General features: G+C 60.4%; 53 protein-coding genes (1 of these 53 only partly in view). 10 read left to right on the plus strand and 43 right to left on the minus strand.

From position 1 onward, the window contains the following. Positions 1-20 precede the first annotated feature (20 nt). The 5 genes from V7756_RS07550 to V7756_RS07570 all read right to left on the minus strand — a co-directional run bounded on the left by V7756_RS07550 (position 21) and on the right by V7756_RS07570 (position 5,034). Positions 21-230, minus strand: coding sequence for a cold-shock protein (locus V7756_RS07550; RefSeq protein WP_335609540.1), 210 nt, complete (start codon positions 228-230; stop codon positions 21-23). Positions 231-505: 275 nt separating this feature from the next. Then, entirely contained in the window at positions 506-1,504 is a 999-nt protein-coding gene (locus tag V7756_RS07555) for a DUF4340 domain-containing protein (protein WP_335609541.1), read from the minus strand. A gap of 12 nt (positions 1,505-1,516) precedes the next feature. Continuing rightward, positions 1,517-3,358: a Gldg family protein gene (locus V7756_RS07560; protein WP_335609542.1), complete on the minus strand. Its 1,842-nt coding sequence runs from the start codon at positions 3,356-3,358 to the stop codon at positions 1,517-1,519. A 15-nt stretch (positions 3,359-3,373) separates the two neighbouring features. After that, positions 3,374-4,108, minus strand: coding sequence for an ABC transporter permease (locus V7756_RS07565; protein ID WP_335609543.1), 735 nt, complete (start codon positions 4,106-4,108; stop codon positions 3,374-3,376). Further along, positions 4,105-5,034, minus strand: coding sequence for an ABC transporter ATP-binding protein (locus V7756_RS07570; protein ID WP_335609544.1), 930 nt, complete (start codon positions 5,032-5,034; stop codon positions 4,105-4,107). Before V7756_RS07570 ends, V7756_RS07565 begins: the two co-directional genes overlap by 4 nt. Before the next feature lie 364 nt (positions 5,035-5,398). Here V7756_RS07570 and plsB point away from each other — a divergent pair, with 364 nt between their 5' ends. Beyond that, complete coding sequence (plsB, locus tag V7756_RS07575; protein ID WP_335609545.1) at positions 5,399-7,867, plus strand: glycerol-3-phosphate 1-O-acyltransferase PlsB; 2,469 nt, start codon at positions 5,399-5,401, stop codon at positions 7,865-7,867. A 3-nt stretch (positions 7,868-7,870) separates the two neighbouring features. Here plsB and V7756_RS07580 read toward each other — a convergent pair whose 3' ends face one another. The 6 genes from V7756_RS07580 to ppc all read right to left on the minus strand — a co-directional run bounded on the left by V7756_RS07580 (position 7,871) and on the right by ppc (position 14,259). Then, the gene (locus V7756_RS07580) at positions 7,871-8,674 is read right to left on the minus strand and encodes a class I SAM-dependent methyltransferase (RefSeq protein WP_335609546.1); all 804 of its coding nucleotides are present in this window, start codon (positions 8,672-8,674) and stop codon (positions 7,871-7,873) included. Between the two features lie 34 nt (positions 8,675-8,708). Then, entirely contained in the window at positions 8,709-9,593 is an 885-nt protein-coding gene (locus tag V7756_RS07585) for a DUF72 domain-containing protein (RefSeq protein WP_335609547.1), read from the minus strand. 9 nt (positions 9,594-9,602) lie between these two features. Next, positions 9,603-9,917 carry a hypothetical protein gene (locus tag V7756_RS07590; RefSeq protein ID WP_335609548.1) on the minus strand — a complete coding sequence of 105 codons (315 nt, stop codon included), beginning with the start codon at positions 9,915-9,917 and terminating at the stop codon, positions 9,603-9,605. 30 nt (positions 9,918-9,947) lie between these two features. Next, positions 9,948-10,628: a tRNA (adenosine(37)-N6)-threonylcarbamoyltransferase complex dimerization subunit type 1 TsaB gene (gene tsaB, locus V7756_RS07595; RefSeq protein WP_335609549.1), complete on the minus strand. Its 681-nt coding sequence runs from the start codon at positions 10,626-10,628 to the stop codon at positions 9,948-9,950. 95 nt (positions 10,629-10,723) lie between these two features. Next, complete coding sequence (gene adk / locus V7756_RS07600) at positions 10,724-11,371, minus strand: adenylate kinase (RefSeq protein ID WP_335609550.1); 648 nt, start codon at positions 11,369-11,371, stop codon at positions 10,724-10,726. A gap of 248 nt (positions 11,372-11,619) precedes the next feature. After that, positions 11,620-14,259, minus strand: coding sequence for a phosphoenolpyruvate carboxylase (gene ppc, locus V7756_RS07605; RefSeq protein WP_335609551.1), 2,640 nt, complete (start codon positions 14,257-14,259; stop codon positions 11,620-11,622). Between the two features lie 181 nt (positions 14,260-14,440). On the opposite strand from ppc, the gene V7756_RS07610 reads away from it, so the two are divergent. Beyond that, positions 14,441-14,785: a pilin assembly protein gene (locus V7756_RS07610; RefSeq protein WP_335609552.1), complete on the plus strand. Its 345-nt coding sequence runs from the start codon at positions 14,441-14,443 to the stop codon at positions 14,783-14,785. 72 nt (positions 14,786-14,857) lie between these two features. Here V7756_RS07610 and mazG read toward each other — a convergent pair whose 3' ends face one another. Genes mazG through cysM form a run of 4 tightly spaced genes read right to left on the minus strand, consistent with a single transcriptional unit; the run spans position 14,858 to position 20,219 of the window. Next, the gene (gene mazG, locus V7756_RS07615; RefSeq protein WP_335609553.1) at positions 14,858-15,676 is read right to left on the minus strand and encodes a nucleoside triphosphate pyrophosphohydrolase; all 819 of its coding nucleotides are present in this window, start codon (positions 15,674-15,676) and stop codon (positions 14,858-14,860) included. After that, a complete protein-coding gene (gene relA / locus V7756_RS07620) occupies positions 15,673-17,931 on the minus strand; it encodes a GTP diphosphokinase (RefSeq protein ID WP_335609554.1) in 2,259 nt (752 codons plus the stop codon). Before relA ends, mazG begins: the two co-directional genes overlap by 4 nt. 30 nt (positions 17,932-17,961) lie before the next feature. Further along, positions 17,962-19,320 (minus strand): 23S rRNA (uracil(1939)-C(5))-methyltransferase RlmD, encoded by a 1,359-nt coding sequence (gene rlmD / locus V7756_RS07625; protein ID WP_335609555.1) that lies wholly within the window; start codon positions 19,318-19,320, stop codon positions 17,962-17,964. Further along, positions 19,317-20,219, minus strand: coding sequence for a cysteine synthase CysM (gene cysM, locus V7756_RS07630; protein WP_335609556.1), 903 nt, complete (start codon positions 20,217-20,219; stop codon positions 19,317-19,319). The genes rlmD and cysM overlap by 4 nt, the downstream gene beginning before the upstream one ends. A gap of 102 nt (positions 20,220-20,321) precedes the next feature. Here cysM and V7756_RS07635 point away from each other — a divergent pair, with 102 nt between their 5' ends. Beyond that, the gene (locus V7756_RS07635) at positions 20,322-23,105 is read left to right on the plus strand and encodes a response regulator (protein ID WP_335609557.1); all 2,784 of its coding nucleotides are present in this window, start codon (positions 20,322-20,324) and stop codon (positions 23,103-23,105) included. Here the strand turns inward: V7756_RS07635 and acpS are convergent. From acpS to rpoE, 13 genes are all read right to left on the minus strand, one after another. Then, the gene (gene acpS, locus V7756_RS07640) at positions 23,094-23,474 is read right to left on the minus strand and encodes a holo-ACP synthase (RefSeq protein ID WP_335609558.1); all 381 of its coding nucleotides are present in this window, start codon (positions 23,472-23,474) and stop codon (positions 23,094-23,096) included. The two genes, V7756_RS07635 and acpS, sit on opposite strands and share 12 nt — an antisense overlap. Further along, positions 23,471-24,214 carry a pyridoxine 5'-phosphate synthase gene (gene pdxJ / locus V7756_RS07645; RefSeq protein ID WP_335609559.1) on the minus strand — a complete coding sequence of 248 codons (744 nt, stop codon included), beginning with the start codon at positions 24,212-24,214 and terminating at the stop codon, positions 23,471-23,473. The genes acpS and pdxJ overlap by 4 nt, the downstream gene beginning before the upstream one ends. A 48-nt stretch (positions 24,215-24,262) precedes the next feature. Beyond that, positions 24,263-24,961, minus strand: coding sequence for a DNA repair protein RecO (recO, locus tag V7756_RS07650; RefSeq protein ID WP_335609560.1), 699 nt, complete (start codon positions 24,959-24,961; stop codon positions 24,263-24,265). 14 nt (positions 24,962-24,975) lie between these two features. Next, positions 24,976-25,878: a GTPase Era gene (era, locus tag V7756_RS07655; protein WP_335609561.1), complete on the minus strand. Its 903-nt coding sequence runs from the start codon at positions 25,876-25,878 to the stop codon at positions 24,976-24,978. Continuing rightward, the gene (gene rnc, locus V7756_RS07660) at positions 25,871-26,560 is read right to left on the minus strand and encodes a ribonuclease III (RefSeq protein ID WP_335609562.1); all 690 of its coding nucleotides are present in this window, start codon (positions 26,558-26,560) and stop codon (positions 25,871-25,873) included. Before rnc ends, era begins: the two co-directional genes overlap by 8 nt. Then, complete coding sequence (locus V7756_RS07665) at positions 26,557-26,934, minus strand: DUF4845 domain-containing protein (protein WP_335609563.1); 378 nt, start codon at positions 26,932-26,934, stop codon at positions 26,557-26,559. The genes rnc and V7756_RS07665 overlap by 4 nt, the downstream gene beginning before the upstream one ends. A gap of 53 nt (positions 26,935-26,987) precedes the next feature. Then, on the minus strand, positions 26,988-27,866 hold the full coding sequence (gene lepB, locus V7756_RS07670) for a signal peptidase I (protein ID WP_335609670.1): 879 nt from the start codon (positions 27,864-27,866) through the stop codon (positions 26,988-26,990). A gap of 21 nt (positions 27,867-27,887) precedes the next feature. Then, positions 27,888-29,687: a translation elongation factor 4 gene (gene lepA / locus V7756_RS07675; RefSeq protein WP_335609564.1), complete on the minus strand. Its 1,800-nt coding sequence runs from the start codon at positions 29,685-29,687 to the stop codon at positions 27,888-27,890. Positions 29,688-29,880: 193 nt separating this feature from the next. Next, entirely contained in the window at positions 29,881-31,311 is a 1,431-nt protein-coding gene (locus V7756_RS07680; RefSeq protein ID WP_335609565.1) for a DegQ family serine endoprotease, read from the minus strand. A gap of 52 nt (positions 31,312-31,363) precedes the next feature. After that, positions 31,364-31,843: a SoxR reducing system RseC family protein gene (locus tag V7756_RS07685; protein ID WP_335609566.1), complete on the minus strand. Its 480-nt coding sequence runs from the start codon at positions 31,841-31,843 to the stop codon at positions 31,364-31,366. After that, positions 31,836-32,783 carry a MucB/RseB C-terminal domain-containing protein gene (locus V7756_RS07690; protein ID WP_442908977.1) on the minus strand — a complete coding sequence of 316 codons (948 nt, stop codon included), beginning with the start codon at positions 32,781-32,783 and terminating at the stop codon, positions 31,836-31,838. The genes V7756_RS07685 and V7756_RS07690 overlap by 8 nt, the downstream gene beginning before the upstream one ends. 9 nt (positions 32,784-32,792) lie before the next feature. Then, entirely contained in the window at positions 32,793-33,413 is a 621-nt protein-coding gene (locus V7756_RS07695; protein WP_335609568.1) for a sigma-E factor negative regulatory protein, read from the minus strand. 56 nt (positions 33,414-33,469) lie between these two features. Beyond that, positions 33,470-34,045 carry an RNA polymerase sigma factor RpoE gene (gene rpoE / locus V7756_RS07700; RefSeq protein WP_335609569.1) on the minus strand — a complete coding sequence of 192 codons (576 nt, stop codon included), beginning with the start codon at positions 34,043-34,045 and terminating at the stop codon, positions 33,470-33,472. A gap of 273 nt (positions 34,046-34,318) precedes the next feature. Here rpoE and nadB point away from each other — a divergent pair, with 273 nt between their 5' ends. Next, on the plus strand, positions 34,319-35,932 hold the full coding sequence (gene nadB / locus V7756_RS07705; RefSeq protein ID WP_335609570.1) for an L-aspartate oxidase: 1,614 nt from the start codon (positions 34,319-34,321) through the stop codon (positions 35,930-35,932). Here the strand turns inward: nadB and V7756_RS07710 are convergent. Together V7756_RS07710 and V7756_RS07715 are read right to left on the minus strand one after the other, a co-directional pair. Then, entirely contained in the window at positions 35,901-36,353 is a 453-nt protein-coding gene (locus V7756_RS07710) for a hypothetical protein (RefSeq protein WP_335609571.1), read from the minus strand. The genes nadB and V7756_RS07710 overlap by 32 nt on opposite strands. Further along, positions 36,337-36,591, minus strand: a complete 255-nt coding sequence (locus V7756_RS07715; protein WP_335609572.1) for an FAD assembly factor SdhE — start codon at positions 36,589-36,591, stop codon at positions 36,337-36,339. Before V7756_RS07715 ends, V7756_RS07710 begins: the two co-directional genes overlap by 17 nt. A gap of 125 nt (positions 36,592-36,716) precedes the next feature. Here V7756_RS07715 and ygfZ point away from each other — a divergent pair, with 125 nt between their 5' ends. Then, positions 36,717-37,730 carry a CAF17-like 4Fe-4S cluster assembly/insertion protein YgfZ gene (ygfZ, locus tag V7756_RS07720; protein WP_335609573.1) on the plus strand — a complete coding sequence of 338 codons (1,014 nt, stop codon included), beginning with the start codon at positions 36,717-36,719 and terminating at the stop codon, positions 37,728-37,730. Between the two features lie 22 nt (positions 37,731-37,752). Then, on the plus strand, positions 37,753-38,586 hold the full coding sequence (locus V7756_RS07725) for an HDOD domain-containing protein (RefSeq protein ID WP_335609574.1): 834 nt from the start codon (positions 37,753-37,755) through the stop codon (positions 38,584-38,586). A 15-nt stretch (positions 38,587-38,601) separates the two neighbouring features. On the opposite strand, the gene V7756_RS07730 is transcribed toward V7756_RS07725, so the two are convergent. The 12 genes from V7756_RS07730 to V7756_RS07785 form a co-directional block, all read right to left on the minus strand. Then, on the minus strand, positions 38,602-39,417 hold the full coding sequence (locus V7756_RS07730; RefSeq protein WP_335609575.1) for an enoyl-CoA hydratase: 816 nt from the start codon (positions 39,415-39,417) through the stop codon (positions 38,602-38,604). Positions 39,418-39,434: 17 nt separating this feature from the next. Continuing rightward, on the minus strand, positions 39,435-40,136 hold the full coding sequence (gene ung / locus V7756_RS07735; RefSeq protein WP_335609576.1) for a uracil-DNA glycosylase: 702 nt from the start codon (positions 40,134-40,136) through the stop codon (positions 39,435-39,437). 2 nt (positions 40,137-40,138) lie between these two features. Next, positions 40,139-40,468, minus strand: coding sequence for a hypothetical protein (locus tag V7756_RS07740; protein ID WP_335609577.1), 330 nt, complete (start codon positions 40,466-40,468; stop codon positions 40,139-40,141). 12 nt (positions 40,469-40,480) lie between these two features. Further along, entirely contained in the window at positions 40,481-41,761 is a 1,281-nt protein-coding gene (locus V7756_RS07745) for a flavohemoglobin expression-modulating QEGLA motif protein (protein WP_335609579.1), read from the minus strand. Between the two features lie 201 nt (positions 41,762-41,962). After that, positions 41,963-43,468, minus strand: a complete 1,506-nt coding sequence (gene lysS / locus V7756_RS07750; protein ID WP_335609580.1) for a lysine--tRNA ligase — start codon at positions 43,466-43,468, stop codon at positions 41,963-41,965. An 83-nt stretch (positions 43,469-43,551) separates the two neighbouring features. After that, positions 43,552-44,647 (minus strand): peptide chain release factor 2 gene (gene prfB, locus V7756_RS07755; RefSeq protein ID WP_335609581.1). Its coding sequence is split into 2 segments (ribosomal slippage): positions 43,552-44,574 and positions 44,576-44,647, totalling 1,095 coding nucleotides; the frame shifts between segments, so codons are not numbered across the junction. 168 nt (positions 44,648-44,815) lie between these two features. Continuing rightward, on the minus strand, positions 44,816-46,441 hold the full coding sequence (locus V7756_RS07760; RefSeq protein ID WP_335609582.1) for a methyl-accepting chemotaxis protein: 1,626 nt from the start codon (positions 46,439-46,441) through the stop codon (positions 44,816-44,818). Positions 46,442-46,824: 383 nt separating this feature from the next. Further along, a complete protein-coding gene (locus V7756_RS07765) occupies positions 46,825-47,235 on the minus strand; it encodes a hypothetical protein (protein WP_335609583.1) in 411 nt (136 codons plus the stop codon). Between the two features lie 38 nt (positions 47,236-47,273). Further along, positions 47,274-49,529 (minus strand): putative bifunctional diguanylate cyclase/phosphodiesterase, encoded by a 2,256-nt coding sequence (locus tag V7756_RS07770; protein ID WP_335609584.1) that lies wholly within the window; start codon positions 49,527-49,529, stop codon positions 47,274-47,276. Between the two features lie 141 nt (positions 49,530-49,670). After that, positions 49,671-51,419 carry a single-stranded-DNA-specific exonuclease RecJ gene (gene recJ, locus V7756_RS07775; protein WP_335609585.1) on the minus strand — a complete coding sequence of 583 codons (1,749 nt, stop codon included), beginning with the start codon at positions 51,417-51,419 and terminating at the stop codon, positions 49,671-49,673. Positions 51,420-51,424: 5 nt separating this feature from the next. Next, positions 51,425-51,964: a YaeQ family protein gene (locus V7756_RS07780; RefSeq protein ID WP_335609586.1), complete on the minus strand. Its 540-nt coding sequence runs from the start codon at positions 51,962-51,964 to the stop codon at positions 51,425-51,427. A gap of 83 nt (positions 51,965-52,047) precedes the next feature. Then, the gene (locus V7756_RS07785; RefSeq protein WP_335609671.1) at positions 52,048-52,548 is read right to left on the minus strand and encodes an MgtC/SapB family protein; all 501 of its coding nucleotides are present in this window, start codon (positions 52,546-52,548) and stop codon (positions 52,048-52,050) included. 142 nt (positions 52,549-52,690) lie between these two features. Between V7756_RS07785 and V7756_RS07790 the strand changes: the two genes are divergently transcribed. After that, the gene (locus V7756_RS07790) at positions 52,691-54,043 is read left to right on the plus strand and encodes a diguanylate cyclase domain-containing protein (protein WP_335609587.1); all 1,353 of its coding nucleotides are present in this window, start codon (positions 52,691-52,693) and stop codon (positions 54,041-54,043) included. Here the strand turns inward: V7756_RS07790 and V7756_RS07795 are convergent. Further along, a complete protein-coding gene (locus V7756_RS07795) occupies positions 54,012-54,926 on the minus strand; it encodes a DUF808 domain-containing protein (RefSeq protein WP_335609588.1) in 915 nt (304 codons plus the stop codon). The genes V7756_RS07790 and V7756_RS07795 overlap by 32 nt on opposite strands. A gap of 213 nt (positions 54,927-55,139) precedes the next feature. On the opposite strand from V7756_RS07795, the gene V7756_RS07800 reads away from it, so the two are divergent. From V7756_RS07800 to V7756_RS07810, 3 genes are all read left to right on the plus strand, one after another. Then, entirely contained in the window at positions 55,140-56,456 is a 1,317-nt protein-coding gene (locus tag V7756_RS07800) for a methyl-accepting chemotaxis protein (protein ID WP_335609589.1), read from the plus strand. Positions 56,457-56,661: 205 nt separating this feature from the next. Beyond that, positions 56,662-57,033, plus strand: a complete 372-nt coding sequence (locus V7756_RS07805) for a Rho termination factor N-terminal domain-containing protein (RefSeq protein ID WP_335609590.1) — start codon at positions 56,662-56,664, stop codon at positions 57,031-57,033. Between the two features lie 69 nt (positions 57,034-57,102). Then, positions 57,103-57,671 carry the start of a CaiB/BaiF CoA transferase family protein gene (locus V7756_RS07810; protein ID WP_335609591.1) on the plus strand. The gene runs 628 nt beyond the window's last position, so only the first 569 of its 1,197 coding nucleotides appear in the window; the start codon lies at positions 57,103-57,105; its stop codon lies off the right edge, out of view.

Consider the following 57,671-nt stretch of genomic DNA (forward strand, 5'->3'; position numbering starts at 1 on the left):
GAGCCACCACCCGGCCTGATTCAGAGCGCGGTCACATCGTCTGCCTGCAGGCCCTTCTGGCCCTGACTTACAGTGAATTCGACTGCCTGACCTTCGGTCAGCGTGCGATGACCGTCGCCTCTGATGGCTCTGAAATGGACAAACACATCCGGACCGGACTCACGCTGGATAAAGCCAAATCCCTTGGCATCGTTGAACCATTTGACGGTCCCCTGCTCACGCTCTGCCATTACCACTTCCTCACCCTACAGACTGAAATAAATTGCTGCGTTATTGGCAACATTCGCGGCCCGTTCGAGAGTGCGCGGTACGTGTGGATGGACGACGCATACCGCATTCCGACAGCCGTCTTTCGAGTCTAGCCAATGCTGAAAAGCGCGCAAGTAAAGGTGCCACCGATACCCACAGCGGCAGTTAGCACGGTGATAGCAAACCAGAGGAAGGAACGCGGGAGAACACTCAGAGTAACCGACCGGCGCAGTACGCCGGTCGACTCTCGGAGCGCTTATTGACCGGGCTGCTCCGGCATCGCCGCGTCCTGTTCCTGCGGCTGCAGGTCTGCAGCGCGCAACGCCAGCTGATCATGCTGCGCGACACTCAGCTGGTAGGCCCAGCGCGTATCGGCACGCACTGCAAGTGGCTGCTCCTCACTCTGCTGCAGCTTATCGATGGTCAGCCAGTACTGGCTATCGAGTTGGTACAGCGAAGCAGACAACTGAGCGCCTGACCAGGTTTCGAGCTGCATCGTCAGACTGGGTTGCGGCAACGTCAGCTCGCTGCGCAGGCTGACATCCTGAGCGCGCAGACTGGCCAATGCCAGCACCATGCTGTTGAGCTTGCGCTCCTGGCCCTGCGCTGACTCCTCGCCGGACAGGCGGAAGTTGTAAGCGCCCTGCTCGGCCTTGTCCAGCGCCAGCGTTTCGCCGTCCGCGTGTTGCCAATGTGCGCTGGCAATTTGCTCCAGCGGAATCTGGCTGACCTGCAGGTCGAGCCAGTCACGGCTGTTGACCGAGATATTCAATGGCCGATTGATCAGCAATACCTGGTCACTGTCGGCAAACCGCAGCAATTGTCCGTTGCCAACCTCATTGCCATAAAGCAGTCCCACACTCCTGTCGCCCGCGTCCAGCGTAACCTGCAGCACCGGCGGTTCGCTGTCAGGGCTCAGTCCAAGGCGCTGGTGATACTGCCGATTGCTGGTCTTTTGCTCCTGTACTTCGGCGCCGCGCAGGGCCAGTAACAACGCCGCCAGGCGCGGCTGCATCACCGGGAAGTTCTGGCTCTGCGCAACCAGCCACTGGCCGTCCTCGCGCACCAGGTGCACTTGCTGCTCACCCCTTTGCAGAATGATCGTCTGAGTAGCGGCTAGCGTATCCAGCTGCTGATCAGACAAGAGCTTATGGCTCTGCAAATCAGTCACTCTGTCCTCCTTGCGCGCCTGCAGCGCAACCACCAACAGAGCTACCGCGATCAGGGCGACTACCAGCATCAGTATCTTACGCATGGCATTTGCTCCTCAGTGTTTGCGGCGCAGGCGTGCAACCAGCCACCAGATCAGCACGCCCAGTGTCAGCAACAGGGGCACCAGAGCGATGTTGATGAACTTCAGCTGGGTGCCGAGCTTGTCGATATCGGCATTGAGCTTGTAGCGCACATCCCGCAGTTGCTTGCGAATCGCCAACTTCTCGTCGATGAACTGCTGGATGGCATCACGCTGCTCCGCAGTCAGCTCAGTCAACTGGTTGGGGTCCTGGTTCTGTTGCAGTTGGGCCAGGCGCTGGTCGGTCTCGGCAAGCTGCTGTTGCAGGCGTTGCTCGCTGGCGCGGAAGCGGCTTTCGGCATCGCGCTGCAATTTTTCCACCACAGTGAAGGGACGGCTGAAATCCCCCCGCGAGCGCACGCTGATCAGCGCTTCGGAACCGGAAAGGTGGTCCAGCGCATTGATCAAAAAACCACCGTTATCGGCCCAAGGCTGCGGAATGCGCTGGCCAAACAGGTCCTGCACCTGCACCCACATGCGGTCGGTCAGCATGTCGGTATCGGCGACCACCACCACATGAATGTTGTCGGCCTGCTGCAGTCCGGGCTCGTGCCCCTCCACTCCCTGGGGGTAGGCCGAGTTGGCCGGACCATCCAGACGCGCAGCAAAGGTGTAGGTATGTTCATCGGCCTGGAAGCCCTTGAGCAGGTCCTCAGGGTCGCGCAGGTTGGCAAAGGCTTCGCTGGGCATCAGTGTGCTGTCAGCGGTGCTGGTCAGCAGCGGGGTAAATCGGGTTTGCGCGCCATCGGTCGGGATCAGCGCGCCCGCAGTACCCACGGTCAGCAGTTGCAGGGGAGCAGTGATAGTGTCTTCCCGATCGATCTGCGGCGGCTGCACTTCCAGCCAACCGATATGACGCGCCGGCAGTTGGCCCTGACCGCGGCTCACCGACATACCCTGATGCTCGTCGACCACCACCTGTTCGGGGTTGTACTGCACGCCCCAGGCTTTCAACAGCGGACCGAGATCGGAGGATTTGCCATCGGCCATGCCTTCGATCATCGCTTCCATTGCCTGATCGGCTTCGGCATAAGGATCGATAAAGGCCAACAGCTTGCCGCCACGCAGCACAAACTGGTCGACCGCATAGAGCGCCGCCTCGGTCAGCGACTTGGGATGCACCAGTAGCAGGACGCCAATATCCTCGGGGATCTGATCTACATCGTGCTGCAGCTGTTCCACTTCAAACATCTGCTGCATCTGTTCCAGCACCACCCAGGGCGGCGCCGGCTGCTGCGCGTAAGGGGTCATGCCGCCACTCATCGGCAAGCCGGCGATCAGGCCCACCTTGAGCTTCTCGGTTTGCGCGAGAGTACTGACCAGACGGCTCAGCTCGTACTCGAGCATGCCTTCCTGTTCGAGCGCAAAAAACGGAATGATCTCGCGCTCGGCCAGTTCGTTGGTGCCGGCCAGGCCGAAATACAGGGTGTCACCCGTCTGACTGAGCGGAATGCCCTGCAGGCCAAACTCGGCGGCGCGGTCTTCGGCTTCGGAGAACGGCTGCGGATCGATAATGTGCAGACGAATCTGCCCATCGGCCTCGCGCTCATATTCCCTGAGCATCTCCTCCACCCGCTTGGCGTAATTACGCAGCGCTATGTTTTCCTTGCTGGCCTGGTCCGAGAAGAAAAAATACAGATCAATCGGCTCTTCCAGGTCGTCAAGAATCTGCTGAGTGCCCTCGGAGAAGGTGTACAACTTTTGCTCGGTCAGATCGACCCTTGCGCCCGGCAACAAGACATTGGTGGCCATATTGAAGGCAACGAACGCCAGCAGCAGCACCAGCAAACCGGCGCCAGAATAAATTAAACGTTTCATGAATGCTCCTTTGCCTCAATCGGCCTTTTTCAGGTCGATGACAATCGCGGTGGCGAACAACCAGCCAGCCATCAGCGAGAAGAAATACAACAGGTCACGCAGCTCCAGTACGCCGCGACTCAATGCGCTGAAGCGGACCTGGAAGCTGAATGAGGCAATGGCATCCACCAACCACTGGGGCGCCCAGGTGCTGAAGAAATCAAGCACCATGGGGATGCCGGCGGCAATGAACAGGAAACACACCACAACACTGAGAATGAAGGCTATTACCTGGTTCTTGGTAGCCGCCGACAGACAGGAACCTATGGCCAGGTAACCGCCGGCCAGCAACCAACTGCCGATGTAGCCGGTCACTATGGCGCCGTTGTCCGGATCGCCCAGGTAGTTGACTGTGATCACGATGGGAAAGGTGAGCAGCAAGGCAATGCCGACAAACACCCAGGCCGCGAGGAACTTGCCCAGCACCATGGCGGTGCGTGATACCGGCAGAGTCATCAGCAGCTCGATGGTCCCGGACTTGCGCTCCTCGGCCCACAGACGCATGGCAATCGCCGGCACCAGAAACAGGTAGAGCCAGGAGTGGAAGGAGAAGAAGGCGTTGAGATCGGCCTGACCAGCAGTATAGAAACCACCCAGATCGAAGGTGAACAGCGCCGAGAGGACCAGAAAGATAACGATGAAAATGTAGGCCAGCGGGGTGGCGAAATAGCTGCCCAGCTCGCGCTTGAAAATGACGCCCAAAGTGCTCATGCCGCCTCCCCTGACGTCAGGCCACGAAATACATCGTCGAGACGACCTCGCTCAACCGAAAGCTCAATCACCGGCCAGTGCTGATCCCTTGCCAGTTGGCTCACCGCGGGCAGAATCACCTCACCCGGTTTGGCCAGCACTGTCAGCTGTTGACCTTCCCGCTGGCTTTCCACCGCGAGTACGCCGGGTAGTTGCTGCAATTGCTGGGTCTCGACCGGCTGAGCCAGGGACAGGGTGACCGCCTGGTGGTAGCGCGAGCGCGCTTCCAGCTCCTCCGGCGTGCCATCTGCCAGCAGGCGACCGCGGCCGATGATCACGGCGCGCGAACACACCGCACTGACCTCTTCAAGAATATGCGTGGAAATCACCACTATCTTGTTGCTGCCTTCAGCCAGTTGCTGGATCAGATGACGCACATGGTGCTTCTGATTAGGGTCCAGACCATCGGTGGGTTCATCCAGGATCAGCACCTGCGGGTCATGCAGAATCGCCTGAGCCAGCCCCACGCGGCGCTTGAAGCCCTTCGACAGGGTTTCGATACGTTGCCCCAGCACCGACTGCAGCTCTACCTGCTCGACTGCGCGGGCCACACGCTGATGCTTCTCGGCGCCGCTGAAGCCACGCACCGACGCGATGAATTCGAGGAAACCCTTGACGCGCATATCACCGTAACAGGGCGCCCCTTCCGGCAGATAACCCATCTGCTGCTGCGCTTGCAATATCTGCGACTGCACATCGAACCCGCAGACCGAGGCACTGCCGCCATCGGGCGTCAGGAAGCCGGTGAGCATCTTCATGGTGGTGGATTTGCCGGCGCCGTTCGGGCCGAGGAAGCCGAGTACTTCTCCCGGCTTGACGTCAAAGGACAGACTGTCGACGGCGAGGTGTTCGCCGAAGCGTTTCGTCAGGCTATTTATACTGATCATGCCTTTTATTATTCCCCCAAATGATAGGTCGCAACGTGCCCGTGGGCATTGGTTGCCAGGCACTCGCTTTTCTCCAGGTTGAACGCGAAGACATAGACTCTGGCTCTGTGCGCTGGTTCACACTTGCCCCTGTGTGTGACCTGCGGCCGGTTGTCGCAGCCGTAATTCGATTCCATTACCCGGAGCGCGTTGCGCTCAAGGCAGTGACTATATGAATCCGCTGGACGCATTTCAAGCAAGGATATGCTGGCCTTCCCGGCGGTCGCGCATGTGCCGGGCTGCTACTCCCGCGCAAACAGGCTAGAATTCGTGCCAATACCCCCTGACAGCTGGCTGTCAGCGATTCACCTGCCTTGAGAAGAATATGTCCGCTGCCTACTCCTCCGTTTTTGGTCGCCTGCGTTTTGGTCTGGCCAGGCGCCTGCTTTATCTCTGGGCAAAGTCCAAAAGCATCGGCAACCCAGCGTGCGATCTGCAGCTCGACCCGCTCAAGCCGGTCATTTATGTGCTGCCCTATCGTTCACTTTCCGATCTGATTGTGGCGGATCGCGAATGCGTCAAGGCCGGCTTGCCGCGCCCCGTCAGGCCACCCAGAGCGCCACTGGCACAGGAAGATTCCTACGTATTTCTGAGCAGTGAACGCTCCTGGGTCGGGCGTCCCGACCCGCGGCGCCAATCCCCACGCATGGGGCAGATTCTGGATGCGGTAGAAGAAGGTCAGGATGAAGTGCAGTTGGTGCCTATCACCGTGTTCTGGGGGCTTTCACCGGATGCCGAGTCCTCGGCGATCAAATTGCTCTTTGCCTACAACTGGGTCGGGGGGCGGCTACGCAAGCTACTGGCCATAGTGCTGCATGGCCGCAGCGTACGCGTGCACTTTGGTAAAAGCATGTCGTTGCAGGCACTCACTGCACCCGAGCCAGATCACGAGCGCCACCTGCGCCGGGTCAATCGCCTGCTGCGGGTGCATTTTCGCCACCAGCGCGCTGCGGTGGTCGGCCCCGAGCTGGCCCACCGTCGCACCCTGCTCAAGGGTCTGTTGCATGCTCCGATGGTAAAGGAAGCCATTCGCCGGGAGTCAGCCGAAAACAATATCACCCACGCCAAGGCGCAAACGCTGGCGGCGCGCTACGCCGATGAAATCGCGTCCGATTTCACCTACAGCATCATTCGCTTTCTCGAGGTGGTCCTCTCCTGGTTCTGGAACAAGCTGTACGACGGCGTCAAGGTCAACCATGTCAAACGTGTGCAGGATATCGCCCGCGGTAACGAGATCATCTATGTACCCTGCCACCGCAGCCACATCGACTATCTGCTGCTTTCCTACCTGCTGTTGCGCAATAACCTGACGCCGCCGCACATCGCCGCCGGCATCAACCTCAATATGCCGGTGATTGGCGGCATACTGCGCCGAGGCGGCGCCTTTTTCATGCGCCGCAGCTTCAAGGGCAATCAGCTCTACACCGCCGTTTTCAACGAATATCTGCACACGCTGTTCAGTCGCGGCTTTCCGGTGGAGTATTTCATTGAAGGTGGCCGTTCACGCACTGGTCGCATGCTCAGCCCCAAAACCGGCATGCTGGCCATCACGCTACGCAGTTTCCTGCGCTCCTCGCGCCGGCCGATCGTTTTCGTCCCCGTGTATATCGGCTACGAGCGGGTACTGGAAGGCCGCACCTATCTGGGCGAGTTGCGCGGCAAGACCAAGAAGAAGGAATCAATCTTTGATCTGTTCCGGGTGATCTCTGCCCTCAAGCTGCGCTTTGGCGAAGTTGCAGTCAATTTTGGCGAGCCCCTGGCGCTGGCCGACTTTCTTGATCACCAGCAGCCCGGGTGGCATGAGCAACCGCTTGGGCCCGACTACCGTCCGCCATGGCTGAACGAAACAACCAACCAGCTGGCTCGCAAGCTGACCAGCGCCATCAGCGCTGCGGCGGACGTCAACCCGGTCAACCTGGTGGCACTGGCCATGCTTTCTACCGCACGTCTGGCACTGGACGAAACCTCGCTGGCAAAAGTCCTCGACCGCTACGCCGCGCTGCTACGGCAGGTGCCTTACAGCGACAGCGTGACCCTACCCGAGATGGATGGGCAGGCAATGATCAAGCATGTGGAAGGCATGCAGATGATCCAGCGCCAGTCCGACGCCCTCGGCGAAATCATGGTACTGGACGAGCCACAAGCGGTGCTGATGACCTACTACCGCAACAACATTCTGCATTTGGTGGTGTTGCCAGCCTTGATTGCCTGCCTGTTTCAGAACAACCCGCGCATGAACCGTTCACAAATCGAGCGGTTGATTCTGGGCATCTACCCCTACCTGCAGGGCGAGCTTTTCCTGCAATGGGAGGAAGAGCAACTGCCGCAGGTGATCCAGACCTGGGTCGACAGCCTGGTGGCACAGGGTCTGTTGCGCGAGGAGGATGGTCAGATTCACCGCCCCGATCTCAGCTCAGGCGAGTTCGTCATGCTCAGCCTGCTATCGCGCAGCATCATCCAGATTCTCGAGCGTTTCTACATGGCTTCGGCGCTGCTGCTGAACTTCCCCAATGGCAGCCAGACCGCAGAGCAACTGGAAGCCCTGTGTACGGTCATGGCACAGCGTCTGTCGATCCTGCACGGCCTGAATGCGCCCGAGTTTTTCGACAAGACCCTGTTCCGCCAGTTTATTCAGCGCCTGATCGATCTGCGCGTCGTACGACCGGATGAAGCAGGCCGCCTGCATTATGTGGCGGGATTGGAAGACATTGCCGAGAACATTGCCAAACGCGTGCTGAGCGCCGAAATTCGCCTGTCGATCCGCCAGGTGGCGCGAACATCGAAGGCGGACTGAAGGTTATTCCAGACGCTTCTTGCCGTAGATATCGTAGCGGCTGGACTGGCCTTTCATTTCAGCGCTGGGCGCCTGCCCGGCGATTGCCGGCGCCTTGCGCGGACGCTTGACCACCACCCGATGGCTGGCCAGCTGCAGCGCCGCAGCCAGCAGCTCGGGGGCGTCATCATCGTTGCCCGCCAGCGGTCGGAACAGACGCATCTCCTTTTTCACCTGAGCTGATTTTTCCCGGTGGGGAAACATCGGATCCAGATGAATGACCTGCGGCACTGGGCCATCCCAATTGCGCAGCGCCGCGATGGCATCGCACTGGATAAGCTGCATGCGCGCGGCAATCTCGGCCACCTCGCCACCCGCCGCACGGGCACGCAGCAGGCCGTCCTGCAATAGCGCGGCAATCACTGGCTGGCGTTCCAGCAAGGTCACTTCGCAGCCCAGCGAGGCCATGACGAAAGCATCGCGCCCCAGACCCGCGGTAGCATCCAGAATGCTCGGGCGTATCGCCCCGCGAATCCCTACGGCACGGGCCACCATTTGCCCGGCGCCACCGCCAAACTGTCGCCTGTGAGCCAGCGCGCCGGTAACAAAGTCGACCCGCACATCGCCCGTGGCTGCCGCACCCGGCACATCTGCCACAGTACTGCGCAGGCTCAGACCCTGTTCATCCAGGCTGAGCAACAGCGGCGCCTGCGGGCTGTCGGACAGCTGCAGCGGCAGCGCCAGCCGCAACGCCAACGCCGCTGCCGCCTGCTCATGTCCAGCTGCGCCCACTACTGCCAGGGGCGTTACGTCTTGCTGCAGATTCATATGCCGAGGGTCTCAGCCAGTTGTTCAATGATTGTCAAAACAGGCCCACCTGCTGTGGCTGCTGCGCAGCCTCCACTTCGCCAGGCCAGATCGGCACGCCTGGCAGCGAGGGTACCTGCTGGTGAAGCTGCCGGTGGAAATCCCGCGCCAGCTCCGGTGCCAGCCGATTGTCTGGCGTATGCATGAACAGCAAGGGTCGATACCCCGCCGCGAGCCATTGCACGCATTTGCCCAGCCAGGGCTGCAATGCCTGCAGGTTGGCCTGGTTATCCATGCCACCGACAAAGCGCACGCTAGGTTGCCCGCTCAGCGCCACCGCATGCACCGGCAGACGTGGCTTGCGCTCCTTGGCTTCGAGGGTGGCAGCGCTGGTATCAGCGCTGGCAAACAGCGCCCTGGTGTCAAAGATGATGCGCTCGATGCCGCGCTGGTGCAGTTGGCGATTGAACTCTTGCTCAGTCGCATCCTTGCGAAAGAAATCGATATGCCGCACTTCCACCGCATAATCGAATTCGCCAGGCAGCGCATCCAGAAAGGCTAACAACTCGGCCATGCCGGCGGGCCCAAAACGCTGCGGCAACTGCAGCCAGATGGGCCCTAGACGTTGCTCGAGCGGCGCCATGCGGGAGAAGAATAATTGCAGGGACGCACTGTGCGCATCAAGGCGAGCGCCATGGCTTACTTCGCGAGGCAGTTTGGCGCAGAAGCGAAAATCGGCCGGCATCAACTCCGCCCAGCGCGCCACACGCTCGGCGCTGGGGAGTGAGTAGAAGGTGGTGTTGCCCTCGACCGCACCGAATACGCTGCAGTACTGCGCCAGGCGCTGGTCAGCATCGCTGTCGCTGGTGTAGAGCGCACGCTGCCAGGCCGGCTCAGACCATTGAGTACAACCCAGACGCAGAGGGGATGGTTTCAGCAACGCCACCGATCAGGCGAACAGATCGATGCCGGCGATGTAGTCGGACTCGCCATCGACCGGCAGATTCGCAGTCGCTTCGTAGCTGGCCAGCGCCTGGTTACTGTAGCCGTAAACCGGCTGCTGGGTTTCGCGCCGCGCCGGAATATACTCGGCATTGGCAGCGGTAGCATTGACCGAGCGCGTGGTCAGCGCACGGCTGGCAGATACGGTGGCGGCCTGTTCAGCAGCAGTCGAGCGCGCAGAATCCACCGGCGCGGCGCTGGACACGCTACGGTTGCTGCGCTCGGGGAGCGTAGGGTATGGATTCAGGCCATCAAGACGCAATTCGGGATCTCCGCTGTCAAGGCGCTCAGATTAGCGCTGAGCCTTGGGCGTGGCAACCTTGTCACGCAAATAGACTGGCTGCGCATCGGCGGCGTCAAGGACCTCTCCGGCCTGCCAGCGCGGCAATGCCAGCGTGAGCAAGTCGCGCGCATCCGGCAGCATTTCAGGCCAGCATTCATCAGCCTTTGCGGCCAGTCGTTCGGCATATTGCCAACCCGTACCTGCGCCCACCAGAGGGCGCTCAGCGGGCTGTGGAGGTAGCTCCACTTGTTCGGGTGCACATACCCGCTCGTCGGAAAGTGGCAGCATGACACCACCACTCAGCCCGAATACGCCCCAGTAAACCTCATCCATGCGCGCGTCTATCGCCGCCGCAACGTATTCTGCCTGGTGTTCGCGCCAGGCGCGCTGCGCCAGCGCCGCCAGGTTGGAAACGGCAATCACCGGTTTGCCACTGGCAAAGGCCAAGCCCTGCACCATGCCGGTAGCAATACGCACCCCGGTAAAGGCACCGGGGCCGCGCCCGAAGACCAGCGCATCCACCTGGCCCAGTGCTATGCCGCGTTCGCGCATCAGCTCCTCCAGCATGGGTAGCAGCCGCCGCGCATGCTCGCGTGGTATCACTTCGCTGCGATACACCACTTCACCCTCATGCAGCAGGGCTGCAGAGCAGGCTTCGGTCGCGGTATCCAGGGCTAGCAATGTGGTCATGGGAGTCCAGGGCGATTGGGTAGGGCGGGAATTGTACCCAAACAAAAAGACCCGTGCGACACCAGGTCAGCACGGGCCTTCTGCGCAGCTCAAGATCAGCTCAGTGCGGCAAGCACCTTGGCGGTGATCTGCTCGACAGTACCCACACCTTCTACCTTGGAGCACTTGGGCGCGCCCTTAGCGGCGGCCAGTTGCTTGTAGAACTCGACCAGTGGTTTGGTCTGGGTGTGGTAGACCTGCAGACGCTTGCGTACGGTCTCTTCCTTGTCGTCTTCACGCTGGATCAGCTCTTCGCCAGTCACATTATCCTTGCCCGCAACCTGCGGCGGATTGTGATCAACGTGATAAATACGACCTGAACCCGGATGCACGCGGCGACCGGAAAGACGAGCAACGATCTCTTCGTCGGCCACAGCGATTTCCAGCACGTGATCCAGCTCGATGCCGGCCTCTACCAGCGCTTCGGCCTGCGGAATGGTGCGCGGGAAGCCATCGAACAGAAAACCGTTGGCACAGTCTTCCTGAGTGATGCGCTCTTTGATCAGCCCTATGATCAGGTCATCGGAAACCAGTCCGCCGCTGTCCATCACTTCCTTTACCTGCTTGCCCAGGTCGGTGCCGGCCTTGACTGCTGCACGCAGCATGTCGCCGGTGGAAATCTGCGGAATACCGAAGCGCTCACAGATGAACTGAGCCTGGGTACCCTTGCCCGCACCGGGGGCGCCTAACAGGATAACTCGCATGATTTACTCCTCGTCTAACTGAAACCGCGCCAGCGCCGGTAACCGACGGCACACTGGCAGAGGACAGGCGCGCAGGCCGTCACAAAAAATTCGTTTGACCCACGCACGGGAGGGCAAAAGGGCGTTCAACATACACGCACGTGCAAACATGCACAAGCCGGACCATTGTCGCACCCAGGCAAGCCTATGAAAGCATTGACTAAGCGGCCCACCAGCGAGGGAAATGGCAACCGCTTTGCTGCTCTCGCTCAGCCGGTATTACGCATGCCCGCGGCGATCCCCGCAACCGTCACCAGCAGCGCCCGCTCCAGGTCCGGATCTATGCTTTCGCCTTGCGCCCGGGTGCGCGCCATCAGCTCGGCCTGCAGCAAATGCAGGGGATCGGTATAGGGATTGCGCACGGCCACCGATTCGCCAAGCGATGGATTGTGCGCCAGCAGCACCTGGGTGCCACGCAGTTCAAGGATTACCTGGGTGGCCTGCTCCAGCGCGGCACGCAGCTTCTCACCCAGCGGCCAGAGCTCGGGACTGGCCAACCGCTGCTCGTAGAAGCGTGAAATACCGGCGTCGGCCTTGGACAGCACCATCTCCAGCATTTCAATCCGCGCCAGAAAGAACGGCCAGCGCGCCATCATTTCCTGCAACATGGCGTCTTCACCGGCATCCAGCGCCTCTTGCAGAGCCTGCCCCGCTCCCAACCAGGCGGGCAACATCAGACGCGTCTGCGTCCAGGCAAAGATCCAGGGTATGGCGCGCAGGGTTTCGATACCGCCCTGACTGCGGCGCTTGGCTGGACGGCTGCCCAGGGGCAAGCGTGCCAATTCCTGCTCGGGGGTGGCCTGGCGGAAGTACTCGACGAACTGAGGCTCCTCGCGCACCACCCCGCGATACACCGTCACCGAGCGATCGGCCAGGCGCTGCATCAGCTCACGCCAGGCCGGCTCTGGCGCCGGCGGCGGCAGCAGGCTGGCTTCCAGTACGGCACTGGCGTACAGCTGCAGGCTCTGGATAGCGATGCCGGGCAAACCGAATTTGAAACGAATCATCTCGCCCTGCTCGGTTACCCGCAGTTGCCCCTGCACCGAGCCCGGCGGCTGGGACAGAATCGCCATGTGCGCCGGTGCACCGCCACGGCCGACAGTGCCGCCGCGGCCATGGAACAAGCGCAGGTGAACGCCATGCTGCTGACAGACCTTTACCAGGGCTTCCTGGGCACGATACTGAGCCCAGCCGGCCGCCAGGGTGCCGGCATCCTTGGCCGAGTCGGAATAACCTATCATCACCTCCTGCTCATCCCCTACCAGCGCGCGATAGTCCTGCAGCGACAACAGGCGGTCGATGGCGTCGGCGGCATGATCCAAGTCTGCCAGTGTTTCAAACAGCGGCGCCACGCGCATCGGCCACTGCACGCCGGTTTCCTTCAACAGCAGCTTGACCGCCAGCACATCGGAGGGATGTGAGGCCATGGAGATAACATAGGAGCCCAGCATCAGCTGCGGCTGGCTGGCCACCACGCGGCAGGTAGCCAGGACCTCTGCCACCTCCGCGCTGGGTTGCCAGGCGCCAGGCAATAGCGGCCGACGGCTGTGCAACTCCTGCAACAGAAAATCGCAGCGAGCCTGTTCATCCCAATGCGCGTAATCGCCCAGGTCCAGGTACTGAGTCAGCTCGCTGAATACGGCGGCATGCCGCGCGGCGTCCTGGCGTATGTCCAGCTTCACCAGCCCCAGGCCAAAGGCATTGACCCGACGCAGGGTATCCAACAATGGGCCGTGGGCGATACGCCGCATGCCCAGGTCCACCAGCGATTGATAGCAGGCCTCCAGCGGATCGCGCAGCTCCTCCAGGCTCTGCAACACGACGGCGTCAGGCGCGACCTCCTCGCTCAACGCCGCCTTGGCCCATTCACGGGTGGCAAGCAAGCGCGCCTTGAGCTGCTTGAGCACCGCCCGGTAGGGTTCGGCGGCGTCGCCGGCCAGCGCGCGCAAGGCATCGGTTGCGGCGTGCATGGACAGATCATTGGCCAGCGCGTCGATGTCACGCAGGTAGAGATCGGCGGCCATCCAGCGCCCCAGCAGCAATACCTCACGGGTCACCGGAGCAGTTACATTGGGGTTGCCATCCCGATCACCGCCCATCCAGGACGCGATGCGCACCGGCGCGGCGCGCAGTTGCAAATGCTCACCCGTCGCCGCGAAGGTATCGGCATCAAAGCGGCGCAGGAACTGTGGCAGCGCCTGCCAGAGCGAGTGTTCGATTACCGCAAAGCCCCATTTGGCCTCATCCACCGGTGTCGGGCGGTGATGCCGAATCTCATCGGTGTGCCAGGCCTCACTGATCAACCGGGCCAGGTCCTGGCGTACGGCCTCACGTTCGGCATCGGTAAGGTCGTCATGATCGCTCCGCGCCAGCGCCTCGGCAATGGCGTCGTACTTCTGGATCAGCGTACGCCGGGTGACCTCGGTCGGATGCGCGGTGAGTACCAGCTCGATATCCAGGGTGTTGATCTGCTGCATGATGCGCTCGGAGCTGAAACCCTCGGCCTGCAGACGGCTGAGCAACTCGCTGACGCAGCGCATTTCGAACGCCAGCGGCTCATCGGCAAGCCGGCGCCGAATGCGGTGATGCTGCTCGGCAATGTTGGCCAGATTGAGGAACTGATTGAAGGCTCGGCAAACCGGCAGCAGCTGGTTGTCGGGCAGATCCTGCAGTGCCGCCAGCAGCTCTTCGTGGGCGGCGCTGTCCTGCTTGCGGCCCTGCTTGGCGCCCAGCCGGATGCGCTCTATACGCTCAAGGAAATCCGCGCCCAGGTGGGCCTGAATGGTTTGCCCCAATAGCGTGCCCAGATGGTGCACGTCTTCGCGCAGGCGAGCATCGATTTCAGTCATACAGATTCCTCCAGCCGAGTGGACTCACAGCATGCGATGCAACAAAGAGGCTGACAAGGGGTCAAGAGTAGTAAGGGCGGTGCACAATTCAGCCAAGATTGGCTGACACCGCCGGCATCGGTCGTTATCGACTATGCTGAATTTGTCGCCACAAGCGAACTTGAAGACATCAGGGGGAAACATGAAGATCCGTGAACTCACCCAGAACTGGGAAAACACCGCCAAGGGCCGGGTTACCCGCAACAGTTACAAGGTCAAGCTCTGCCTGGAAGACGCAGCCCGCCTGGCCGCACTGCAGGAAATGTATCCCAAGCGGCGAGTGGAGGATCTGATCACCGATCTGCTCAGCGCAGCATTGGAGGAGTTGGAAGCCAGTTTGCCGTATCAGGCAGGCAGCGAGGTGATTTCCCGCGATGAAATGGGCGATCCGCTCTATCAGGATGTCGGCCCAACGCCTCGCTATCTGGCGCTCAGCCGTAAACACCTGCAACAGCTGATTGAACAGCAACAGGGCGTGCAGCACTGACCGGATTAGTGAAACCTGCTACCTGTGCTATAAAGGCCGTGCCTGGGGCGTTCTGGCGTCCCGGGGCAGGCTTTATAGTCCTTGGGCTTTAGCCTGATCCCAGAGCGCGTCCAGCGCCGAAAGTTCAGTGTGCTCAACGCGCTTGCCGCACGCCTGCAATTGCTTCTCGATGTAGCGAAACCGGCGCTCGAACTTGTTGTTGCCCTCGCGCAGTGCGTATTCCGCATCGACGCCCAGATGGCGCGCCAAATTGACTACGCAAAACAGTAGATCGCCCATTTCCTCGGCGACAGCAGCTTGATCGCCGGCGCGCAGCGCCGCGCGAACCTCGTCCAGTTCCTCGGCAATCTTGTCGACCACCGGGGCTGCTTCAGGCCAGTCGAAGCCGGCACTGGCCGCGCGCTTCTGCAGCTTTTGAGCACGACTGAGCGAGGGTAATGCCTGGGGTACATCGTCCAGCAGCGAGAGCTGCTCTGGAGCACCGGCCTTTTCCGCCCGTTCTTCGGCCTTGATCTGCTCCCAGCGCTGCTTGATCTGCTCCGGAGCCAGACTCAGGGCGCCCGGAGGGGTGCGCAGATTGCCATCGGGGAACACATGGGGATGCCGCCGCACCAGCTTGCGGGTGATGCCATCGACTATATCGCCCCAGGTAAACCGCCCCTCCTCTTGCCCCAACTGCGCGTAATACACCACCTGAAACAACAGATCCCCCAACTCGCCACTCAACTGCGAGAAGTCGCCTTGCTCAATGGCATCCGCCACTTCGTAGGCCTCCTCGAGCGTGTGCGGCACTATGCTGGCGAAGTTCTGCTGCAGATCCCAGGGGCAGCCATGTTGCGGATGCCGCAGACGCGCCATGAGATACAGCAGATCATCGAGCTGATAGGTCACGCTCGGTTCTCCTGACGAATCTCCTGCCGGTTGCGCCGCGCCTCTATCACGTTGGGCAACTGACTGATGCGCCCGAGCAAGCGTCCCAACAGGTTGAGGTTGGGGATCTCTATGGTCAGCAACATGGCAGCGTAGTTGTCGTCCTTGTTGGTGCGGGTGCTGACTTCCAGCACGTTGATCTTCTCGTTGGCCAGCATCAGCGATACGTCGCGCAGCAGACCCGAGCGGTCATAGGCCTTGATATAAATCTCAACCGGATAGGTCTGCACCGGCGCGCCGCCCCAGCTGACTTCGATCAGGCGTTCCGAGTCACGGTCCTGCAGCTGCATGGCATTGGCACAATCAGCGCGGTGTACGGTCACGCCACGACCCAGGGTGATGTAACCGATGATGGGATCCCCCGGGACCGGCTGACAGCAACCCGCCAGCTGCGTCATCAGGTTGCCGACGCCCTGAATGTAAACATCGCCGCGCCGCCCTACTCTGCTCGGTTTCTTCGGAATCAGCTCCAACTGCTCACTGTGCCGGTCCGGCTCCACCAGCTGATGCGCCACACCGACCACGTGAGCCAGCCGCATATCGCCCGACCCCACGGCGGCGAACAGATCTTCCTGGCCTTTTATGCCAAGGCGATCAATCAGCTGCGCGTAATCGGCGCCATTGAGTGCCAGCCGGGTCAGTTCGCGTTCCAGCATCAGCTTGCCGGCCTGCACGTTCTGCTCGCGCGCCTGCTGCTTGAACCAGTGCTGCACCTTGGCCCGGGCGCGCGAGGTATTCACGTAGCCCAGGTTGGAATTGAGCCAATCGCGGCTGGGGCTGCTGTGCTTGCCGGTGATGATCTCCACCTGCTCGCCGGTCTGCAGTATGTAGTTGAGCGGCACTATGCGCCCGTTGACCTTGGCACCGCGGCAACTGTGGCCGATTTCGGTGTGAACCCGATAGGCAAAATCCAGTGGTGTGGCGCCCTTGGGCACATCCAGAACATGGCCATCGGGGGTGAACAGGTAGATACGGTCTGGCTCGAAATCGACGCGCAACTGGTCAGCCAGGCCGCCGATATCACCCATCTCCTCGTGCCACTCCAGCACCTGCCGCAGCCAGGCGATCTTGTCTTCATAGGCATTGGAGGAGCTGTCGGTATCGGTGCCCTTGTAGCGCCAGTGCGCACAGACCCCCAGCTCGGCCTCTTCGTGCATGGCCTGGGTGCGTATCTGTACTTCCAGCACCTTGCCGTTGGGGCCCACCACCGCCGTGTGCAGCGAGCGGTAGCCGTTTTCCTTGGGGTTGGCGATGTAATCGTCAAACTCATTGGGAATGTGCCGCCACAGGCTGTGCACTATGCCCAGGGCGGTATAGCAGTCACGCACCTGGGGCACCAGGATACGCACCGCGCGCACATCGTAGACCTGGCTGAAATCGATGCCCTTGCGCTGCATCTTTCGCCAGATGGAATAGATGTGTTTGGCCCGGCCAGTGATATCACCAAAAATCGAAGCCTCTTCCAGCGCTGCGCGCAACTGGCTCATTACCGAGGCGATATATTCCTGCCGGTCGAGGCGCCGCTCGTCCAGCAGCGTGGCAATCTGCTTGTACTGATTGGGCTCCAGGTAGCGGAACGAGAGGTCTTCCAGCTCCCACTTGATATGGCCGATACCCAGGCGGTGAGCCAGCGGCGCGTAGATATCGAATACCTCGCGGGCGACCCGATAGCGCTTTTCCTCAGCCGCGTCCTTGACCGCCCGAATAGCACAGGTTCGCTCGGCCAGCTTGATCAGCGCCACGCGCACATCGTCGACCATGGTGACCAGCATCTTGCGCAGGTTCTCGACCTGGGCGTGCGGGCTGAATACGGTATTCTTGCCGGTATTTTGCGACACGCTGATGGCGGCCATGCGCTGCACGCCGTCCACCAGGCGCGCGACCACCTCGCCAAAGCGCTGCTCGACCTCGGCCAGGGTGGTCTTACGTTCACGCACGGCGCGATAGACGACCGCCGCCACCAGAGAATCCTGGTCGAGCTTGAGGTCGGCCAGAATCTCGGCCATCTCCAGGCCGGTGAGGTAGCTGCTGGTGCCATCAGCCCAGATGTTCTCGGCCGCAATGGCGGCCTGCTCCAACTCGCAAGCCCATTCGCAGGCTTCACGCAGCACCTGCGGCGACGTCAGATTGAGCCGTTTGTCAATGCGCTCTATCCAGGCCTCTATATTGATGCTGCCGTCACGATTGGTCGGGTGTTCCGCTCTGACCTGTACCATCTTGTTATCCTCGTCCGGCGCACCAGCGCGCTAATGCTTCCGGAACAATGCCATGGCTTCCACATGCGAGGTTTGCGGGAACATATCCATCACTCCCGCTCTCACCAGGCCGTAGCCTTTGGTCGCCAGAATCCCCGCATCCCGAGCGAGCGTTGCCGGGTTGCAGGAAATGTAAAGTATGCGCTCGATCCCCAGGGCCGCCAGGTCTGCGACCAATTGCTCCGCACCATCGCGCGGCGGATCAAGCAAGGCAGCGGTGTAGCTGGGTGAATCCGCTGGCAATTCAAGGGGCTTCGACAAGTCGGCCGAGAAAAAGTGCAGTGCCTCCAGCCCATTTATGCGCGCATTGTGCTGCGCTCTGAGCACCATGGCTTCGCTGCCTTCGATACCAGTCACCTGCGCGCCCAGGCGCGCCATGGCCAAGGCGAAATTGCCGATCCCGCAGAACAGGTCCAAGACCTGTTCGCCCGGTTGTAGCGCCAGCCAATCGAGCGCCTGATTCACCATCGCCTGATTGATCTCGGCGTTGACCTGAGTGAAATCGCCAGGCGAAAAACTCAAGCGCAGCTGCTGGTCGACCAGGGAGTAGCTCGGCTCGCTGTTATCACCACTCACGCAATGCAGCGAGCTTTCATCACCCGGCTGCAGCCACAAAGCCAGCCCGTGGTGCGCTGCGAACCCAGCCAGCTGCTGCTGATCCGCTGCGTCCAGCGTGCCCAGATGACGCACCACCAGCGCCGGCTGCTCTGTGCCTATCAGCTCTACATGGCCCAGATCGCGGGCACTGGCCAGCGAACGCAGCAGCGCGGGCAGCTCGGCGATCACCGGCTGCAGTACAGGCACCAGCACCGGGCACTCCTGCACCGCGACCAGGTCGTTGCTGGCACGCTGCCGGAAGCCAACTTCAAGGGCCTGACGCCTGCCATCCCAGCGCACCGATACCCGGGTGCGCTGACGATAACCGTAGGCCGGCCCTTGCAGAGCCGATGTCCATTGCGCCGGTTGCACCCCGGCAAAATGCTGCAATTGCTGCGCCAGCGCCTGTTGCTTGATCTCCAGCTGTTGCGCGTGCGGCATATGCTGCAGGCTGCAACCACCGCAGAGCTCGGCGTGCCGACAGCGTGGCGGTTGCCGCTCCGCGCTGGCCTGCAATATCTGCTCCTGACGGGCCTCGATCAGCTTGCTGCGCGCACGCACCACCCGCGCCTGCACCTGCTCGCCCGGCAGAGCGCCTTCCACGAAGACCGTGCGGCCCTGCCAGCGGCCAATACCGCGGCCATCGTGGGTCAGACGCTCCAGGGTCACCTCGATCCGCTGACCTATTGCAGCGGGCGCATCGGCATTGCTGCGCGCCTGCCGACGCGGCTGTCTACCTCGGGGCCTGTTCATGCATCGCCGGCGTAAATGCCGGTCGACAGGTAACGATCGCCGCGATCACAGATAATCGCCACGATGACCGCGTTCTCGACTTCGGCGCTCAGCCGCAGCGCTGCTGCCACCGCACCGCCGGATGAGACGCCACAGAAAATGCCTTCTTCGCGCGCCAGCCGGCGCATGGTCACTTCGGCTTCGGTCTGGCCCATGTCGATCACGCGGTCCACTCGGGCTTCGTCGAAGATGGCCGGGAGATACGCCTGCGGCCAGCGCCGGATACCCGGAATGGACGCGCCCTCGATGGGTTGCAGGCCAACGATCTGAATGGCCGGATTCTGCTCCTTGAGATAGCGCGAGGTGCCCATAATGGTCCCCGTGGTGCCCATGGAGCTGACAAAATGGGTAACGCCGCCGGCGGTGTCACGCCAGATCTCGGGCCCGGTGCCATGGTAGTGGGCCTGGGGATTGTCCTGATTGCCAAATTGGTCCAGCACCTTGCCTCGGCCTTCGGCCTGCATCTGCAAGGCCAGATCGCGCGCACCCTCCATGCCCTGCTTCTGACTTACCTCTATCAGTTGGGCACCGTAGGCGGTCATGGCTGACTTGCGCTCGGCGCTCATGTTGTCCGGCATGATCAGCACCATGCGATAGCCTTTCATGGCCGCGACCATGGCCAGCGCAATGCCGGTGTTGCCGGAGGTCGCCTCGATCAGGGTATCGCCGGGCTGGATGTCGCCCCGCCGCTCGGCACGCTCGATCATCGACAACGCCGGACGGTCCTTTACCGAGCCAGCCGGGTTGTTGCCTTCAAGCTTGACCAGAATGGTGTTGCTGGTGTCGCCCGGCAATCGCTGCAGGCGAACCATAGGCGTGTTGCCGATGCAATCGGCAATGGTTGGATATTCAATCGTCATTGTTCACCCTGGGAGCCGGGGCGCAGAGCAAAACATTCGCCAAGGCTGCGCTTTCTGTTCAGGCGGCCTATGATACCGGCAACGGCGTGGCGGATATACACAATGAACGAGATCGGCATCAAGACCCGTATCCTGCTGATGACACTGGTACCCTGTGGCCTGCTGGCTCTGGCGCTGGGTGCTTATTTCAGCTGGCAGCAATTGCAGGATCTGGAGCAGCAGTTGCTGGAACGCGGACAGATGACCGCAGAACACCTGCAAGGACCCGCCAGCGAAGCGTTACTGGCCGGCGAACCGACGCGCCTGCGCGGCTCGCTGAGCCGGGCGTTGAACTACCAGGACGTCCGTGCTGTTGCGCTGTACGATGCCCAGCATCAGCGCCTGGAGCACAGCGGTCCGCAGATGCACCCGACCGAACGCACGCTACCGGAAACCAGCCTGGCCGCGGGCACCGGCCTGCAAATTCAGGCCAGCAAACTGAGTACCCGCTTTACCCTCCCCTTGCTCGCCAGCCCGGCGCTGCTGGAAAAAACCCAGCGTACCGATATCGAGCCCGATGCTCTGCTCGGTTGGCTTGAAGTGGAATTGAGCCATGGCAATACCCTGCTACGCAGCTATCAGAGCCTGCTCACTACGCTGGTGCTGATTCTCATTGGCCTGGTAGTCACCGGTCTGCTGGTCAGCACCATGGGCCGCCGCATTATCGGCCCCATTGCCGAGATCAACCAGGCGATCGCGCGCATCAGCAAGGGCCAACTGGACGTTCGCCTGACGGCGGAACAGGGCAGCCGCGAGCTGGACGACCTGGCCAGCGGCATCAATACCATGGCGCAGGCGCTGCAAAGCGCGCAGGGTGAACTGCAACAGAATGTCGATCAGGCGACTGAAGACCTGCAACAGACACTGGAAACCATCGAAGTACAGAACATTGAGCTGGACATGGCGCGCAAGACCGCGCAGGAAGCCAACCGCATCAAGTCCGAGTTCCTCGCCAACATGAGTCACGAGTTGCGTACGCCGCTTAACGGCATTCTCGGGTTCAGCAATCTGCTGCAACGTACCGAGATGACGCCGCGTCAGGAAGAGTACCTGGGCACCATTACCAAATCAGCCGACAACCTGCTGGCGATCATCAACGAGATACTCGACTTTTCCAAGATTGAAGCCGGCAAGCTGGTGCTGGAAAACATGCCCTTCAATCTGCGCGATCTGATCCAGGATACCCTGACCATGCTGGCGCCCGCCGCTCATCACAAGGGCGTGGAACTGGTCAGTCTGATCTACCGCGATACTCCAATGGGTCTCTCCGGCGACCCCCTGCGGTTGAAACAGATCCTCTCGAATCTGGTCAGCAACGCGATCAAGTTCACCCACGAAGGGTCGGTCTGTCTGCGCACCATGCTCGAGGAGGAAGACGACGACCAGGTCACGCTGCGTCTGAGCGTGACCGATACGGGTGTAGGCCTGACCAGCGCCCAGCAGAAGACCCTGTTCAAGGCCTTCAGCCAGGTCGACAATTCGCTGTCCCGGCAGCCAGGCGGTACCGGCCTTGGGCTAGTAATCACCAAGCGGCTGGTCGAGCAGATGCATGGCGATATCGGCCTCAACAGCGTTCCCAACGAGGGCTCGGAGTTCTGGCTGACTATTCGCCTGAGCAAGTCGAGCCAGGCCGCCGATGACCTGCCGCTGCAACCCCTGAAGGGCCATCACGTGGCCATCTGCGAGCCGCACCCTCTGAGTCAGCAGGCGCTGATTCACTGCCTGCAGGACCTGGGACTGGAAATCAGCATTTTCCCCAGCCTGCATGCGCTCAACGGCGCGCTGGACAGCGTTGAAGGCAAGGGCATCAACCTTGTCGTGATCGGCAGCCCGCCCGCCGGCACCCCGCTCTCGCCCATTCTCGCCTGCATGCGCGGCTGGGCCGATAGTGGACGTTGCAAGAGTATTCTGATGGCCAGCACCAGCGACCAGTCCCAGCAGATGGACCAGTTGCCTACTGCCCATTGTGCGGTACTTTCCAAGCCGCTATGCACACGCAAGCTGTTCCGCGCCGCCACACAGCTATTGCAGCCGCGCAGCGAGGTGCTTGGTGAACCCAGTCTGCCAGGTACCGAACGGCGGCAGAACCCTGACTCGGTCGGCGTGCTCTGTGTGGATGACAACGAAGCCAACCTCAGGCTGGTAGAGACATTCCTGCGTGAAATGGGCGCGCGCGTGCTCAGTGTCGGCAGTGGTGAACAGGCGCTGGAGATTCTCAAGGAGCAACGCTTTGATCTGGTTTTCATGGATGTACAGATGCCTGGCATGGATGGCCGGCAGACCACCGAGGAAATTCGCCTGGGCGAAGAGCTCAGCGGGCAGGTGCCCACACCCATCATCGCGCTAACCGCTCACGCTCTGGCCGAAGAACGCCAACGCCTGATCCGGTGCGGTATGAACGACTACCTCAGCAAACCCATCAGTCCGGAACAGTTGCGTGAATGCGTGCAGAAATGGACCGGCCGCCAGCTCGGCGTCGGCCAGCCGCAACCACCGGCAGCGCAGGCGCGTGTCAGTGCGGCACCAGCAGTACTGGATCGCGCCGAAAGCCTGCGGCTGGCTGCCGGCAAAGCAGATCTGGCTGGTGACATGCTGGATATGCTGCTGGCGAGTCTGCCTGGCGAGCGCGCGCGCATTACCAGCGCCACGGAACAGGATGATCGCCGGGAATTACTTGAAGCAGTGCACAAGCTGCACGGGGCAACCCGCTATTGCGGCGTGCCCGAGCTGCGCCAATGCTGCCTGCGTGCCGAAACCCGGCTCAAAGAAGGCCAGGATGCCAAGGTCGAGATCGCGCTCATGCTGCAGGCAATGGACCGCCTGCTGGAGACGGCCTCAGTCGAGTGACCAGACCACAAAGGCGAGCGCCTGCTCGCGCTCGTCGCTGAGCGATAGCAACATGCGCCCGCCCCCGCCCTGCTGCAGCCGCGCCGCCGCCACGCCGCTCAAGTGCACCGAGGGAGCGCCAGCGGCGTCATTATCAATCTGCATGTGCTGCCAGGACAGACCGCCAGCCAGTCCCGTGCCAAGCGCCTTGAGGATGGCTTCCTTGGCCGCGAAGCGCTTGGCCAGATAGCGTGCCGGCTGTTTGTGCACGGTGAAGCGCCGAAACTCGGCGTCCGTGAGGATACGCCGGGCAAAGCGCTCACCCTGCCGCCCCAACACCGCTTCGATGCGCGAGACCAGCACCAGATCTGTGCCAATGCCGCGGATCATGACGTTGCTACGGCGCCGAGAATCAGCCTGCGCATGTCCTTGACCGCTTGCGACAGACCAGAGAACAGCGCCCGGGCGATAATCGCATGCCCTATATTGAGCTCGTTGATACCGGGGATCGCGGCGATGGCTTCCACATTGTGATAGTGCAGGCCATGCCCGGCGTTAACCACCAGCCCGAGCTTGCGCGCGTAGGTGACTGCGCTCTGTATGCGCTGCAAGGCCTCGGCCTGCTCCGCGCCCTCGGTATCGGCGTAATGGCCGGTGTGCAGCTCGATCACCGGCGCGCCTACGCGCTTGGCGGCTTCAATCTGCCGGGCATCAGGATCGATGAACAGCGACACCTCCGAGCCGGCGGCGCCAAGCCGCTCGACCGCCGCCTGCACGCGCGCCTCGTTGCCGCAGACATCCAGGCCACCTTCGGTAGTCAGCTCCTCGCGCCGCTCCGGTACCAGGCACACATGGGCCGGACGCAAACGCTCAGCGTAGGTGATCATTTCATCAGTCACCGCCATCTCGAAATTCATCCGCGTCTGCAAGACCGCCGCCAGCAGCTCCACATCGCGCTCCTGAATATGCCGGCGGTCTTCGCGCAAATGCACGGTAATGCCATCAGCGCCGGCCTGCTCCGCCTCAATCGCGGCCTGAACCGGGTCAGGGTAGCGGGTACCACGTGCCTGGCGCAGCGTGGCGATATGATCGATGTTTACCCCGAGCAACACACGACTGCTGTGACTCATGCTGGTTTCTCCTGTAGCACGCGGCGGCACAGGCCACCGCGCTCTGAATTAAGGTTTGCTTTCGCGACCAGCGGAAAACAGCTGGCGACTGACCAGTGGCCGGTCCCCCAGATGCTCCGCCAGGGCCTTGCGCATCAAGCGCTTGGCGGTATGCAGCGCGGCGGGATGTTGCCAGTCGCCGTTGGCCATTGCCAGCAGTCCGGCGCCCGGCAATAGCCCGGGCTGCTCGATGTATACAGGCTGCAGGCCCTGTTGCGCATCCCAGTGATAAAGCGCAGATGGTGAGACCGGCTGGTCTGCAGCATCGCGCTGCAAACTGAAACCGTAGCCCAGAAGGTCAAGCAATTGCCACTCGAATTCGCGCAGCACCGGCTCAACCGCCACCTCGGCAGACAACTGCTCCAGCGCGCGTTGATAGGCGGCAAACAGCAAGGTCTGCGGATCACCAAAGGATAACAGCCGCACCAGCAATTCATTGAGATAGAGACCGCTGAACAGGGCCTCTCCCTGCAGCCGCACATGGCTGCCGGCCACCTCTGCCTGCTGCAGGGTCTTGAGTTCACCGCGACCGTAAAGGCACAACAGCAAGGGCGTGAACGCCTGCGGACGAACACCTTTGCCGCGTCTTGCGCCGCGCCAGACCACCCGTTGCATGCCCTCGCGCAGGGTCAGCAAATCGACGAGCGCACTGCTGTCACGGTAGGGGCGGCTATGCAGCACGTAAGCAGGCTGCAGGTCCAGAGACATGGCGAGGCGCCGCTTCAGTCGTCGAAGCGGTAGCCCAGCGAGCTCAGCGCTCGCTCGTCATCCGACCAGCCGCGGCGCACCTTGACCCACAGATGCAGCATGACCTTGCTACCGAACAGTTTCTGCATGTCCAGTCGCGCTTCCTGGCCAATCTTCTTCAGGCGCTCGCCGCTGTCACCGATGATGATCTTCTTCTGGCCGTCACGCTCGACCAGTATCAGAGCATGAATATGCAGAATCTTGCCTTCCTGCTTGAACTGCTCGATTTCGACCGCCACCTGATAGGGGATTTCGGCACCCAGTTGGCGCATCACTTTCTCGCGCACCAGTTCGGCGGCAAGAAAACGCGAGCTGCGGTCAGTCAGTTGATCTTCGGGGTAGAAGTGCTCGCTTTCCGGCAGGCGCTCGGCGATCAGCTCTTCCAGCACCTCGATGTTGCGTCCGTGCAGCGCCGATACCGGCACTACTTCGGCATTGGGCAGCTGTGTAGCAAGCCATTCCAGGTGGGGCAGAATATCGCTCTTGTCGTCCATGCGATCGACCTTGTTGACCACCAGCAGTATCGGGCAGGTCACGTACTGCACGCGCTCGAAAACCATCTGATCTTCGTCGGTCCAACGGGTGCGATCCACCACAAAGAGCACCACATCCACATCACGCAGCGCCTGACTGGCGCTCTTGTTCATGAAACGGTTGAGCGCCTTCTCGTTTTCCTTGTGCAGGCCAGGGGTATCGACGTAGATCGCTTGTACGGCATCCTCGGTCTTGATGCCCAGCATGGTATGGCGCGTGGTCTGCGGCTTGCGCGAGGTGATTGCCAGTTTCTGGCCGAGAATATGGTTCAGCAAGGTCGACTTGCCGACGTTGGGACGCCCTACAATGGCAACATAGCCACAGCGGCTAACGGCTTCAGTCATCTGCTTTCTCCACGCCCAGTGCGATCAGTGCCAGCTGAGCAGCCTGCTGCTCGGCCAGCCTGCGGCTGTTGCCTTCACCGAAGGTCGGTGCCGGCAGCAGGTCCACCTGACAATCCACTTTAAAGGTTCTGCAGTGGGCTTCACCACTGCTCTCGATCACCTCATAACGAGGCAGATCGCTCTGCCGCGACTGCAGAAATTCCTGCAGCCGCGTCTTGGGATCCTTGTTGTTGTCTACCAGCGTGAGGGTGGCGATATGCCCGACCAGCCAGTGCAACACACGTTCACGCGCCGGCTCCATGCCGCCATCCAGGTAGATAGCACCAATAATGGCTTCAGTGGCGTCAGCCAGGATGGATTCGCGGCGGAAACCACCGCTTTTGAGTTCGCCCGATCCCAGGCGCAGATACTCGCCCAGCTCGAAGCCCTTGGCCAACTCAGCCAGGGTGACACCCTTGACCAAGCGCGCACGAAGGCGTGAAAGCTGCCCCTCGCGCGCTTGCGGAAAATGTTGGAAGAGCATCTCGGCGGCAACGAAATTGAGAATCGAATCGCCGAGAAATTCCAGTCGTTCGTTGTTTCGGCCACCGAGGCTGCGGTGGGTCAAGGCCAGGACCAACAGGTCCTGATCCTTGAATTGATAGCCTATCTTGCGTTCAAGTCGGTCTAGCTTGTTGCTCACTTTAAGGGTCTGACAATATGGGTTTCATCAAAGTGCACCAGCAGGTCCACCGTGTTGAGCAGGGGTGCTCGTTGCTCGTACTTGATCACCACCGTATAGGCATCGTTGCCGCTGGCAGTAACCTTGATCGCTTCCTTGGCATTGATATCGCGGATACTGTTGATCTGCATGCCCTTGTCGATATGGCTGTTGAGGTCGCGTATCGAGCGGATTTTCAGGCTTGGATCTTCATTGATCGACGTGACCATGTTGCGCAGCGCAAAATGATCCATGTAGATGGGAACCAGCTTCATCGCTATGACCATGGCAAACACCAGCAGCGCAATAACTGCCAACCAGCCAAAAAACGATGCCCCTTTCTGAGAGTGGCGCATAATAACCTCGTACGTCCGTTGTTGATGTTATGTTGACAACTGCCACCCGCCCCTCAGTGAATCAGGGCCGCGCTGGAAAAACTCGGCAGGTTGCTAAGCTTGGGTTCCGGCCAGTGCATCCATACTGCAAAAGCCTTGCCTACAATATAGTTGTCCGGGACCATTCCCCACAACTCCCTGGGCATATCGTCGGCGTGCCAGTAACGACTATCGTTAGAGTTGTCGCGATTATCGCCCATCATGAAATAGTGGCCGGCGGGAACCACCCACTCTTTTTCCGGGGGTGTCTGCGACAATCTTTTCTGGCGAATCAGATGACTGACTTCGCCCAGTTGCTCACGATATATAGCGGCATTCGCCAGCGCCTGCAACGGATGCCCGGCTGGCACTTCATCGTCGGGGATGATCTCGACCAGTTCATGCTCCACCTTCTTGCCATTCACGAACAACTGCTTGCCGGCATAACGCACATGGTCACCGGGCAGGCCAATCACCCGCTTGATGTAGTTGATGGTCGGATCGTTGGGGTAACGAAACACCATGACGTCGCCGCGCTGCGGGTCACCAATCGGAATAACCTTGGTGTCGGCTACCGGCAGACGGATGCCGTATGCAAATTTGTTGACCAGAATGAAGTCGCCCACTTCCAGCGTCGGTTTCATTGAACCGGACGGAATCTGAAAGGGTTCAACCAGGAAGGACCGCAGCACCAGAACCACAGCCAGCACCGGGAAGAATGACTTGCCGTACTCGACGAGCAAGGGCTCCTTGCGCAGCTTCTCCACTGTTTGCGGATCAGCCACATCAACCCGGGACTCATAGGCCGCGACCGCTCGACGGCGGCGCGGGGCGAGCAACAGCAGGTCGAGCAATGCGAGAAAACCACTGATGGCCACAGCCAGCACTAGAATCAGCGGGAAATTGATATGCATCATTGTGTGCGCTTCACGTTCCTAGTTGTCTACCTTGAGCACCGCGAGGAAGGCATCCTGCGGAATTTCTACACTACCTACCTGCTTCATCCGCTTCTTGCCGGCCTTCTGCTTTTCGAGCAGCTTCTTCTTGCGGCTGGCATCGCCACCGTAACACTTGGCCAATACGTTCTTGCGCAGCGCTTTTACCGTCGAACGAGCGACAATCTGCCCGCCCATGGCTGCCTGAATGGCCACATCAAACATCTGCCGGGGAATCAGCTCGCGCATTTTCTCGACCAGTTGGCGCCCTTTGAAAGCAGCGTTGTCACGGTGCACGATCAGCGCCAGCGCATCCACTTTCTCGTTATTGATCAGTACATCCAGACGCACCAGCTTGGCCGGCTGGAAGCGATCAAAACTGTAGTCCAGCGAAGCGTAACCGCGGCTCACCGACTTCAGGCGGTCAAAGAAGTCCAGCACCACCTCATTCATCGGCAGATCATAGATAACCTGAACCTGGGTACCGAGAAATATCATGTCGTGCTGCACGCCGCGCTTGTCGATGCACAGGGTAATCACGCTGCCCAGATGATCCTGCGGCACCAGAATGTTGGCGCGCACTATGGGTTCGCGCATCTCTTCGATGACCGATGGGTCCGGTAGATGCGAGGGGTTGTCGACATAGATGATTTCACCGTCTTTCTTGACCACCTCGAATACCACGGTCGGCGCAGTGGTGATCAGGTCCAGGTCATATTCGCGTTCCAGACGCTCCTGAATGATCTCCATGTGCAGCATGCCAAGGAAGCCGATGCGGAAACCGAAGCCCAGGGCCTCAGAGCTTTCCGGCTCGAACTGCAGTGCGGCATCGTTCAGGGTCAGCTTCTGCAGCGCTTCGCGGAAGTCCTCGAAGTCGTCGGAGCTGACCGGGAACAGACCGGCGTATACCTGCGGTTTGACCTTCTGGAAGCCGGGCAGCATCGCGACATCCGGGGTGGCCGCCAGCGTCAGGGTGTCGCCCACCGGTGCACCATGAATGTCCTTGATCCCGGCGATGATGAAGCCCACTTCGCCGGCCTTGAGATCTGGGGTTTCCGAATGCTTGGGGTTGAACACGCCCACACTGTCAACCTGATGCAGCTTGCCAGTCGACTTCACCAGCACCTTGTCACCCTTCTTGATTCGACCGTGCTTGACCCGCACCAGCGAGACCACACCAAGGTAATTGTCGAACCAGGAATCGATGATCAGCGCCTGCAAGGGCGCTTCAATATTGCCCACCGGCGCCGGGATGGTCTTGATCAGGCTTTCCAGCACGTCTTCCACACCGATACCGCTCTTGGCGCTACAGGCTACGGCGTCGGTAGCGTCGATACCAATCACGCTTTCGATCTCGGCCTTGACGCGTTCAGGCTCCGCCTGCGGCAAATCGATCTTGTTGAGCACCGGCATGACTTCCAGGCCCTGTTCGATGGCCGTGTAGCAGTTGGCGACCGATTGCGCTTCCACACCCTGGGCAGCGTCTACGACCAGCAAGGCGCCTTCGCAGGCAGCCAGCGAGCGGCTGACTTCGTAATGAAAGTCAACATGACCAGGGGTGTCGATAAAGTTGAGCTGGTAGGTCTTGCCGTCTTTGGCGGTGTAGTACAGCGTGACGCTGTGCGCTTTGATGGTAATGCCGCGCTCACGCTCCAGATCCATCGAATCGAGCACCTGGGCTTCCATTTCGCGTTCGCTCAGGCCACCGCAGATCTGGATGAAGCGATCAGCCAGAGTCGATTTGCCGTGGTCGATATGGGCGATGATGGAGAAATTACGTATTAGGCTCAGGTCACTCACAGCGCGGATCATCCAGACGTAGTTGTCGGGCAAGGTTGCCAGACATGGCGATGAACGGGAAGAAATCCCCCGAAAACAGCCGGCGAGTGTACCTGATTACCGAGGGCGGTGCTATCGCAGCGCTAGCCGCTGGGCAGGCCTGAGGGCACCACCCAGCGGATATTCGCGCGAGCCGAAAAAGGCTCGAATGGGGCTATTCCGCCAGGCGGAAAGTGATGTAGCTGGCGCGACCCTGCCGGATCACACGCATGGATACAGAGCGATTGCTCGGCAGTGCCTTGGTGATGCTGTTGAAATTATCCACAGAATCGACCGCTTGGTTGTCCAGGTTGGTAATAATGTCACCTGGACGCAGGCCAACCATGGCACCCGGCCCCTTGGCGACTTCCCGAACGACCACACCACTGTGGATATCCAGATTCTGCTTCTGCTCTGCGCTCAGCTCGACTACGCTGACGCCCAGGCGGTTATCAGCCGAAGGCGGCGCTGCCGACTCGACATCACCACCCAGGGAAGCAAGGTTGTCATCCTCGGGTAGGCTGCCAATCTCCATGGTCAATGTCTTGCGCGACTTGTCACGCATTACCACCATGCTGGCTTTGCTGCCAGGACGCACCCGGCCAACCGCGTGCGGCAGATCTGAAGAACGGCTGATTTCCTGACCGTTGAACTCCATGATCACATCACCCACTTTCAAACCACCCTTGTCGGCTGGACCGCCGGGCATGATCTGCGCTACCAGGGCACCTGCGGGCTTGGGCAGTTCAAAGGATTCCGCCAAGTCCTTGTTGACCTCCTGAATGACTACGCCCAACCAACCGCGCTGAACGCTGCCCGTGGCCTTGATCTGCTCGACCACATCCATGGCCACATCCATGGGGATTGCGAACGACAACCCCATGAAGCCACCGGAACGGGTAAAGATCTGCGAGTTGATGCCGACCACCTCGCCATCCAGATTGAACAGCGGTCCACCCGAGTTACCCGGGTTGATGGCCACATCGGTCTGGATAAAAGGCACATAGTTTTCATTCGGCAGGCTGCGACCCTTGGCACTGACGATCCCCTGGGTCACCGAATAGTCGAAACCGAAAGGCGAACCAATTGCCAAAACCCACTCTCCCGGCTTGAGGTCTGCCGACTTGCCAATCTTCACCACCGGCAGATCAGCACCGGCCTCGACTTTCAGCAGAGCAAGATCGGAGCGCGGATCGGCACCTACCAGCTTGGCTTCCATCTCACGACGGTCAGACAGGCGGACGTAAATTTCATCGGCGTCGGCGATGACGTGATTATTGGTCAGCACATAGCCGTCTTTGGAGATGATGAACCCTGATCCCAGAGATTGCGGCGCCTGGTGCTCACGGGGTGAGGGGGTTTGCGGAAAACTGCGCTCGAAGAACTCGCGAAACAGCGGAGGCATCCCCTCCATGTCCGGCATACCCTGTACCGCAGCGGCGGGTGTCGCGGAAGGATTCTGCTTGGTACTGATATTGACAATAGCCGGTGACGCCTCTTCTACCAGCTCGGTAAAGTCTGGCAGGTCTGCAGCAAGAACCAGCGATTGCCACCCCAAAAGAGCGGCACCTGCGGCTGCCGCTACCCAACGTCGCACTGACAACATATGCGTATGTTCTCCTATGGATGAAACGAGAGAAACCGAATGTAGATCCTTCCTAGCGTGCCTTCGCTGGCACTCCCTCCAATAGCCTGACACCACCAATTCCCGCGCGCGCAAGTACGCGCGGCTGCAGGTGCGGATCTGCCTGCATCCTGCCGGCGCGCCAGCGCACCAGCAGGAAACCGGTCAGTAGGCCAATGGCCGCGAACAGAATAATCGCCGGCTCCGGCCACCCAAACGCTTGCGCCCCGAGCGCAGCAACAAACAGCCCAAGCAAGGGCACCAGGTACACCCAAAGGGCGCTATGTACCAGAGCGTCCTCTGGCACGCCTATGATGACTTCATCCCCTACCTGCCAGTCATTCTCTGCGAGCGCACGGATGAATCCCTGCGTCGCGCCGGCACCAAGCTTTTGTAGCAAAGACTGCCCACATCCGGCCTTGGCCTGACAGCTACCGCAAGTACTGGCTCGCACTGTGCTAACCCAGACCGCACCGGGTTCCACGCTGAGCACCCGTCCGCGCTCTTCAATCACTGGCAGGCTCGGCCGGCTGGGCGAAGGAAGACGCTATACGCTCGGCGGCGGCAGGGGGTATTTCACCCACTACCGTAGCCAAAAACACACCATTGGACGCTTTCAACTTGCGGCTGACTGCCACCGTAGGACCGAGCTGGGCACGCAAATCATCGGCCAGCCCCTCCTCACCCAAGGACTCTACGAATACCGTGAAACGGGACATGCCATCGGTGTAAACGCGACTGGAAACAGGGCTTTCATCCACTGCAAAGGAGCGGATATCTTGAGGCCCGGCGACAAAGCCAGGCGGCAGCCAACCCGGCTCCCAGGCTTCACTGTCTGCACCTTCGCTCTTGAGGGTCGCGTCAAGCTGGAGGCAGCCCGGACCGGGCTCGAGGCTTGCATCAGAAATATCGGAGTAAGAGAGATTGGTAAACTGAAACCGCTCCAGCAAAGTGCTGCGCTCATTAATCAGCAAGGATTTCAGCAATAAGCCCGTCTCGTTGTCGAGATAAAGCTCGTAGGCGTAACGATAATTGTCCCGCGGCTTGACCGCGACCACGGTTGCAGCCCGATCAGCAACCCGCGTTCCGCCTAAGACTTCGAGGGAATACCACTGTTCCAGCATCGCAGGATCTTGGGCGGCCTCAGTGCTGGTATCCCACAGGGGGCCGGCAGAGTAGGAAGTTGCGCATTGGACGTGGCCATCTCGTCGCACCCACTCGAGGGGCTCGCCATCGGCCTGCAGAAGGCGCTCGGTCACGCTTTCGTCGGTGGCGCGATGCCAGACCTGATGGGTAGAAAAACTACCGGAGCGCTCGTAAACGAAGGCTCCGGTGTAACTTACCTGACTGGTAGCATCCGACATTCGGTGCAACCAGGTTTGCGCGTCATTCGCCAGCGCCGCCGGCGAAACCAGCAAGGCTGCCAGACAGCAGCAGCCCCAACCGCGTTTCAATGTAACCACTTATCGCCCTTCTATGCTGGCCGCACGTGCGTAAGGAACCAGCTGCGGCGCAGAAAACTGAGCGCTGTTTTCTGCGTGTTCGCGCAGATAACGTCCAATTCGCTGCTCATGCCAGGCCGAAGGTGCCTGAGCGGGCGCGATTGGCTCAGCACCGACTCCCTGAGACTGGGAATAGCCAGCCAGCACTGCCCCGGAATGGGTGCCTGGGGCAGCCGCAAGGCTGGGAGCAACAATAGTGGTCTCTGCCGCCAGCGTTGGCTGCGTCGGAGCATCGCCCTGATTGACCATGCGCACCCCTACCAGTACCGCAACAGTAACCGAGGCGGCGACTGCCACGCGGCTCATGTTGCGCCACAGGCCAGAGCGCACCGGCGCAGTCGCTGCAGATTGCATCTGCAACTCCGGCTCGTCGCGCAGAGCAGCAGCAATACCGGCAGACAGGTCTACCGAACCCTGCCAATGCTCTTTGTGCAATACCGAGCGCGCCATTTGATAGCGCTCCCATGTACCACGCAGAGCGGAATCCTGTTCGGTGGCCTGGAGAACACGGCGCACTTCCAGATCATCAGCCTCGTTATCCATGAGGGCGGAAAGAGACTCCTGCAAGATTTCGCTTCTCATTGCTGTACCTCTGCTATGGCCCCAAGGGCTCGCTGCGTTGCGCTGCTGAACACCCGTTACGCTTCCAGCAAGGGCTTCAGTGCTTTATCTATTGCCTCTCGTGCCCTGAAGATGCGAGACCTCACGGTACCCACAGGGCAATCCATTACATTGGCAATATCTTCGTAACTCAGACCTTCAAACTCACGCAAGGTCAAAGCCGTCCTTAAATCATCCGGTAACTGTTGGAGCGTGCGATTGACAACTTGTTCAATCTCATCGCGCAACATATCTCGTTCGGGTGAGTGTATGTCCTTGAGGATGCTATCACCCTCGTAGAACTCGGCCTCATCCGCCGCTATATCCGAGTCTGGCGGGCGCCTATTACGCGCCACCAGATAATTCTTGGCTGTATTGATCGCAATACGGTACAGCCAGGTGTAAAAAGCACTATCGCCGCGAAAATTGGCCAGCGCCCGATACGCCTTAATGAAGGCTTCTTGAGCAACGTCCTGCGCTTCATGGCTGTCATGCACAAAACGCGTGACCAAGGCCAGAATCTTGTGCTGATACTTCAGCACCAGCAGGTCAAATGCTCTCTTATCACCCTTCTGAACACGTTCGACCAACTGCTGGTCGGTTTGTTCAGTCATGTCTCGACTCCTGCTTTGCTACAGGCCATCCAGACAGCGTTGTTATGGTAGACCCAAGATGTAACCAAAAGTTCTCCCCTCACTCAGGTACAGAAATAGGAGCCAGCGTCTTGCAAAAAGTTCCGCACCCAAATGCAAATTGCCACTATTGGGCCGACACCATACCGGCATGCCGCGATAACGCCAATGGCAGTATTGTGTGACAGACGGCTTCTATATACTAGGTCGCCGTGATCGGCAATCCGCGCCACCCTACCGGCAAGACGAGAGATTATGACGCAGCAACACGAATATGACGTACTGGTGATTGGCAGCGGCGCCGCTGGTTTGACGCTGGCTCTGCATCTGGCTGCGCACTTGCGGGTCGCCGTGCTGAGCAAGGGCAAACTGTCCGAAGGCTCTACGTTCTGGGCGCAGGGGGGCGTAGCGGCAGTACTCGACGATAGCGATACCGTGGATGCGCACGTGCAAGACACGCTGATTGCGGGCGGCGGCCTGTGTCATGAGGACGCCGTAAGACAGATTGTCGGCGACAGCCGGGCCGCCATAGGCTGGCTGGTGGAACAGGGGGTGCCCTTCACTCGCGAGCGACGCGAGGATGGCAGCGAGACCGACGATTTTCACCTGACCCGCGAAGGCGGGCACAGCCACAGACGCATCATCCACGCCGCCGATGCCACGGGCGCGGCGATTTTCAACACCCTGCTCAAGCGCGCCGAAGAACATCAGAACATAGTGTTACTGGACAACCGCGTGGCGGTTGACCTGATCACCACCCAGAAGCTGGGCCGTCCCGGCAAGCGTTGCCTGGGGGCTTACATCCTCAACCGCTCCAGCGGTCATGTGGAAACTGTCGCCGCCCGCTTCACCGTGCTGGCCACTGGCGGCGCCAGCAAGGTGTACCTTTATACCAGCAATCCCGACAGCGCCTCCGGCGACGGCATTGCCATGGCCTGGCGTGCCGGCTGCAGGGTGGCCAATCTCGAATTCAATCAGTTCCATCCGACCTGCCTGTACCACCCCAAGGCCAAGAGCTTCCTGGTCACTGAAGCCCTGCGCGGCGAAGGCGCCCTGCTCCGACTCCCCAACGGGGATCGGTTCATGCCGCGCTTTGACGAGCGCGCCGAGCTTGCTCCGCGAGACATAGTCGCGCGCGCCATCGACCATGAGATGAAGCGCCTGGGTCTGGACTGCGTGTATCTCGACATCACGCACAAACCGGCCGAGTTCATTCGCTCGCATTTTCCCACCGTGCACGAACGTTGCCTGGCGTTCGGCATCGACATCACCCGCGAACCCATCCCGGTGGTACCGGCGGCGCACTACACCTGCGGCGGAGTAATGGTGGAGGCAAACGGGCGCACCGACGTGAGCCAGCTGTATGCCATTGGCGAAACCAGCTTCACCGGCTTGCACGGCGCCAATCGCATGGCCAGCAACTCCTTGCTGGAGTGCATTGTCTATGGCCGCTCCGCGAGCCAGGACATCATGGCGCAGCTTGACCAGGTGAGCATGCCGCATGACCTGCCTGGGTGGGATGAAAGCCAGGTCACGGACTCGGACGAAGATGTAATCATCTCGCACAACTGGGATGAGCTGCGGCGCTTCATGTGGGACTACGTCGGAATCGTGCGTACGTCCAAGCGCCTGCAACGCGCCAAACACCGTGTGGACATGTTGCGTGGGGAAATTCATGAGTTCTACAGCAACTACAGGGTCAGCCGCGACCTGTTGGAGCTGCGCAACCTGGCGCTAGTGGCCGATCTGATCATTCGTTCGGCCATGCTGCGTCAGGAAAGCCGCGGCCTGCATTACACTCTGGACTACCCCGCCCAACTGGACGAGGCACTGGACACTATTCTGCAGCCGCCCAGCGCTGCCGACTGAAGCGCAACCGCAAGCGCAGGCGGCGCAGGCTTTCCTCCGAGGCGGCATCGGTAGCCAGCACCACGGAAACGGCACGCCAACGCCCCTGCTCACGCAGACGTACCACGGTCAGCATGGCGCTGACATAGGTATCAGCCAGCAACTTTGCCGCCGCTTCGGAGCCGTCACGGCGCAGAATGTGCCAACCTTCACTGTCAAACCGCAGCCCGGTCACCGAATGCGGATGCTGCAGGCTTATCTGCCGCGGCCAGACCCAGCAACCGTAACTGCAGACCAGCAACACGCAAAGCAGGCTCGGTAGCAGACTGAGCGCGCTTTTATACACGGCCAGGCACGCCAAAAGACTGCTGGCCAGCAGAAGCAAGGCCAGCCAGCGTGATGGCTGACGGCGCATGACGAGATAATCAGTCTGGCTGTACACGGTTCAATATCATCCTCACGATACGCTTCAGATCCGGGTCATCGGGTTCACCGCGCTGCATGAACCAGCCGAACATGTCCTGATCCTCGCATTCCAGCAATACGCGGTAGCGCTCCTTGTCGGCCTCATCCAGCGTTGGGTACACCTCCTGCAAAAAAGGTATCAGCAGCAGGTCCAGTTCCAACATGCCGCGGCGGCTATGCCAGTACAAACGCTTTACTTCTATATCGGCCGACATCGGCAACTCCACACTGAGGATTGAACTGCGAGACAATAGCACCATTATAACGGCAGGGGAGCCTGACAAATACCCGGCATAGCCCCTATGATGTATCACTCACGCCCAAGGGAACAATCATCGGCATGACTGCACTTTCCACTATAGCCGCCGAGTTAGCCACGCGCTTTGAGACCTCCACTGCAGCCGACAAAGGCACCCACCTGAGCTGGTTGCAGCATGAAGGTGTCATCGCGGTCGAGGGGCCCGACGCTGAACGTTTTCTGCAAGGCCAACTGACCTGCGACGTCGCCCGCCTGGAAGCCAATTCCAGCACCCTGGGCGCGCGCTGCAATCCCAAGGGACGCATGCAGTCCAGCTTTCGCTTGCAGCGCAGCGAGAACGGCTTTCTGCTCAGCATGGCGCGCGAACTCATAGCGCCGCAGTTGGCCGACCTTGGCAAGTACGCGGCCTTTTTCAAGGCCACCCTCAGCGATGAGTCTGATCACTGGTTGCGGCTTGGGCTTTGGGGTGAGGCCGTCGAGCAGGCGCTGGCTGCTGCTCGCCTGCAGATGCCCGCCGAGCCCGGCCAGACGCACTGCGAGCCCGGGATCCGCGTGGTTCGCCTGGCCGACGGCGCCTGTGAAATTTGGCTGGACAGTGATAACGCCCTGCAACGCACCGACCAACTGCTGCAGCATGCCGGTGCAGACACCTTGAACCATTGGCTGCTGCGGCAGATTCGTGCCGGCGTGGGCCAGGTGACCGGGCCCACGCTGGAACTCTTTATTCCGCAGATGCTTAATCTGCAACAGCTCGGCGGCGTCAGTTTCAAGAAGGGCTGCTACACCGGTCAGGAAATCGTTGCGCGGATGCAGTACCTGGGCAAGCTCAAACGCCGCATGTATCGTCTGCTACTGGCGGGCGACGCGGCGCCTGAGCCGGCAACGCCCATAGTTGATCGCGACAGTGGCAAAGTGGTGGGCGAGGTGGTAATTGCCGCTACGGGGCACAAACAGGTGGAAATGCTGGCCGTGCTGCAGAAGGATGCGGCACAATTGGCGACATTGAGTGCAGGAAATAGCCAGGGGCCACTAGTGACACTTGCCGACCTGCCTTACGAATCGGAGCTGACAGTCAGCGAAACGACTGCGCAGTAGCAAAACAGCAAGGGACTACCCAATGACAGATCTGGCACAACGCGTACAAGAGGAATTGATCCAGGCAATCGAAAAGGATCAGTTAGTGCTACCCACCCTGCCCGAAGTGGCCTTGCGCGTACGCGAAGCCGCAGAAGACCCGGACGTCAGCATTCCCCATCTGGTGAAGGAGATCAGCAACGACGCCGCGCTCAGTGCTCGGCTGATCAAGGTAGTGAACAGCCCTTTGCTGCGCAGTCGTCAGGAGATTACCGACCTGTCGATGGCGGTCAATCGAATGGGCATTACCTACACCGCCAACCTGGCCACCGGTCTGGCCATGTCGCAGATGTTTCAGGCCACCTCCGACGTCATCGACCGCAAGATGCGCGAGGTCTGGAATCGCAGCACCGAAGTCGCCGGTATCAGCCATGTGCTCTGCCGTCACTACACGCGCCTCAAGCCGGACCAGGCCACGCTGGGCGGCCTGGTGCACCAGATCGGCGTGTTGCCGATTCTCAGCTATGCCGAAGAGAACAATCAGTTGCTTCGCGACTCTATCAGCCTGAACCTGGTCATCGAGAAGATCCATCCGATTCTGGGTGACCGCATCCTGCAGGCCTGGGACTTTCCCGCGCCACTGCGTCACGTGCCTACCGAGCATCTGGACTTCAATCGCAACTCCAGCACAGTCGACTACTCCGATATTGTCCAGGTTGCGATGTTGCAGTCATTGGCTGGCAGCGCCCATCCCTACGCGCAGATGGATTGGAGCAATATTACCTCCTTCGCCAAACTGGGACTCAACCCAGCCGAAGAGCAGGAAGACGAGGACCTGTCGGCCGAGATGGAAGCGGCCATGCAGTGGCTGGCCTGACCACAGCCCTGCGGCTTACTTGCCCGTCCATTGGGGCGGGCGCTTGCTGAGAAAGGCGTCCACCCCCTCACGGGTATCCTCCAGCTCGAACAAATCCACAAAACGCTCTCGCTCGCGCGACAAGAGACTGTTCATCGGTTGTTGTCTCGCACCCTGAATCAATTCCTTGCTGTAACGCACGGCTGTCGGGCTCTGCCGCGACACCTGCGCCGCCAACCGCAGCGCTGCCCCCAGCGCCTGACCCTGTTCGACACATTCTTCAACCAGACCTATGCGCTCGGCACGCACGCCGTCTATGCGCTCGCCACAGAGAATCATCCGCTTGGCCCAGCCTTCGCCCACCAGCCAGGCCAGCGCCTGGGTGCCCCCTGCGCAGGGCAACAACCCTACCCCGGCTTCTGGCAGACCCATTACCGCCTGGCGCTCGGCAATGCGGACATCGCAGGCGAGCGCGCATTCCAGACCGCCGCCCATGGCGTAGCCATTGATGGCCGCAATGGAAACACCGGAAAAGTCCCGCAGCGCTTCGAATGCCTCGCCAAACAGGCGCGACAGTTCCCGGGCACGGGCCCGGTCGCCATCGGCGAAAAGCTTGAGATCGGCACCCGCAGAAAAGAAGCGCTCACCTCGACCCGTGATGACCAAGGCGTATATGTCGCTGTCACGGGTCAGGTGTGCCACCAGCTCAGGCAGGCCGTGCAGGGTATCGGTGTCCCAGGTGTTGGCGGGGGGATTGTCGATGGTCACCAACGCCGTATGGCCAACCTTCTGTACCACCAGTTTGTCGGTACGCGGGACCAGCGCGGTGTAGGGTTGCAGTGCGTGTTCCATAATACCTCCAGAACGAATCAGGCAGGATATTCGACAGCAGGCAAGCGCCAGTCCACAGGCGCCATACCATGTTCTACAAGATAGTCGTTGGCAGCGGAAAAGTGTCCATTACCGATAAAACCGCGGTGCGCCGATAGCGGTGATGGATGAACCGATTTGAGAATGCAGTGACGCTCGGCGTCGATCTGCTGGCCCTTGCGCTGTGCGTAGCTGCCCCACAGCATGAACACGCAGTGCTGCTGATGACGATTGACCGCCTCGATCACCTTGGAGGTAAACACCTCCCAGCCGCGGTTGGCGTGTGCACCCGCATTGGCCTGCTCTACCGTGAGCACGGAATTAAGCAGGAGCACGCCCTGCTCCGCCCAGGACTGCAAGCAACCATGGGCCGGGATCGGCAAGCCCAGGTCGCGCTCCAGCTCTTTCAGCATGTTCTTCAGCGACGGCGGCTGGCGTACGCCCGGCGGCACGGAAAAGCTCAGGCCATGGGCCTGGCCCGGACCGTGATAGGGGTCCTGGCCAAGGATAACCACCTTGACCTTGTCCAGCGGCGTCGAATTCAAGGCACTGAAAATCAACGGGCCAGGGGGGTAGATCTGTTTGCCTGCGGCCTTTTCTGCCTGCAGAAAAGCGCGCAGTGACTGCATATAAGGCTGTTCAAACTCACCCTCCAGCGCCGCCAGCCAACCCGGCTCCAGATCAATGCGTCGCTCGGCCATAGTTACTGCGCCGCCGGTACTGTCTGCTCGATGCAGCGCACTACCCGGTCACGGCTGTCCTTGAGGACACCGGCCAGACCATTCATGTGGCTGGCGTGCAGCACCAGAATGCCGTCTACACACTCGGCCTCATGCTTCGCCGGGTTGCTGCGCAGCTGGCCGGCATCTTCCGAGCCCACGGTTACCAGACGGTAATCTTCAAGCTCCAGACCCTCTTCCGGCTTGGCAAAATTCAGATAGCCATATAAATGCAGCACTACCACGGTGAAAAAGACACTGCCAATGGCAGTAAGGATCAGCGGCAACTTGTTTACTTCGCGGGTCTCCGACATCTACAGCTCCAGTTACAGAATATTGGCGTAGTCGGCTTCGACCCGCTCCAGACTCAGGTTGTTCAGGAACCCCGAGAAACACATCCAGGCACTCAGGGCGTTCAAGTCGGCAAAGGGCGCAGGCAGGTAACGCGGCGGCACCACCAGGCCCTCTTCCACCAGTTGGTTCAGGGTACGCATGTCCTCCAGTGTGGTCTTGCCACAGAACAGCAACGGGATCTGCTGCAGCTTGCCCTTGCGCACGGCCAACTGGATGTAGTTATAGGTGAGGATAAAGCCCTTGAGGTACACCAGATCCTTGGTAAATGGCAGGCCACTGCTGCTGGAGCCACGGAATACCCGGCTGGCATTGTTGTAGCCATCCTCGCGCGAATAGCCCTCATCGCGATAGAACTGGAACACATCCATGAAGTCGCCGCCAGTCTCGGCAATCTGAATGGCGCGGGTGCGATCAGTCAGCTTGCGCAGACGCGCAGGATAGGACGCAAAGGTCAGCACCTCCATGAGAATCGCCAGACCTTCCTGAGTCACAGTGGACGACGGCGGCCCCTTGGCCAGGAAGGTACAGATCGGCTGATGCTGGCCGTTGAGACTGGTCGCCACATGCACCATACCCTCGTGCACCGCGAGAATATTCAGGTCACGCTGATTGAACTTGGCGTCACTGCGGATCTTGATGTAATCAGCACCGGCGGCCGCATCGGCGACGATGCCGTCGGACTCGAACACGCGCACTGCCTGGTCGTCGGGGAAGGCGTCATTCATGCGTGCCTGCAGAATCTCCACCGCCTCGGGCGCAGCGATGGTCTTGGGCTCGCGGGCGATTTCGGTACGCGCGATATTGCTCAGGGATTCGCTCAGGGCAATGCCCAGATCGGTCAGCGTTGGGTCCCCGGCGTGAAAGGCATCGGAGGCAGCGCCGTACAGCTCCTGCGAAATCAGACCAAAATCGGGGTTGCCGCGTGCTTCCAGCATGCGAATGACCATGCGGTATTCACGGCACATGCGCCGCATGATCTGCCCCACCGGGTTGAAGGTGCCCAACTGGCGGGTGATATCACGCTCGATATCCTGAAACACCTGCCGCAACTCGCCGGGGTTGTAACCCAAGGGGCGCTGCGCGTAATAATCGGCGTTAACGTCCGGCAGCGCCTTGCAGCGCTTCTGGAAGAAGGTATCGCGAACGCTGTCATCCCACTTGATGGCATCCAGCACCCGAATCGGCGCCTGCGCCTCGACAATCCGATCCGACAGACTGCGAATAACCAGTTGGTACTGTTCGTTCTGTTTCACGGTGGCTCCCTTCGGTCGCAGCTTCAAGCTTCAAGCGGCAAGCCATAAGCTACAAGCGGTCCCTGCATTCTGACAGTCTTGCCTGCTACCGGGAACAGCGAAGATAAATCATCGTAGATCCGAAGAGCAGGTGTAGCTTGTAGCTTGTAGCTTGTAGCTTGTAGCTTGTAGCTTGTAGCTTGTAGCTTGTAGCTGAAACGGCTACGCCGTTTCCGGCCGCATGTGCGGAAACAGGATCACGTCGCGGATCGAAGGTGCGTCGGTCAGCAGCATGACCAGACGGTCGATACCGATACCCTCGCCCGCCGTCGGCGGCATGCCGAATTCCAGCGCGCGCACGAAGTCGGCGTCAAAATGCATGGCTTCGTCGTCGCCGGCGTCCTTGTCCTTCACCTGGGCGTGGAAACGCTCGGCCTGATCTTCGGCGTCGTTAAGCTCCGAGTAGGCGTTGGCAATCTCGCGGCCACCGATGAACAGCTCGAAACGGTCGGTCACGCTCGGATCGTCATCACTGCGGCGCGCCAGCGGCGAGACTTCAAACGGGTAGCGGGTGATGAAGGTGGGCTGCTCCAGACGGTGCTCCACCAGCTCTTCAAAGATCATGGTTTGCAGCTTGCCCAGGCCTTCAAAGCCCTTGACGGCGGCACCCGCCTTCTTGGCGATGGCGCGTGCCTTGTCCAGGTCGCGCAGGTCGTCGGCGCTGATGTCATCGTTGTACTTGAGGATGGAGTCGAAAACCGATAGCCGTGCGAAGGGTTCGCCAAAGTGGAAAACCTTGCCCTGGTAAGGCACGTCTGTGCTGCCCAGCACCAGCTGCGCCAGCTCGCGGAACAGCTCTTCGGTCAGGTCCATGTTGTCCTCGTAATCGGCGTAGGCCTGATAGAACTCCAACATGGTGAATTCCGGGTTGTGGCGGGTAGAAACGCCCTCGTTGCGGAAGTTGCGATTGATCTCGAACACCCGCTCGAAGCCGCCAACCACCAGGCGCTTGAGGTACAGCTCCGGCGCAATACGCAGGAACATCGGCAGATCGAGCGCATTATGATGCGTCTCGAAGGGCTTGGCTGCGGCGCCGCCGGGGATGGTCTGCAGCATCGGCGTTTCCACTTCGAGGAAGTTGCGCTCGTTGAGAAACTTGCGGATGTGACCAATGACTTTGGAGCGCACCATGAAGGTGTTGCGGGTGTCTTCGTTGACGATCAGGTCAACGTAGCGCTGACGATAACGCTGCTCGGTATCGGTCAGGCCGTGGTGCTTGTCGGGTAGAGGGCGCAGTGACTTGGTCAGCAGCGTGACCGCCGTCATGTGCACATACAAGTCGCCCTTGCCGGAGCGTGCCAGAGTGCCCTCGGCGGCGATGATGTCGCCCAGGTCCCAGTGCTTGATCTCTTCCAATGTTTCCGCCGGCAACCCTTTGCGGTCAACATAGACCTGCAGGCGGCCGCTCATGTCCTGCAGCACCATGAACGCGCCCCGGTTGAGCATGATACGACCGGCAATCTTGACCGGGATGGCGCTTTCAGCCAGCTCTTCCTTGCTCTTGTCGGCGTAGGTCTTCTGCAGTTCGCCGCAATAGCTGTCGGGACGAAAATCGTTGGGGAAGACCGCGCCCTTCTCACGCGCGGCGGCCAGTTTGGCCTTGCGCAATGCGATGAGCTGGTTTTCTTCCTCGTGGTGCGCTTGCAGGTCTTGCTGCTGATCGGTCATGTCGGTGAAGTCCCGGAAAATCAATTCAATAGGTTGGCGGCGACGGTGTTGAACGTGGCGCCTGGCTGTTTATCAACAGCCGCTTAAAGGCCCTGTTTCAGACTGGCTTCGATAAACTCGTCCAGATCGCCGTCCAGTACCGCGTTGCAGTTGCTGTTCTCGATACCGGTACGCAAGTCCTTGATGCGCGACTGGTCCAGCACGTAGGAGCGAATCTGGTGGCCCCAGCCAATGTCGGACTTGGTATCTTCCAGCGCCTGCGCTGCTTCGTTGCGCTTCATCATTTCCAGTTCGTACAACTTGGCGCGCAGCATCTTCATCGCGGTATCGCGGTTGGCATGCTGGGAGCGCTGGTTCTGACAGCTCACCACGGTGTTGGTCGGGACGTGGGTAATACGCACAGCCGAGTCGGTGGTGTTAACGTGCTGACCACCCGCGCCGGATGAGCGGTAGGTATCCACCCGCAGGTCCGATGGGTTGATATCGATTTCGATATCATCATCGATTTCCGGCGCGGCAAAAACGGCGGAGAACGAGGTGTGTCGGCGGTTGCCCGAGTCGTACGGACTCTTGCGCACCAGACGATGCACACCGATCTCGGTGCGCAGCCAGCCAAAGGCGTACTCGCCCTTGATGTAAACGGTCGCGCTCTTGATGCCCGCCACTTCGCCTTCGGACAGCTCCACAATTTCGGTTTCAAAGCCGCGCTGATCGGCCCAGCGCAAGTACATGCGCAGCAGCATGTTGGCCCAATCCTGCGCTTCGGTGCCGCCGGAACCGGCTTGAATATCCAGATAGCAGTTGCTGGCATCCATCTCGCCGCTGAACATGCGGCGGAACTCCAGCTTCTCCAGCGCAACCTGCAGACGTTCCAGCTCGGCTACCACGTCATCCACGGCGCCCTGGTCTTCTTCCTCTGCTGCCATTTCCAGCAGATCGGAGGCATCAGCCAGGCCGCTGCTCATCTGATCCAGGGTTTCCACGATCTGCGCCAGCTGCGCGCGCTCACGACCCAGATTCTGTGCCCGCTCGGGCTCGTTCCAGACACTGGGGTCTTCCAGTTCGCGCTCTACTTCGATCAGCCGCTCATGCTTTTGATCGTAGTCAAAGATACCCCCGAATGGTTTCGGAGCGAGTACGCAGATCTTTGATGGTGTTCAGAATCGGATTGATTTCCATGTTGACTCATCCCGGCAGGAAAAAGCCGCCATTGTAGCGGAAATCGGCCGCAGAGTGCAGCGCCTGCTTGTCTACCGCTCAAGCCTGCGCAGCACCGGCCGGGCCGCGAGAAAAGCGTGCCTCAGGCAGAGCCGAGGCAAGCTTGATGATGAACAGCGCGCGCCGGCATTAGAGCTTGAAGCGCGCCACCAGCTCGTTCAGGGTCACTGCCAGGCGTGAGAGCTCCTGGCTGGCCGAGCTCGTCTGTTCGGCGCCAGCTGCCGTCTGCATCGACAGGTCACGAATATTCACCAGATTGCGATCCACTTCCCGCGCCACCTGGGCCTGCTCCTCGGACGCACTGGCTATCACCATGTTGCGCTCATTGATCGAGCCAACCGCGCGGGTGATGTCTTCCAGCGCTTCACCGGCAGATTGCGCCAGCCCAAGAGTATGGTTGGCCTGCCCCATGCTCTTCTGCATGGCTGCGACCGCGCTGGCGGCTCCCTGCTGCACCACGGAAATCATTCTTTCGATCTCTTCGGTTGACTGCTGGGTACGATGGGCCAGCGCCCGAACCTCGTCTGCCACCACTGCAAAGCCGCGCCCCTGTTCACCGGCGCGGGCAGCTTCAATAGCGGCATTCAACGCCAGCAGATTGGTTTGCTCGGCCACGGCGCGGATGACATTCAGCACCTGGGAAATGTTGTGAACATCCTTGGCCAGCCCTTCAACGCTATCAGCGGTCGCGGTCACATCACCGGCCAGCTCATTGATCGAGGCGACGGTCTGACGCACCTTTTCGCCCCCAGAGCGCGCGTTGCTGTCAGTATCACGCGATGCTTCCGAGGTGCTCACCGCATTGCGGGCCACCTCTTCCACGGCGGTGGTCATCTCGTTGACCGCCGTGGCAGCCTGCTCCATCTCGTTATTCTGCTGACGCAGGCCACGGGACGCATCTTCGGTCACCGCGTTCAGCTCTTCGGCTGCCGAGGCCAATTGTCCGGAGGAGCTGCTGATGCTCTGAATGGTCTCACTCAGACTGCGCTGCATGTCGCGCAGCGCAATCAGCAGTTGCGCCGGCTCATCCCGCCCCACAATCTGAAAGCGCCGGGTAAGATCGCCGGCGGCTATCACCTTGGCCGCGTCGAGGGCCTCTGCCAGTGGCCGCACGATACTGCGGGTCAGCATTAGCGCAAGGAACACAGTCAACACCACAGCCGCGATCAACAACCCCACAACCATGCGAAAGCCACTGACATAACTGTCTTCAGCGGCTACCGCCGCCGCGTCTGCCCCCCGCTGATTGAGCTCGGTAAGCCGCCGTAGGTTAACCATCATCTCATCGGCAAATTGATTCAACCCACCGGATACCGCCGCGCTGGCCTGTTCCCGCAAACCTGCCTGGGCCAATTCAATTACCCGCTGTTGCTGCGCCAGGTAACGCTCAGAGGCAGCCCTGAAACCCCCAAAGGCGGTGCGCTCCTCCTCGGAGGAGATCAATGCCTCGTAACGCTGGGCAGCCGCCTGCATGTCTGCCTTTGCGCCTTGTACACGCTGCAGGGTGTCGACCATCTCGGCGCCGTCAGTCAGCGTAAGCGCGCGCAGGGTCAGGGCACGCACCCGGCCTATGGCAATGCCCATTTCGTTGGTTTCGATAATCGCCGGCAGCCAGTTTTCTGCTACCTGATCAGACATCTGGTCCATGTGCTTCATCTGTGCCAAAGACAGCACCCCGAGAATAACCATCAATAGCGCCAGAGCAGCGAAACAGATGGCCGCTCGCAAACCTATATTCATATTGCGGATTAACATCTTTCCTCCAGTGGTGTCAGCAGTGCGCTCTTTCAGCAATGGCTTTGCCGGTCAGATTAAAACCTTGGCGCCATGGCTGGAGCCAGGCAAACCGTGGCTGCGAACCAACCTGTGCCATCAAGCATAGACGCCAAGAGCGTCAAGCGGAGCTGATGGTACGGCGGTACTCGGATTGCCTGCGGTGCGCGGCGGCGGCTTTATAACACAATGAATAAACCGCCCTGGCATTAAACCCAGAGGCGGTTGAACCATGGTGACAGTGGATGTGACGGGTAGCTGGCCTTGGCCAGTCCGGCTTCGACGTACCGGCGCTGCGAGAGGTCACTCGGGATTGATGTGCACTTGGAGTCTGTCGGCCAAGGATATGGCCGACTGCCTAAACGCTACCGGCCAAACGCGCGCAGGAAAACCAACGTACCCACACCCCACAAGCCATTAAGGATGAAACCGATGATAAACCGGCCCGGCAGCTGCGCGAGATTGAAGCCGTAGCCCTTGAGAGGAAATACCACCACCAGCGCCACCAAGGTGAGAGCGACACCACCGAAGAGCCCAGCCTTGAGCCACACCCACTGGCTCCCAAGCCGTGTCAGCACCCACACCAGAGCCAGCCCCCAGAGCCCACCCCAGAAACAGGCAGATAGCAGCGCAGGCGCCCCAAAGGGCGCGGTAGCGGCCAATGAGAAAGGTGCAAAAGGCACGACCCCGGCAGCATGAAGTACGCCCAGCGCCATCTGATGAAAACACAGCACCGCCAGAAAGCCCGCAATAAACGCCAAAAGCCAATGTCGCATGAGTCACGCCTCGCCTGTTTTCAAAAACTATAGCAGGCCTAGCCTAGCAGCATTTCCTGCGCTGGCGGCGTGCCGTATGCAACGGCGGACAGCTTCAGCAGCACCGGATGGATCAGCGCCGCCGACTGCGGTCGACTGAACCAGTAGCCCTGCACATAGTTGCAGCCCTCGGTGTGCAAAAACTCCATCTGCTCGGGTGTTTCGATTCCCTCGGCGATTACGTCCATATCCAGGCCACGCCCCAGCCCGATGATGGCGCGGCTGATGGCCTTGAGACGTTCGTCATCCGGCGCCTTGGTGATAAAGCTCTTGTCCACCTTGATGATATGTAGCGGATAACGGTGCAAGTAACCAAGCGAGGAAAATCCGGTGCCGAAATCGTCGAGTGCGATGCGCACGCCCATACTTTCCAGCTCGCGCAAGGTCGCCAGCGTATCGGGCACATCACGCATCAACAGGCTTTCGGTAATTTCCAGCACCAGGCTGGCCGCTGGCAGGCCGGTCTCCTGCAGAATCGCAGCGACCCGCCGGGCAAAACCCTCCTCCTGCAACTGCCGGCTCGACAGATTTACCGAGCAACGCAGGCCCGGCAGCCCCTCGCTTTGCCACTGCCGTACCTGAGTGCAGGCCTGTTGCAGTACCCAGTCACCCACCTCGACAATTTCGCCGGTTTCTTCCAGCGCAGGAATAAACTCGTCGGGTGGCACCAGCCGCTCACCTTGCCACCAGCGCAGCAAGGCTTCGACCCCGATCACGTGCGACCGCCCCGCAGATACCTGCACTATGGGCTGGTAATACAGCTCGAACTGTTTGCGCGCCAAGGCTTCGCTTAGCGCGCTTTCCAGATTCAGACGCTGATGCACCTCTTCCTGCAGGCTGTCGTTGTAAAGTGCCAACTGGGCTTTGCCAAACGCCTTGGCGCGGTACAGCGCCACATCGGCTTCGCGCAGGGCATCCTGTTGTTCGCCCTGGCCCTTGAGTGGCGCCACACCGATACTGACACTGACACTGAGCCGCCGGGAACCGGCAATAATCGGATAGTGCAACGCCTGCATGATGCGTTTGGCCACCAGCTCGGCGTCATGCGCCAGCGCCATATCATCAAGCAACACGACAAACTCGTCGCCCCCGAAGCGGCACAGATGATCCCCAGGGCGCAGGCAGCGCTCAATGCGTTTAGCCACCTGGATCAGTACCTGGTCCCCCGTCTGGTGGCCCAGGCTATCGTTGATCAGCTTGAAACGGTCGAGATCGATGAACAGCACCGCCGCGTGCCGTGCTCCCGGCTTGGCCTGACGTTGCAACGCCTGGGCAATCAACTGACTGGCACTCTGACGATTGGGCAAACCGGTGAGACTGTCGTGCAGTGTGGCATGCGCCAGCTCCTGCTCGGCGTGCTTGCGCTGACTGATATCGGTTTGCGAGCCAGCCAGCATTCGCTGGCCGTAGAGATCGCTGCTGACGACGCCGCGGATCAGCACCCAGATCAATTGCCCCCAGCTGTCACGCAGTTGGCATTCGACATGCAAAAACGCCTGGCGCCCTTCCAGATGCGCCTGTACTGCAGTCAGAAAACCCAATCGCTGCTCTTCAGGCATCAGCGCAGCCCATTGCGACAATGTACCGGGCGCGCGCTGGCTATCAAGCCCGAGCATGGCCAGCCAGCGGTCCGACAGATGCAGACAATCATCTTCGACCTGCCATTCCCAAATGCCGTCATTGGCACCGCGCAAGGCCCGAGAATAGCGATCCTCGCTGGCCTGCAAGGCCATCTTGTCGGCGCTGGCGTAGCTGTCTACGGTGAGGGCGATGTCGAAAAATGCGGCCTTGAGCAAACTGGCATACAGCTGCTCTGCCAGCTCTGGCTGTGCCGCCCACGCACCGCGAATGGCCGAATGCATGTAATCGAGATAAAAATGGAAAGCGCCTAGATACCACTTCAGATCAAGACCGTGACGCTGATGGGTAAGGCCAACGAGCAGGCGCAGCCGGGCATATTGAAGATCATAGGGGCCACGTAGCATCTGACTGAAATATCGCTGCTGCTGAGCTTTGAGATACTGCAGACGTTGCGGTTCCTGCAGCAGGTGCGCTGGTGATTCAAAGCCTTCAAGGTGGCAGAACAAGGCATGCACACAGTCGATATGCAGCGCGTCCAACTGGCGCAGATTGGCGTGCAGTGCCGGCAATCCCGCTTCGCTGAGCAGCAGCAGGCGCAAGCGCTGACGAATATCGTCGGGGCTCAGCCCAAGACTGCGCTGCATCGAAACCAGTTGTTGTTTTAGGTCTGGCACCCGCAACTTCCTTGAACGTGCATTTAGTTGTGAGTCACAGTGCAATTAGGTACCGATTTGTGACGCACTTGGCGTTTTTGTACCGCCATCAAAGCGGAAAGCCAGCTGCCCGTCAATCCCCTTATCGAGAAGCAAACCCATTCAGCCGGGGGCAATCGCCTCGACATGACGCACCATCAGCTGTAGCGTCTGGCGACCACGAAACTCGTTGATGTCGAGCGTATAAGCTACTTTTACCCGCTCGATCTGCAGGTTGGGCCACAGCTGCGGATCTATGTTGAAGGCGATAGCATCGTACAGGTCGCTGCCGCCTGGCAACTGTAATAGCATTTTGAGATGACGCTCACCCACCAGGCGCTGTTGCACCAATCGGAAATCGCCATGAAACAGCGGCTCAGGGAAATGCTGACCCCATGGGCCGGCTTCACGCAACTGCCCCGCCGTCTGCATCGATAGCTCGTGTCCCGCCAGATCACCGTCGGACAGCAGCCGACCGGTCAGATCGGCTGCGCTCAGTTGACGGCGCACCTCGGCGTCAAAGGCCAGGCGAAAGGCCTCGAAATGCTCGCTTGCCAAAGACAGTCCCGCGGCCATTGCGTGGCCGCCAAACTTGCTGATCAGCTGCGGGTGCCGCGCCGCTACCGCATCCAGTGCGTCGCGAATATGCAGGCCGGCTACCGAGCGGGCCGACCCTTTGATCTGCCCATCGCCGGCATCGGCAAAAGCAATCACCGGTCGATGAAAACGATCCTTCAGGCGCGAAGCCAGGATACCGATCACGCCCTGATGCCACTCGGCGTCAAACAGGCACAGCCCGAATGGCAGGTCAGCCTCATCCAGCTGCATGGCTTCCAGGGTTTTCAGCGCCTGCTGCTGCATGTCGCGCTCTATACTCTTGCGGTCACGATTCAAGCCGTCCAGCTCGCGCGCCATATCCAGCGCCAGGCTGTCATCCTCAGCCAGCAGGCATTCGATGCCCAAGCTCATGTCGTCCAGCCTGCCGGCGGCATTCAGGCGCGGGCCGACGATGAAACCAAGATCAGTGGAAACCAGCTTGTCTGCGGCGCGCCCGGCAACTTCAAGCAGGGCGCGAATACCCGGCCGGCAGCGTCCAGCGCGAATCCGCGCCAGCCCCTGATGCACCAGAATGCGGTTATTGGCGTCCAGCGGCACCACGTCGGCCACCGTACCCAGGGCAACCAGATCCAGCAGTTCGGCCAGATTGGGCTCAGTTCTGCCCTCTACCCTGCCCTCACCCCTGGCGCCGAACCAGCCGCTGTCACGCAGTGCAGCACGCAGCGCCAGCATCACATAGAAGATCACCCCGACGCCGGCCATGGCCTTGCTGGGGAACTGGCAGCCGGGCTGACTGGGATTGACGATGGCGTCTGCCTGGGGCAGATGCTCGCCGGGCAAATGGTGGTCCGTTACCACCACCTGCAATCCGGCTGCCTTGGCTGCGGCCACGCCTTCAATGCTGGATATGCCGTTATCCACGGTTACCAGCACATCGGGTTTTCGCTCCAGTGCAACCGCGACAATTTCCGGGGTCAGACCGTAGCCGTACTCAAAGCGGTTGGGCACCAGATAATCGACTTGCGCCGCTCCGAGAGCACGCAGCGCCAGCACGGCGACGCTGCTGGCGGTAGCTCCATCGGCGTCGAAGTCACCCACAATCAGAATGGACTGGCGCTTGATCAGCGCTTGCTGCAGCACCTGCACCGCCGTTTCCATACCGCGTAATTGCTGGTAGGGCAGCAGCGCCTGCAGACTGCGATCCAATTCTGCACCGCTTTGCACGCCGCGTGCAGCATAGAGCCGGGTCAGCAAGGGTGGCAGGTCGCCCAGATCGGGCAGTTGCTCAGGGCAGAGACGAGACTCGATCAGCATGCAGTTCAGCGCTCACCCTGCAGCCACTCAAGCGCCAGTTCATGCTGCGCCTCGCCGTCGCTGACGTAGAGCACGCCATCACTGATCATCACCCCCCAATCGATGGTACGACCCAGATTGGCAGCCAGCGCATCCAGCTCGTCGACCGGCAGCGTCGCAATATTCAGATTTTTCAGCCCGGCCACCGCTGGCAGTTGCTTGCTGGCCCAGACCTTGGTGTTGCCGTAGGCGAGCAGCGAGACCTTCTCGGCGCGGCGCGAACACCAGATGAGTCGCTCCGAATCCGGCTGCCCTACCTCAATCCAGTGTTCGATACGGTCATCCAGGCTCTTGTGCCACAGGGCCGCCTCGTCGACGTCCGACAGACCACGGCCGAACGCCAGGCGCTCCTGATACCAGAGCGCGTAGGCCAGAATGCGTGCGGCCAGACGCTGCTCGGTTTCCGAGGGGTGTCGCGCCACCGTCATGCGCACGTTCTCGTAAACGCCCAGATCGGTGTCGGTGATATTGAGTTGAACCTTGTAGGGGGTTGCTTGCAACGCCATGGAATAGCCTGTGTCAGCAGCTCGGGGGCCAGCAGTGTACCTCAACTGCCCGTCCGTTCCGTGCCGCGCGGGGATAAATCGAGCTAGTCATCCCCCAGCGACGTGCGTTTGACCAGCAGTGGCACCAGATGCAGGATGACAAAAGCCATACCGGCGGCCAGCAGCGCGGTAGCCTCATGGCCCAGGCCGATGGTGACGCCGATCGCTGCGGTCAGCCAGATACCCGCTGCGGTCGTCAACCCCTTCACCTCGTCATGTCTGTCGCTTTTCAGAATGGTGCCCGCACCCAGAAAGCCGATACCCGCAATCACCCCCTGAATAACGCGACTCATGGCGTCGTCCATGGCGCCGGCTATATCCGGCACCAGAACAAAGAGCGCGGCGCCGAGCGAGACCAGCATATGGGTGCGCACCCCTGCTTCCTTGCCCTGCTGCTCGCGCTCCAGCCCCAACAGGCCACCGAGCAGCGCCGCCAACGTCAGACGCAAGGTGATGCGCGTGCCTTGCTCGATGTCCGACAAATCGGAAAACTCGTCCAGCAAAGTACGTCCAATGACATTCAGCGTTTCCCGCGTCCAGCCCATGCTCGCCTCGTTATTATTCCGCTTCACTTATCAGAGTATCCATAGCATCCATGGTTCAGCGCTCGAGTCGCTGGCAATACTGAGCAAGCACCGACATGACCTGTATATACTCCCTTAAAGCCTCCTGAAATGATGCCTACCGATGAACCTGCTTTTGCTGGCGGCCACCGTACTGACCCTTGTGGTTGCAACCTGCTGGATTCTGCGCGCGCAGCGACAGGTGGCACGCTTTCGCGCCTTACTGGACATGTCGCCCAACGGGATGCTGATACTGGATGCCAAGGGCCGCATCAGCTGGCACAACGGTGCTGCCGCCCAATTGCTGGATTGCCCCAGAACACTTCTCAACGGTTCAGCCATCAGCCGCTGGCTGCCGATGTTGCAGACGCTCCCCGAGCCGCTGCAGCGCCAGGAGACGCTGGCGCTGAATCCGCATGAGGTGCAGCAACAGCTGGACGTTACCCGCCTGCCCGATGTCGCCGGAGGCCGGCCCGTGCTGCTGATTCATCCTGACCCCGTAGGCGCGAGCAGCCATGAGTCGATGGAGCGCCTCAAGCGTAGCCAGTATTTTGCCCAGATAGGCACCTGGGACTGGGACATAGGCACCGAACGCCTGTACTGGTCAGAGGCCATCTACAACATGTTCGGCTATCAGCCGGGCGAAGTAACGCCTAGCTACCAGCTGTTCTGCGATAGCGTTCACCCCGAAGACCGCGAGAGGGTCATGGCGGGCGAGCTGCGCTGCATCGAGACCGGCCAGAACCATGACGAGGAATATCGCGTGGTCTGGCCGGACGGCAGCGTGCACTGGCTGCGCGAGACCGGCAACGTGATCAACAACGCGCAGGGCAAGCCTTACAAGATGATGGGCGTCGTACGCGACATCACCGAAGACAAGCGCTCAACCCAGGCGCTGGAGCAACTGGCGCACAAAGACCCACTGACCGGCCTGCCCAACCGCCTGATGCTGGAACGTCATCTGCAACAGGCGATTGTCACCGCGCGCATCCAGCAGACCCGTGTGGCGCTGGTATTTATTGATCTGAACAATTTCAAACACCTGAATGATCAGCATGGACATGCCGCGGGCGATCAATTGCTGATTGCCGTAGCCGAGCGATTGCGCGCGGTGCTGCGCACCAGCGACACTGTAGCGCGCCTGGGTGGCGACGAGTTTGTGGTCTTGCTGGAAGGTTTGTCCCTACAACAGCGCCTGAGTGAGGAGGCCCATGGCATCTGCGAAAAACTCTTTGCCGAACTGGCGGCGCCGGTACTGTTGCACGAGCGGCAGTACCGCATCGGCGCCAGCCTCGGGGTAGCCGTCTTCCCGGATCACGCCCTCACGCGGGACAAACTGATTCACGCCGCCGACCTGGCCATGTATGCGGCCAAGCGCAGCGGCAACAACCAGTACCGCGTGGCCAGTGATCTGACTACCCATGCCCACGCTCCGACTGCCGAACCTAGCCGCGCCGCAGGCGGCCAATCAGAGTAATCACAGCGAGAATCACCGCCCCGGCGATGACTCCGATACCCGCGTTCAGCAAGGTCGGCAGCAAGCCTCCAAGCACGTTGCCGATAAAGGGTAGGCCCACGGCAGATTCGGCGCTGTGCTCAATCCAGTGATGCAGCACGCCGACGCCGTGAGTCAGGATGCCGCCCCCCACCATGAACATGGCCGCCGTACCCACCACCGACAGGGTGCGCATCAGCCACGGCGCGAACCAGAGCAGACCGGCGCCCAGTTTCTGCGCAGCGGCGCCCGATTTCTGGGTCAAGGCCAACCCGGCGTCATCCAGCTTGACGATCCCGGCGACCAGCCCGTACACGCCGATGGTAATAAGAATCGCGATACCCGATACCACAATGACCTGTTGCAGAAATTCAGCCTCGGCGACGGTACCCAGAGTGATGGCAATGATTTCCGCAGACAGAATCAGATCAGTCCGTATGGCTCCGGAAATCTTGGCTTTTTCCCTGGCAACCACCTCCTTGGGATTGTCCGAGAGGTTCTTCAGGGTTTGCGCATGCTCAGCCTTGGTATCGTGTAAAAACCGGTGCGCCAGCTTTTCAGCGCCTTCATAGCAGAGAAAGGCGCCGCCCAACATCAGAATCGGCGTGATCAACCAGGGTGCCACTGCACTGATCAGTAGCGCCGCTGGTACCAGCATCAGCTTGTTGCGAAATGAACCCTTGGCCACGGCCCAGACCACCGGCAACTCGCGATCGGCCTTGACGCCGGTAACTTGTTGCGCATTGAGTGCCAGATCGTCGCCCAAGACACCGGCGGTCTTTTTTGCCGCCACCTTGCTCATAAGCGAAACGTCATCAAGGATGGATGCAATATCGTCAATCAATACGAGCAGACTGGTAGCCAAGAGTGCGCTCCTGTTATTCAGTGGGGCAATGAGAGGTAAACCAATGGGCAACAGTATGCTTATTTCATTCGGCGCGCGCACCCATTGGCAGGCGCAACTGCAACCGTCGTCAAAATAAATCCTCAGCAGCGCTGCAGAAACACCCGCACGAGCCGATGCAATGAAATAGCGGCGCAGCAGCGCCGGCCCCCTCTTCCCTACCCCGAGGTCAGGATGTTCGGATCACATCTGCGGCACGAGCTGGCGCAATGCAGCCAGGAGCTGAATGCGCACAAACAGATCATGGCGGCCATTCGTCAGAATCTGGCAATGATCGAGTTCACCCCCAACGGCGAGATACTCGACGCCAACGAGGCCTTTCTGCGCTGCACGGGGTATCGTCTGGATGAGCTGCAAGGCCGGCATCATCGGTTGTTCTGTTCAGCAGAACTGTTGGCCAGCAGTGACTACGGCAGATTCTGGCAGCGCCTGAGTCAGGGCGACAGCTTCAGCGATCGCTTCATGCGCCTGGCCAAGGGCGGGCGCGAGGTGTGGCTGGAGGCCAGTTACCTGCCCATCAAGGATGCGACCGGCCGCGTCAGCCGCGTGATCAAACTGGCTACCGATATCACCGCCCAGATTGGCATCGAGCAGGAGCATCAGAGCCTGCTCAACGCCATCAACCGCTCCATGGCGGTGATCGAGTTCGACCTTGATGGCAAGATCGTGACCGCCAATGACAACCTCTTGCAGACCATGGGTTATCGCCTGGATGAGGTCAGCGGCAAACACCACAGTCTGTTTTGTGATCCCCACGAGGCCGGTAGCGACGCATACCGGCGCTTCTGGTTGCGCCTCAACGCTGGCGAATTCATGTCTGACCGCTTCAGGCGCATCCGTAAGAACGGCGACGTGGTCTGGCTGCGGGCCACTTACAACCCGCTGTATGACGCCGCTGGCAAACTTTACGGCGTTGTGAAGTTTGCCAGCGACATTACCGCTCAGGTCGAAAGCCGAAATGCCGAATCGGCGGCAGCCAAGCTGGCATTCGAGATCGCAGCGGAAACCGACGAAAGCGCGCGCAAGGGCGCCACGACCGTGGAGCAAACCGTCGCGGTGGTGAGGGGTATCGCCGCAGAGCTGCAGGCAGTCAGCCAGCATATCGGTGCACTCAGCACCCAGTCAGAGCGTATCAACAGCATTGTGCAGGTGATTCGCGGCATCGCCGACCAGACCAATCTGTTGGCACTGAATGCCGCCATCGAGGCGGCGCGTGCCGGCGAGCAGGGCCGGGGGTTTGCCGTGGTGGCCGATGAGGTACGCAATCTAGCCGCCCGCACCAGTCAGGCGACTGTGGAAATCAACGAGGTGGTACAGCAGAACATGGATCTGGCACACCAGGCGGTCAATGGTATGTCCGGCAGTCAGGGCAAGGCCGAACAGGGCGTTGAGCTGGCCAACCGCGCTGGTGAGGTAATGCTGAACATCCGCGATGAAGCCCAGCGCGTAGTCGGTGCCATCGGCCAGTTTGCCGATGCTATTCAGGACTGAGCGCAACGCGGGCCGGGCACACGCAGCAGTGCCTCCGGGTCCTGGTATTGACCACTTGTCCACGCGCCCCTAAGCCGCAGCAAAAAGCTTGAACCCGCGCATGAGCCCTGAATCAAAAAGACTGTACAGCCCACACCGGGCTGAGGCGCGCGGCCGTGTTCGGTCAGTGCGTTCGTCGTCTTACTTCAGCAAGCGGAGGCATACCATGGCCCGTGGCAGCAAAGACAAGTACACCGACAAGCAGAAGCGCAAGGCCGAACATATTGAAGACAGCTACGAGGACAAAGGTCTCTCCAAGGATGAGGCCGAGTCCCGCGCCTGGGCGACCGTGAACAAGCAATCCGGCGGCGGCAATGCAGGCGGCTCCGGGCAGCAAAAGAGCAGCAAGGCCAAACGCGAATCCCGTGAAGGCTCTGCGCGGCGTGCGGCTGCCAGTCGGCGCGGCGTATCGCGCAAGCAGTCACTGGAAGAAGAAACGGTCGCCGAACTGCGCCGCATGGCCCGCGCCAAGGATATTCATGGCCGTTCCAGCATGCGTAAGGCAGAACTGGTAAAGGCTCTGAAAAAAGCTGCCTGAGGGGCGATACTCCCGTCCATTGTGATCGCCTACACTGTTCAGTCCCAAGCCTGCTGAACAGGAGATTGCATGGACGTTGCCAAACCTCTGGCCGGGATCAGGGTGGTCGAATTGGGCACCCTGATTGCCGGGCCTTTTGCTGCGCGGATCTGCGCCGAGTTCGGCGCTGAGGTCATCAAGGTCGAGTCACCCAATGGCGGCGATCCGCTACGCAAATGGCGCAAGCTGTATGAAGGCACTTCGCTGTGGTGGTTTGTGCAGGCACGTAACAAGCAGTCGATCACGCTGAATCTGAAATCACCCGAGGGCATCGAGATACTCAAACAGCTGTTGGCCGATGCCGACATTCTGATCGAGAACTTTCGCCCCGGCACCCTGGAAAAACTTGGCCTGGGTTGGGATGTGCTGCATGAGCTCAACCCCGCACTGGTTATGGTGCGACTCTCCGGCTTTGGCCAGACCGGGCCCTACAAGGACCAACCCGGCTTTGGCGCAGTCGGCGAGTCTGTAGGTGGCCTGCGTTATATCACCGGCTTTGAAGATCGACCGCCGGTGCGTACCGGCATCTCCATTGGCGATTCCATCGCCGCACTCTGGGGCGTGATTGGCGCGCTCATGGCGCTGCGTCACCGCGAGGT

Source organism: Halopseudomonas sp. (assembly GCF_036961105.1).
Lineage (GTDB): Bacteria > Pseudomonadota > Gammaproteobacteria > Pseudomonadales > Pseudomonadaceae > Halopseudomonas.

What these genes read in the sequence shown, in the direction of transcription:
- ung (WP_335609576.1), bottom strand. Translation starts at nt 40,136, where the DNA reads ATGGCCGAGCGACGCATTGATCTGGAGCCGGGTTGGCTGGCGGCGCTG.
- V7756_RS07780 (WP_335609586.1), bottom strand. Translation starts at nt 51,964, where the DNA reads ATGGCGTTGCAAGCAACCCCCTACAAGGTTCAACTCAATATCACCGAC.
- V7756_RS07610 (WP_335609552.1), top strand. Translation starts at nt 14,441, where the DNA reads ATGAAGATCCGTGAACTCACCCAGAACTGGGAAAACACCGCCAAGGGC.
- relA (WP_335609554.1), bottom strand. Translation starts at nt 17,931, where the DNA reads ATGGTACAGGTCAGAGCGGAACACCCGACCAATCGTGACGGCAGCATC.
- plsB (WP_335609545.1), top strand. Translation starts at nt 5,399, where the DNA reads ATGTCCGCTGCCTACTCCTCCGTTTTTGGTCGCCTGCGTTTTGGTCTG.
- V7756_RS07725 (WP_335609574.1), top strand. Translation starts at nt 37,753, where the DNA reads ATGACAGATCTGGCACAACGCGTACAAGAGGAATTGATCCAGGCAATC.
- lepB (WP_335609670.1), bottom strand. Translation starts at nt 27,866, where the DNA reads ATGCATATCAATTTCCCGCTGATTCTAGTGCTGGCTGTGGCCATCAGT.
- nadB (WP_335609570.1), top strand. Translation starts at nt 34,319, where the DNA reads ATGACGCAGCAACACGAATATGACGTACTGGTGATTGGCAGCGGCGCC.
- lysS (WP_335609580.1), bottom strand. Translation starts at nt 43,468, where the DNA reads ATGACCGATCAGCAGCAAGACCTGCAAGCGCACCACGAGGAAGAAAAC.
- V7756_RS07740 (WP_335609577.1), bottom strand. Translation starts at nt 40,468, where the DNA reads ATGTCGGAGACCCGCGAAGTAAACAAGTTGCCGCTGATCCTTACTGCC.
- cysM (WP_335609556.1), bottom strand. Translation starts at nt 20,219, where the DNA reads ATGACGATTGAATATCCAACCATTGCCGATTGCATCGGCAACACGCCT.
- recO (WP_335609560.1), bottom strand. Translation starts at nt 24,961, where the DNA reads ATGTCTCTGGACCTGCAGCCTGCTTACGTGCTGCATAGCCGCCCCTAC.
- V7756_RS07570 (WP_335609544.1), bottom strand. Translation starts at nt 5,034, where the DNA reads ATGATCAGTATAAATAGCCTGACGAAACGCTTCGGCGAACACCTCGCC.
- V7756_RS07550 (WP_335609540.1), bottom strand. Translation starts at nt 230, where the DNA reads ATGGCAGAGCGTGAGCAGGGGACCGTCAAATGGTTCAACGATGCCAAG.
- V7756_RS07730 (WP_335609575.1), bottom strand. Translation starts at nt 39,417, where the DNA reads ATGGAACACGCACTGCAACCCTACACCGCGCTGGTCCCGCGTACCGAC.
- V7756_RS07555 (WP_335609541.1), bottom strand. Translation starts at nt 1,504, where the DNA reads ATGCGTAAGATACTGATGCTGGTAGTCGCCCTGATCGCGGTAGCTCTG.
- V7756_RS07665 (WP_335609563.1), bottom strand. Translation starts at nt 26,934, where the DNA reads ATGCGCCACTCTCAGAAAGGGGCATCGTTTTTTGGCTGGTTGGCAGTT.
- V7756_RS07790 (WP_335609587.1), top strand. Translation starts at nt 52,691, where the DNA reads ATGAACCTGCTTTTGCTGGCGGCCACCGTACTGACCCTTGTGGTTGCA.
- V7756_RS07560 (WP_335609542.1), bottom strand. Translation starts at nt 3,358, where the DNA reads ATGAAACGTTTAATTTATTCTGGCGCCGGTTTGCTGGTGCTGCTGCTG.
- V7756_RS07805 (WP_335609590.1), top strand. Translation starts at nt 56,662, where the DNA reads ATGGCCCGTGGCAGCAAAGACAAGTACACCGACAAGCAGAAGCGCAAG.
- V7756_RS07785 (WP_335609671.1), bottom strand. Translation starts at nt 52,548, where the DNA reads ATGGGCTGGACGCGGGAAACGCTGAATGTCATTGGACGTACTTTGCTG.
- V7756_RS07635 (WP_335609557.1), top strand. Translation starts at nt 20,322, where the DNA reads ATGAACGAGATCGGCATCAAGACCCGTATCCTGCTGATGACACTGGTA.
- acpS (WP_335609558.1), bottom strand. Translation starts at nt 23,474, where the DNA reads ATGATCCGCGGCATTGGCACAGATCTGGTGCTGGTCTCGCGCATCGAA.
- V7756_RS07565 (WP_335609543.1), bottom strand. Translation starts at nt 4,108, where the DNA reads ATGAGCACTTTGGGCGTCATTTTCAAGCGCGAGCTGGGCAGCTATTTC.
- tsaB (WP_335609549.1), bottom strand. Translation starts at nt 10,628, where the DNA reads ATGACCACATTGCTAGCCCTGGATACCGCGACCGAAGCCTGCTCTGCA.
- era (WP_335609561.1), bottom strand. Translation starts at nt 25,878, where the DNA reads ATGACTGAAGCCGTTAGCCGCTGTGGCTATGTTGCCATTGTAGGGCGT.
- pdxJ (WP_335609559.1), bottom strand. Translation starts at nt 24,214, where the DNA reads ATGAGTCACAGCAGTCGTGTGTTGCTCGGGGTAAACATCGATCATATC.
- V7756_RS07695 (WP_335609568.1), bottom strand. Translation starts at nt 33,413, where the DNA reads ATGAGAAGCGAAATCTTGCAGGAGTCTCTTTCCGCCCTCATGGATAAC.
- V7756_RS07760 (WP_335609582.1), bottom strand. Translation starts at nt 46,441, where the DNA reads ATGTTAATCCGCAATATGAATATAGGTTTGCGAGCGGCCATCTGTTTC.
- V7756_RS07680 (WP_335609565.1), bottom strand. Translation starts at nt 31,311, where the DNA reads ATGTTGTCAGTGCGACGTTGGGTAGCGGCAGCCGCAGGTGCCGCTCTT.
- V7756_RS07765 (WP_335609583.1), bottom strand. Translation starts at nt 47,235, where the DNA reads ATGCGACATTGGCTTTTGGCGTTTATTGCGGGCTTTCTGGCGGTGCTG.
- rpoE (WP_335609569.1), bottom strand. Translation starts at nt 34,045, where the DNA reads ATGACTGAACAAACCGACCAGCAGTTGGTCGAACGTGTTCAGAAGGGT.
- recJ (WP_335609585.1), bottom strand. Translation starts at nt 51,419, where the DNA reads ATGCTGATCGAGTCTCGTCTCTGCCCTGAGCAACTGCCCGATCTGGGC.
- V7756_RS07715 (WP_335609572.1), bottom strand. Translation starts at nt 36,591, where the DNA reads ATGTCGGCCGATATAGAAGTAAAGCGTTTGTACTGGCATAGCCGCCGC.
- V7756_RS07800 (WP_335609589.1), top strand. Translation starts at nt 55,140, where the DNA reads ATGTTCGGATCACATCTGCGGCACGAGCTGGCGCAATGCAGCCAGGAG.
- ygfZ (WP_335609573.1), top strand. Translation starts at nt 36,717, where the DNA reads ATGACTGCACTTTCCACTATAGCCGCCGAGTTAGCCACGCGCTTTGAG.
- rlmD (WP_335609555.1), bottom strand. Translation starts at nt 19,320, where the DNA reads ATGAACAGGCCCCGAGGTAGACAGCCGCGTCGGCAGGCGCGCAGCAAT.
- V7756_RS07580 (WP_335609546.1), bottom strand. Translation starts at nt 8,674, where the DNA reads ATGAATCTGCAGCAAGACGTAACGCCCCTGGCAGTAGTGGGCGCAGCT.
- adk (WP_335609550.1), bottom strand. Translation starts at nt 11,371, where the DNA reads ATGCGAGTTATCCTGTTAGGCGCCCCCGGTGCGGGCAAGGGTACCCAG.
- ppc (WP_335609551.1), bottom strand. Translation starts at nt 14,259, where the DNA reads ATGACTGAAATCGATGCTCGCCTGCGCGAAGACGTGCACCATCTGGGC.